Annotated in this window: 55 protein-coding genes and 2 riboswitches (2 of these 57 cut by a window edge); of the genes, 17 read left to right on the top strand and 38 right to left on the bottom strand. The window is 59.4% G+C overall.

The window, feature by feature from the left end:
• From E1180_RS19805 to E1180_RS19795, 3 genes are all read right to left on the bottom strand, one after another.
• Positions 1-559, bottom strand: partial view of a L,D-transpeptidase gene (locus E1180_RS19805; protein WP_155194016.1) — the 5' portion only. It extends 107 nt beyond the left edge of the window; the window shows 559 of its 666 coding nt (coding positions 1-559); it begins with the start codon at positions 557-559; its stop codon lies off the left edge, out of view.
• 186 nt (positions 560-745) lie between these two features.
• A complete protein-coding gene (gene folE, locus E1180_RS19800) occupies positions 746-1,399 on the bottom strand; it encodes a GTP cyclohydrolase I FolE (protein ID WP_155194014.1) in 654 nt (217 codons plus the stop codon).
• A 724-nt stretch (positions 1,400-2,123) separates the two neighbouring features.
• Positions 2,124-2,471, bottom strand: coding sequence for a winged helix-turn-helix transcriptional regulator (locus E1180_RS19795; protein ID WP_244314123.1), 348 nt, complete (start codon positions 2,469-2,471; stop codon positions 2,124-2,126).
• Between the two features lie 207 nt (positions 2,472-2,678).
• Between E1180_RS19795 and E1180_RS19790 the strand changes: the two genes are divergently transcribed.
• Genes E1180_RS19790 through E1180_RS19780 form a run of 3 tightly spaced genes read left to right on the top strand, consistent with a single transcriptional unit; the run spans position 2,679 to position 3,886 of the window.
• A complete protein-coding gene (locus E1180_RS19790) occupies positions 2,679-3,290 on the top strand; it encodes a glutathione binding-like protein (RefSeq protein ID WP_155194010.1) in 612 nt (203 codons plus the stop codon).
• Positions 3,287-3,673 (top strand): nuclear transport factor 2 family protein, encoded by a 387-nt coding sequence (locus E1180_RS19785; RefSeq protein WP_155194007.1) that lies wholly within the window; start codon positions 3,287-3,289, stop codon positions 3,671-3,673. Before E1180_RS19790 ends, E1180_RS19785 begins: the two co-directional genes overlap by 4 nt.
• 3 nt (positions 3,674-3,676) lie before the next feature.
• The gene (locus tag E1180_RS19780; RefSeq protein ID WP_155194005.1) at positions 3,677-3,886 is read left to right on the top strand and encodes a tautomerase family protein; all 210 of its coding nucleotides are present in this window, start codon (positions 3,677-3,679) and stop codon (positions 3,884-3,886) included.
• Between the two features lie 79 nt (positions 3,887-3,965).
• Here the strand turns inward: E1180_RS19780 and tyrS are convergent, their stop codons facing one another.
• The 3 genes from tyrS to E1180_RS19765 all read right to left on the bottom strand — a co-directional run bounded on the left by tyrS (position 3,966) and on the right by E1180_RS19765 (position 8,884).
• A complete protein-coding gene (gene tyrS, locus E1180_RS19775) occupies positions 3,966-5,243 on the bottom strand; it encodes a tyrosine--tRNA ligase (RefSeq protein WP_155194003.1) in 1,278 nt (425 codons plus the stop codon).
• Between the two features lie 243 nt (positions 5,244-5,486).
• Positions 5,487-7,535 carry a vWA domain-containing protein gene (locus E1180_RS19770; RefSeq protein ID WP_155194001.1) on the bottom strand — a complete coding sequence of 683 codons (2,049 nt, stop codon included), beginning with the start codon at positions 7,533-7,535 and terminating at the stop codon, positions 5,487-5,489.
• 272 nt (positions 7,536-7,807) lie between these two features.
• Positions 7,808-8,884 (bottom strand): sodium-dependent bicarbonate transport family permease, encoded by a 1,077-nt coding sequence (locus E1180_RS19765; protein ID WP_155193999.1) that lies wholly within the window; start codon positions 8,882-8,884, stop codon positions 7,808-7,810.
• 140 nt (positions 8,885-9,024) lie between these two features.
• Here E1180_RS19765 and E1180_RS22785 point away from each other — a divergent pair, with 140 nt between their 5' ends.
• The gene (locus tag E1180_RS22785; protein ID WP_425280933.1) at positions 9,025-9,261 is read left to right on the top strand and encodes a helix-turn-helix domain-containing protein; all 237 of its coding nucleotides are present in this window, start codon (positions 9,025-9,027) and stop codon (positions 9,259-9,261) included.
• Entirely contained in the window at positions 9,149-9,907 is a 759-nt protein-coding gene (locus E1180_RS19760; RefSeq protein WP_341873566.1) for a LysR family transcriptional regulator, read from the top strand. Before E1180_RS22785 ends, E1180_RS19760 begins: the two co-directional genes overlap by 113 nt.
• Before the next feature lie 56 nt (positions 9,908-9,963).
• Here the strand turns inward: E1180_RS19760 and gcvPB are convergent, their stop codons facing one another.
• The 6 genes from gcvPB to E1180_RS19730 form a co-directional block, all read right to left on the bottom strand.
• Positions 9,964-11,559, bottom strand: coding sequence for an aminomethyl-transferring glycine dehydrogenase subunit GcvPB (gene gcvPB, locus E1180_RS19755; protein ID WP_155193997.1), 1,596 nt, complete (start codon positions 11,557-11,559; stop codon positions 9,964-9,966).
• On the bottom strand, positions 11,556-12,902 hold the full coding sequence (gcvPA, locus tag E1180_RS19750; protein ID WP_155193995.1) for an aminomethyl-transferring glycine dehydrogenase subunit GcvPA: 1,347 nt from the start codon (positions 12,900-12,902) through the stop codon (positions 11,556-11,558). The genes gcvPB and gcvPA overlap by 4 nt, the downstream gene beginning before the upstream one ends.
• Positions 12,903-13,144: 242 nt before the next feature.
• Positions 13,145-13,630: an OsmC family protein gene (locus E1180_RS19745; protein ID WP_155193993.1), complete on the bottom strand. Its 486-nt coding sequence runs from the start codon at positions 13,628-13,630 to the stop codon at positions 13,145-13,147.
• Between the two features lie 3 nt (positions 13,631-13,633).
• Positions 13,634-14,005, bottom strand: a complete 372-nt coding sequence (gene gcvH / locus E1180_RS19740; RefSeq protein ID WP_155193991.1) for a glycine cleavage system protein GcvH — start codon at positions 14,003-14,005, stop codon at positions 13,634-13,636.
• A 28-nt stretch (positions 14,006-14,033) separates the two neighbouring features.
• Entirely contained in the window at positions 14,034-15,188 is a 1,155-nt protein-coding gene (gcvT, locus tag E1180_RS19735; RefSeq protein ID WP_155193988.1) for a glycine cleavage system aminomethyltransferase GcvT, read from the bottom strand.
• 74 nt (positions 15,189-15,262) lie between these two features.
• A riboswitch (glycine riboswitch) is annotated at positions 15,263-15,387 on the bottom strand.
• 3 nt (positions 15,388-15,390) lie between these two features.
• Positions 15,391-15,483: riboswitch (glycine riboswitch) on the bottom strand.
• Positions 15,484-15,647: 164 nt separating this feature from the next.
• The gene (locus E1180_RS19730) at positions 15,648-16,229 is read right to left on the bottom strand and encodes a hypothetical protein (RefSeq protein WP_155193986.1); all 582 of its coding nucleotides are present in this window, start codon (positions 16,227-16,229) and stop codon (positions 15,648-15,650) included.
• A 204-nt stretch (positions 16,230-16,433) separates the two neighbouring features.
• On the opposite strand from E1180_RS19730, the gene ispH reads away from it, so the two are divergent.
• From ispH to E1180_RS19710, 4 genes are all read left to right on the top strand, one after another.
• A complete protein-coding gene (gene ispH / locus E1180_RS19725; protein WP_155193984.1) occupies positions 16,434-17,432 on the top strand; it encodes a 4-hydroxy-3-methylbut-2-enyl diphosphate reductase in 999 nt (332 codons plus the stop codon).
• 5 nt (positions 17,433-17,437) lie between these two features.
• Positions 17,438-18,403 (top strand): homoserine kinase, encoded by a 966-nt coding sequence (locus E1180_RS19720; protein ID WP_155193982.1) that lies wholly within the window; start codon positions 17,438-17,440, stop codon positions 18,401-18,403.
• Positions 18,400-18,852, top strand: a complete 453-nt coding sequence (rnhA, locus tag E1180_RS19715) for a ribonuclease HI (RefSeq protein ID WP_155193980.1) — start codon at positions 18,400-18,402, stop codon at positions 18,850-18,852. Before E1180_RS19720 ends, rnhA begins: the two co-directional genes overlap by 4 nt.
• A gap of 145 nt (positions 18,853-18,997) precedes the next feature.
• Positions 18,998-19,930, top strand: a complete 933-nt coding sequence (locus E1180_RS19710; RefSeq protein WP_208997262.1) for a diacylglycerol/lipid kinase family protein — start codon at positions 18,998-19,000, stop codon at positions 19,928-19,930.
• A gap of 50 nt (positions 19,931-19,980) precedes the next feature.
• On the opposite strand, the gene E1180_RS19705 is transcribed toward E1180_RS19710, so the two are convergent.
• The 5 genes from E1180_RS19705 to E1180_RS19685 form a co-directional block, all read right to left on the bottom strand.
• Positions 19,981-22,902 (bottom strand): EAL domain-containing protein, encoded by a 2,922-nt coding sequence (locus E1180_RS19705; protein ID WP_155193976.1) that lies wholly within the window; start codon positions 22,900-22,902, stop codon positions 19,981-19,983.
• A gap of 31 nt (positions 22,903-22,933) precedes the next feature.
• On the bottom strand, positions 22,934-23,572 hold the full coding sequence (locus tag E1180_RS19700) for a GNAT family N-acetyltransferase (RefSeq protein WP_155193974.1): 639 nt from the start codon (positions 23,570-23,572) through the stop codon (positions 22,934-22,936).
• Positions 23,573-23,596: 24 nt separating this feature from the next.
• Entirely contained in the window at positions 23,597-24,886 is a 1,290-nt protein-coding gene (locus tag E1180_RS19695; RefSeq protein WP_155193972.1) for a M16 family metallopeptidase, read from the bottom strand.
• 4 nt (positions 24,887-24,890) lie between these two features.
• Complete coding sequence (gene thrC, locus E1180_RS19690) at positions 24,891-26,297, bottom strand: threonine synthase (RefSeq protein ID WP_283404515.1); 1,407 nt, start codon at positions 26,295-26,297, stop codon at positions 24,891-24,893.
• 230 nt (positions 26,298-26,527) lie between these two features.
• A complete protein-coding gene (locus tag E1180_RS19685; protein ID WP_155193970.1) occupies positions 26,528-27,124 on the bottom strand; it encodes a YqgE/AlgH family protein in 597 nt (198 codons plus the stop codon).
• Positions 27,125-27,307: 183 nt separating this feature from the next.
• Between E1180_RS19685 and E1180_RS19680 the strand changes: the two genes are divergently transcribed.
• Complete coding sequence (locus E1180_RS19680; RefSeq protein WP_155193967.1) at positions 27,308-28,123, top strand: protein-disulfide reductase DsbD domain-containing protein; 816 nt, start codon at positions 27,308-27,310, stop codon at positions 28,121-28,123.
• A gap of 175 nt (positions 28,124-28,298) precedes the next feature.
• On the top strand, positions 28,299-28,787 hold the full coding sequence (locus tag E1180_RS19675; RefSeq protein ID WP_155193965.1) for a peroxiredoxin: 489 nt from the start codon (positions 28,299-28,301) through the stop codon (positions 28,785-28,787).
• Between the two features lie 83 nt (positions 28,788-28,870).
• On the opposite strand, the gene E1180_RS19670 is transcribed toward E1180_RS19675, so the two are convergent.
• The 8 genes from E1180_RS19670 to coxB form a co-directional block, all read right to left on the bottom strand.
• Entirely contained in the window at positions 28,871-29,656 is a 786-nt protein-coding gene (locus tag E1180_RS19670) for an SURF1 family protein (RefSeq protein WP_155193963.1), read from the bottom strand.
• A 15-nt stretch (positions 29,657-29,671) separates the two neighbouring features.
• Positions 29,672-30,064, bottom strand: a complete 393-nt coding sequence (locus E1180_RS19665; RefSeq protein ID WP_155193961.1) for a DUF983 domain-containing protein — start codon at positions 30,062-30,064, stop codon at positions 29,672-29,674.
• Between the two features lie 77 nt (positions 30,065-30,141).
• Positions 30,142-31,014 (bottom strand): cytochrome c oxidase subunit 3, encoded by an 873-nt coding sequence (locus tag E1180_RS19660; protein WP_155193959.1) that lies wholly within the window; start codon positions 31,012-31,014, stop codon positions 30,142-30,144.
• Positions 31,015-31,067: 53 nt separating this feature from the next.
• Positions 31,068-31,673, bottom strand: coding sequence for a cytochrome c oxidase assembly protein (locus E1180_RS19655; RefSeq protein ID WP_425280932.1), 606 nt, complete (start codon positions 31,671-31,673; stop codon positions 31,068-31,070).
• A gap of 9 nt (positions 31,674-31,682) precedes the next feature.
• Complete coding sequence (locus E1180_RS22060) at positions 31,683-31,844, bottom strand: hypothetical protein (RefSeq protein WP_196220651.1); 162 nt, start codon at positions 31,842-31,844, stop codon at positions 31,683-31,685.
• Positions 31,844-32,779: a heme o synthase gene (locus E1180_RS19650; RefSeq protein WP_155193957.1), complete on the bottom strand. Its 936-nt coding sequence runs from the start codon at positions 32,777-32,779 to the stop codon at positions 31,844-31,846. The genes E1180_RS22060 and E1180_RS19650 overlap by 1 nt, the downstream gene beginning before the upstream one ends.
• A 153-nt stretch (positions 32,780-32,932) precedes the next feature.
• Entirely contained in the window at positions 32,933-34,528 is a 1,596-nt protein-coding gene (gene ctaD, locus E1180_RS19645) for a cytochrome c oxidase subunit I (protein ID WP_155193955.1), read from the bottom strand.
• A gap of 78 nt (positions 34,529-34,606) precedes the next feature.
• The gene (coxB, locus tag E1180_RS19640) at positions 34,607-35,533 is read right to left on the bottom strand and encodes a cytochrome c oxidase subunit II (protein WP_155194107.1); all 927 of its coding nucleotides are present in this window, start codon (positions 35,531-35,533) and stop codon (positions 34,607-34,609) included.
• Between the two features lie 601 nt (positions 35,534-36,134).
• Between coxB and E1180_RS19635 the strand changes: the two genes are divergently transcribed.
• On the top strand, positions 36,135-36,620 hold the full coding sequence (locus tag E1180_RS19635) for an invasion associated locus B family protein (protein WP_155194105.1): 486 nt from the start codon (positions 36,135-36,137) through the stop codon (positions 36,618-36,620).
• Positions 36,621-36,695: 75 nt separating this feature from the next.
• On the opposite strand, the gene E1180_RS19630 is transcribed toward E1180_RS19635, so the two are convergent.
• The 4 genes from E1180_RS19630 to tldD all read right to left on the bottom strand — a co-directional run bounded on the left by E1180_RS19630 (position 36,696) and on the right by tldD (position 41,397).
• Complete coding sequence (locus E1180_RS19630; RefSeq protein ID WP_155193953.1) at positions 36,696-38,486, bottom strand: monovalent cation:proton antiporter-2 (CPA2) family protein; 1,791 nt, start codon at positions 38,484-38,486, stop codon at positions 36,696-36,698.
• A gap of 80 nt (positions 38,487-38,566) precedes the next feature.
• Positions 38,567-39,205 carry an HAD family hydrolase gene (locus tag E1180_RS19625; protein ID WP_155193951.1) on the bottom strand — a complete coding sequence of 213 codons (639 nt, stop codon included), beginning with the start codon at positions 39,203-39,205 and terminating at the stop codon, positions 38,567-38,569.
• Between the two features lie 11 nt (positions 39,206-39,216).
• Positions 39,217-39,843, bottom strand: coding sequence for a glutathione S-transferase family protein (locus E1180_RS19620; protein ID WP_155193948.1), 627 nt, complete (start codon positions 39,841-39,843; stop codon positions 39,217-39,219).
• Positions 39,844-39,972: 129 nt separating this feature from the next.
• Entirely contained in the window at positions 39,973-41,397 is a 1,425-nt protein-coding gene (gene tldD / locus E1180_RS19615; protein WP_155193946.1) for a metalloprotease TldD, read from the bottom strand.
• A gap of 238 nt (positions 41,398-41,635) precedes the next feature.
• Here tldD and E1180_RS19610 point away from each other — a divergent pair, with 238 nt between their 5' ends.
• On the top strand, positions 41,636-41,854 hold the full coding sequence (locus E1180_RS19610; protein ID WP_155193944.1) for a DUF2093 domain-containing protein: 219 nt from the start codon (positions 41,636-41,638) through the stop codon (positions 41,852-41,854).
• A 277-nt stretch (positions 41,855-42,131) separates the two neighbouring features.
• On the opposite strand, the gene lpxK is transcribed toward E1180_RS19610, so the two are convergent.
• The 6 genes from lpxK to E1180_RS19580 all read right to left on the bottom strand — a co-directional run bounded on the left by lpxK (position 42,132) and on the right by E1180_RS19580 (position 47,731).
• On the bottom strand, positions 42,132-43,157 hold the full coding sequence (lpxK, locus tag E1180_RS19605; RefSeq protein WP_155193941.1) for a tetraacyldisaccharide 4'-kinase: 1,026 nt from the start codon (positions 43,155-43,157) through the stop codon (positions 42,132-42,134).
• Positions 43,141-44,451, bottom strand: coding sequence for a 3-deoxy-D-manno-octulosonic acid transferase (locus tag E1180_RS19600; RefSeq protein WP_155193939.1), 1,311 nt, complete (start codon positions 44,449-44,451; stop codon positions 43,141-43,143). Before E1180_RS19600 ends, lpxK begins: the two co-directional genes overlap by 17 nt.
• Positions 44,444-45,142, bottom strand: a complete 699-nt coding sequence (locus E1180_RS19595; RefSeq protein WP_155193936.1) for a lysophospholipid acyltransferase family protein — start codon at positions 45,140-45,142, stop codon at positions 44,444-44,446. The genes E1180_RS19600 and E1180_RS19595 overlap by 8 nt, the downstream gene beginning before the upstream one ends.
• A 30-nt stretch (positions 45,143-45,172) precedes the next feature.
• Complete coding sequence (locus tag E1180_RS19590) at positions 45,173-45,412, bottom strand: DUF4170 domain-containing protein (protein WP_155193934.1); 240 nt, start codon at positions 45,410-45,412, stop codon at positions 45,173-45,175.
• Between the two features lie 188 nt (positions 45,413-45,600).
• Positions 45,601-46,401, bottom strand: a complete 801-nt coding sequence (locus tag E1180_RS19585) for a 3'(2'),5'-bisphosphate nucleotidase CysQ (RefSeq protein WP_155193932.1) — start codon at positions 46,399-46,401, stop codon at positions 45,601-45,603.
• Positions 46,388-47,731 carry a TldD/PmbA family protein gene (locus tag E1180_RS19580; RefSeq protein ID WP_155193930.1) on the bottom strand — a complete coding sequence of 448 codons (1,344 nt, stop codon included), beginning with the start codon at positions 47,729-47,731 and terminating at the stop codon, positions 46,388-46,390. The genes E1180_RS19585 and E1180_RS19580 overlap by 14 nt, the downstream gene beginning before the upstream one ends.
• 288 nt (positions 47,732-48,019) lie before the next feature.
• Between E1180_RS19580 and E1180_RS19575 the strand changes: the two genes are divergently transcribed.
• A complete protein-coding gene (locus E1180_RS19575; protein ID WP_155193928.1) occupies positions 48,020-48,610 on the top strand; it encodes a DUF6101 family protein in 591 nt (196 codons plus the stop codon).
• Between the two features lie 51 nt (positions 48,611-48,661).
• Here the strand turns inward: E1180_RS19575 and ubiA are convergent, their stop codons facing one another.
• The 3 genes from ubiA to E1180_RS19560 form a co-directional block, all read right to left on the bottom strand.
• The gene (gene ubiA, locus E1180_RS19570) at positions 48,662-49,606 is read right to left on the bottom strand and encodes a 4-hydroxybenzoate octaprenyltransferase (RefSeq protein WP_283404514.1); all 945 of its coding nucleotides are present in this window, start codon (positions 49,604-49,606) and stop codon (positions 48,662-48,664) included.
• Between the two features lie 144 nt (positions 49,607-49,750).
• Positions 49,751-50,230 carry a GNAT family N-acetyltransferase gene (locus E1180_RS19565; RefSeq protein WP_155193926.1) on the bottom strand — a complete coding sequence of 160 codons (480 nt, stop codon included), beginning with the start codon at positions 50,228-50,230 and terminating at the stop codon, positions 49,751-49,753.
• Entirely contained in the window at positions 50,227-50,400 is a 174-nt protein-coding gene (locus E1180_RS19560; protein WP_155193923.1) for a hypothetical protein, read from the bottom strand. Before E1180_RS19560 ends, E1180_RS19565 begins: the two co-directional genes overlap by 4 nt.
• Here E1180_RS19560 and purD point away from each other — a divergent pair.
• The 3 genes from purD to E1180_RS19545 all read left to right on the top strand — a co-directional run.
• Positions 50,399-51,676 carry a phosphoribosylamine--glycine ligase gene (gene purD / locus E1180_RS19555; protein WP_155193921.1) on the top strand — a complete coding sequence of 426 codons (1,278 nt, stop codon included), beginning with the start codon at positions 50,399-50,401 and terminating at the stop codon, positions 51,674-51,676. The genes E1180_RS19560 and purD overlap by 2 nt on opposite strands.
• An 88-nt stretch (positions 51,677-51,764) precedes the next feature.
• Positions 51,765-52,673 (top strand): alpha/beta fold hydrolase, encoded by a 909-nt coding sequence (locus E1180_RS19550; protein ID WP_155193919.1) that lies wholly within the window; start codon positions 51,765-51,767, stop codon positions 52,671-52,673.
• A 359-nt stretch (positions 52,674-53,032) separates the two neighbouring features.
• A protein-coding gene (locus E1180_RS19545) for a putative bifunctional diguanylate cyclase/phosphodiesterase (RefSeq protein ID WP_196220649.1) crosses the window boundary here: on the top strand, positions 53,033-55,920 show its 5' portion. It continues 232 nt past the right edge of the window; only the first 2,888 of its 3,120 coding nucleotides appear in the window; the start codon lies at positions 53,033-53,035; its stop codon lies beyond the right edge, outside the window.

Below are 55,920 nucleotides of genomic sequence, written 5' to 3'. Positions count from 1 at the left end.
TCTGGGGCTGGTTGGTGCCGTGGATCCGGTAAAGCGTATCCACATTGCCCTGCCACAGATAAAGGCCGCGCGCGCCAATGGGATTGGATGGCCCGCCCTCTTGGCCATCACGATATTTTTCAAGACTCGGATCGCGTTCGATCATCTCATCCGGCGGGAACCATTTTGGCCAAATCCGTTTGAAGCGGATGACCGCCTCCCCGTTCCAGGCAAATCCGGCGCGGCCGACCCCAATGCCGTAGCGGATCGCGCGGCTGCCGGGCTGGATGAAATAGAGAAACTTGTTCGCCGGATCGACGACGATTGTCCCCGGTTCCTGATTGGTCGGATACCAGACCTGCTGCCGCAGAAACTTCGGATCGACGCTCAGATAATCGATGGCCGGCAGAGAAAAGCCGCCATCTCGGACCGGCGCATAGGCCAGCGCATAATCCGGCGTGCCATCGGCAAGCGGCACGAGGCCGGCCTCGACAACCGACTGCTGGGTCTTGCTCTGGCAAGCCGCGAGCAAAAACGGAGAGGCCGCAATCAGCCAGCGGCGGCTCAACTTCAATGCCATCGTCGTGTCCTTGGTCCGTCGGAGCAGCTGCGCGGAAGGCGGGACAGATCTTCCAGATCCTATCCAACCATAAACCCACCGCGCAGCCGCATCACATTTGCGGCAGACGCACTGTCATTCCTTAACGTCAAGACGAGCACGATTATGGTAAACAGACGGTAAAGAACAGCCGCGAAGTGCTTGATGCTAACCGAAACGTTCCTGCGGCGCGTTAAGGGAGGCGAGAAACTCGCGCCGCAAATCACGGTCCGTTGCAAACTCTCCGAGCATGCGCCGCGTCATCATGGAAACACCTGGTTTTTTGACCCCGCGCGTCGTCATGCACATATGCGCGGCCTCCATGACAACGGCGACCCCGCGCGGCTTCAAAACGGTGTCGATCGTTTCCGCAATCTGAGCCGTCAGCGTTTCCTGGATCTGCAAACGCTTTGCAAACACCTCCACGACCCGGGCCAGCTTGCTGATCCCGACCACCCGTCCGGCAGGAAGATAGGCTATGTGAACCTTGCCGATAATCGGCACGATATGGTGCTCGCAGTGGGATTCAAACCGCAGATTGCGGAGAGCCACGATGTCATCATAGCCATCTGCTTCTTCAAACGTGCGGGCCAGCATCTCGGCCGGGTCTGTCTTGTAGCCTTCGAAGAAATCTTCATAAGCCCGCACCACACGGGCAGGTGTGTCGACCAGCCCTTCGCGGTCCGGGTCATCCCCCGCCCACTCGATCATCAAGCGGACGGCCGCTTCCACATCCTCCCGTTTCGGGCGCGGCTTGAGGCCTGTCCTTTCGGTTTCCCGGGCCGCAAAGCCATCATCTGGCTGCGCTTCTAGCAATGACATGTATATCTCCAGTGTGGGTCGAAACGGCATATGTAATGTTATTACATTGCAAAACACAACAACTCCCGGGCAAGTGGACTTGAGCCCGGCAACCTCGTCAGGAGATGTAAGGGAACCCCGCCGCCGCCCCCTGTGCTGCGGATCACCGGTACGCGTGTAGAAACATGTCTTTCGACAGCACAAGCAGCGCCGCGAGGGACCCCTCCGGCGTTCTGGCGATCAGACCGTTGCCGAGCAACGGGATGGCAGGCACACCGGACTTGCCGGGTGGTGAGAAAAGGAGTGTGGGAGAAGCAAGGCGGTCTGCCTGCCTGAAGATCTTTCCCAAAGGGTCTCTTTCCGGGGACTACCGGATCTAAAGAGGGCAACCTCTCAAGACGGCATCGCCTTCTTCCGGCTCTTTCCCGCAGCGCCTGGAACCCGCTGGCGGGGCCAATACCGGCTGAAACCCACCGGATCCGCCCAAGTCCGTTATTCTTGGACAAAATCCTGATCTTCTGCCCCTGCCACCCACGAACGGACGGTCCGTTGTCGGCCCCGTGCCGGCAGGAACGGGACAAACGATACACCAGCTCGAAACAGCGGGGATAAGTTTTTCAAATGTCAGGAGCCTCGCCCCCAATGGGACCCGGCCTGCACCAACGGCCAAACGGGAAATGACTGTTCCGCGGCCTCGCAAGCGAAAGCATCGTGCGTTTCGCTCCAACCGCCCAAAGATGCTCTATCACTCCACAATCGATCCGCTTTGAGCGGTAAATCGGGTCTGATTTGTCGCCCGCTGATCTGAATGATCGCCACGCAGGGCCTTCAGCTTGTGCCCGACTTCGACAATGGCTTCCAGCGCCGGGATCAGTTCGCACCCCAAATCCGTAAGTTCGTATTCCACCGAAGGCGGCGAAGTCGGTTTAGCCGTCCGCGTGAGGACCCCGCGTCGCTCCAATTCTGAAAGCCGCGCCGACAGGATCTTGGCGGAGACCGGCGGAATATCGGCCTTGAGTTCGTTGAACCGGCGCGGTCCGGCCCGCAGGCACCAGATGACATTGGGTGCCCAGGCCCCGGCGATCACCTGCATGCACTCCGTCAGCAAGCACGGCTCGGGCGGCTTGGGGCTTCTGTTCTTCCGCATTTTCAAGGACATAGACACCGCCTGATCATCATTTGAAAGTTATCGGGTTTCCTGCGGGTAACCCGTTATTCCGGTTTCTAATGGAAACTAACTTGCCACAAGAAACCTTATGTACCACGTTCTTGCCATCACCAGCAACACGAGAGACGAAACATGAAACTCTATTATAAATCAGGCGCTTGCTCGATGGCAGCTCACATTCTTTTAAATGAGGCGGGCGCGGATTATGCCTTGGAAAAAGTCGACACCGCACAAGGGTTAACGGAAAGCGGCGCCGACTTTTCCTTGATCAATCCGCGGGGATATGTGCCCGCTCTTGAGCAGGCGGACGGGTCGGTTCTGACGGAAAACACCGCGATCCTGGCTTTTCTCGCCGGCCGGTTCCCGGCGCTTGCTGCAAATGACAGTGAAGGAGACAGTCACTACCGGCTTCTGGAAATCCTGAGTTTCCTGTCGTCCGAATTGCACAAGGCGTTCAGCCCCTATTTTTCAGGCGCAACGTTTTCACAAGACCGGCAGGCCGAAAACGCGGCAAAACTCCGGAGCAAACTCACGCAGTTTGAGCGCCTCCTGAGCCAGGAAAACGAATATCTTCTCGGCAACCGGTTTTCCGTGGCGGATGCCTACGCCTTCGTCATTTTGAACTGGACAACGTTTATTGGCGTTTCCTTGGCGGACTGGCCGCACACGCAAGCCTATGTGGACCGGATACGGGCCCGCAGATCCGTGCAGATGGCCCTTGAAACCGAGGGATTGGCAGCATGACTCAGGCCCTTGCCGAGATCCAGGCGGTGATATCGGACTATTTCGATGCGCTTTATCATTGCGACACGGAGCTGCTTCAAAAGGTGTTTCATAAAAAAGCGGTCTATGCCACCGCCGACGAAACACCCCTCCTCCACCGGACCATGGCCGAATATGTGCCGGTGGTGGCCGCCCGCCAATCACCGGCTTCGCGCGGAGAGCCGAGGCGCGACGTTATAGACGGCATCCAGCTTGCAGGCGCCAATACCGGCTTTGCCCGGGTCCGCTGCTCGATCGGCCAATCCGACTTCGTCGATTTTCTGACCTTCGTGCGCGATGGCGGCCGCTGGCAAATCATGTCGAAAGTCTTTCAGATCATCCCGAGAAGCGAAGGAGCTGCGTAAGCCATGCCTTACGTGAATATTCAGGTCACCCGCGAGGGTGTTACGAGCGATCAGAAAGCCGCGCTGATCAAGGGCACCACGGACCTTCTGGTGGATGTCCTTGGAAAGTCGCCATCAACGACCTTTGTGGTGATTGAGGAGGTTGCGCTCGAAAACTGGGGTATAGGCGGGCTGCCGGTCGCGGGCTTCCGGGCGGCTGCCAGCAAATCCTAGTCTGGCTCGCAAGGTCCGCGCATTTGCTCCCATCTCCTGCACGAGCCGTGGCCCCGGATCCGATCCGGGGCCGCATTCGTCAGACAAAGCCAATCAAGGCCTTGCGCCGTTTGCCGACCGCCAGGGCCAGCCGGTCGTTGGCTGCCAGGTCACCCGTTGCGATCCGGCGGCGCGGATCGTCCACGATCTGGTTGTTAATCCGCACGCCGCCGCCTTCAACAAGACGCCGCGCTTCGCCATTGGAGGCTGCGAAGCCCGTGTGAACGACCACCTCGAGAAGGCCAAGCCCGTCCGCCAGCGCCTTGAGCGGCATCTGGTGGGTCGGCTCGCTGAGCTCCCCCTCCCCGGAAAACAGGGCATCGCCCTGCTCCAGCGCCATCCGCGCATCCTCCGGCCCATGAACGATGGTGGTGACTTGGGTAGCGAGGATCTTCTTGGCTTCGTTCAGCTCTGCCCCTTTGAGCGCGGCAAGCCGCTCGACTTCGCGGATCGGAAGTTCTGTGAAAAGCCGCAGGAACCTTGCGACATCGGCATCCGCCGTGTTCCGCCAGAATTGCCAGAATCCGAAAGGCGACAGGTGTTCGGGATGCAGCCAGACCGCACCGGCCGCCGTCTTGCCCATCTTGGACCCGCTGGCCGTTGTCAGGAGCGGCACCGTGAGCCCGTGCAGCTTGCGCCCGTCCCGGCGGCCAAGCTCGACACCATTGACGATATTGCCCCATTGGTCCGAGCCGCCGACCTGAAGCGCGCAGTCATGGCGTTTCGCCAGCTCCAGAAAATCGACCGCTTGCAGCATCATGTAGCAGAATTCGAGCACGGTCAGCGGCATCTGGGCATCAAGGCGGGACTTCACGCTGTCGAACGTCATCATCCGGTTGACCGTGAACTGGGACCCGTAGTCGCGCAGGAACTCCAGGAACTTGAACTCGGTCAGCCACTCCGCGTTGTCGACCAGCAGCGCCCCGTCCGCGCCTTCCATATCCACCAGGCGCTCCACTGAGCGGCGGATGGTGGCAATATTCGCGGCGATCTGGCGCTCTTCCAGGAGCGGACGCGCATCTTTACGGAAACTCGGATCGCCGATCTGGCTGGTGCCCCCGCCCAAAACGACGATCGGGCGGTGACCGAGTTTCTGCAGCCAGCGCATTGTCATGAGCGGCATCAGGTGGCCCACATGGAGGCTCGCCGCCGTTGCATCAAATCCGGCATAGGCCGTGAGAGGACCTTCGGCAAGACGGGCATCCAGCGCCTCGATATCGGTGCACTGGTGAATAAGTCCACGCTCCAAAAGCACTTCCACGGCTTCGGATCGGAGTTTGGTTGCCGGCTTTCCGGCTTCGATCATGTGTTTGGTCATTGTCGGCTTCCTGGGTCTTCGTCGGGGCTTGGGAGCTGTCCCGCCAGGAAGCCGGTTGTCTAGAAACCAAAAAGCCGCCTGACGCGGCGGCTTTTTAGGTTTGATTTGTCAGAGCAAGATCCTACGCAGCCGCCGGTATGTCGGTGACGTAATAAAAATACACGAAGGATGCGGTTGTCTTGGTCATGACATTCTAGATGCGCGAGCCCCTGACTATTGTCAAGCTGAAAAATCCGCAGCTGGTCACTGAACGGAAATCGGCTGGCTGTGAAGGACCGCCCGGTTCTCGCCGTTGTAATAGCGTAGTTCAAAGCTTCCCGGATCGTTCGGCGCAACCACTTCGAGGGTCTGTGCATCAAGATCGCCCCCCGACAGCCGCCGCTCAAAGACGACACGTCCCTCACCGCCACGGGCTTGCGGGTCAAACAGCTGCACGCTGTCATAACGGGCTCCGGGACCGGTCCATGTGATTTGAAACCGCGTCTGCCTTTCGACATTGCCGGGCGCATCGAAGCCGATGTCGATTGGAATGATGGTCAAGGGCTGCGTCATCAGGACCTGACGGTTGTCGCCATTGTAGTACCGCAGTTCATAGGTCCCTGGCTTCACCGGCGTTGCCATGGACGCCGTGTTGTTGTCGAAGTCATCATTTTGCAGGCGTTTTTCATGAATGACCCGGCCCTGGCCGCCGCGCGCTGCCGGATCGAATATCTGGACGCTGTCATAGCGGGCCCCAGGTCCCTGCCAGACAACCGTCAACCGCTTGCCCTGACCGATTTCAGACGGTGCGTCCAGGCCGACCTGAAGTGCGGTGACCTCAATCGGCACGCTGGCCAGAACGGCCCGGTTGTCGCCGTTGTAGTACCGCAGTTCATAAGTCCCAGCATCGACCGGGCCGGGCACTGTTGCCCTTTGGTTTTCAAAGTCGTCGTTGCGCAGCCGTTTTTCATGAAGAACTTCGCCCGAGCCCGGATCCACAAGCTGAACCGTGTCATAGCGCGCTCCGGGACCTGTCCAGTCAATCGTGATCGGACGCCCGGCCTCAGCCGCTTCTGCCGCAGTCAGCGAGATCGGAGCGTCGATGATTTCCAGGGGCCGTGTTGCCAGAACGGTGCGGTCTTCCCCGGCATAATAGCGCAGCTCATAGCTGCCGGTTTTTGCGGGGGTCGGCAAGGTTGCCTTGCGGTTGTCAAAATCGTCATTCTGCAGGCGCTTTTCGTGTAGCGGTTTGGTGCCGCCCGGTTCAATCAGCTGGACGGTGTCATAGCGTCCGCCGGGCCCGACCCATTCCACGGTGACCGGGCGCGCCATCGCGATCTGGTCCGGTGCAAATAGCGCAACATCGGCGGGCGTGACCGTTATGGGCACGGAGGTCAGAACGTCCCGCGCCGTCCCGCTGTAGTAGCGCAGCTCGTAGTCACCGGGCTCCGACACAAGCGCCATGCTCACCTGGTTATCGCCCGGATCTCCGCTCAGGACAGACTTTGATCTGAGCCGTTTTCCTTCTCCGCCAAGCGCTTGCGGGTCAAATAGCTGGATCAGGTCATAGCGCTCGCCCGGCCCTTCCCAGCTGATGTCGATCTGTGCTCCGATAGGCGCCTCGGCAGGCGCATCGAGCGAGGCTTCCGGCAAAGGCGCGGGGGCTTCTGTGGGGGTATCGGGCGCCAGGCTGGCGGTCGTCTCAACCGTTGCTGTCAGAGCGCTGCTCAGTTCCGAAGCGTTGCTTGCCTGGATGTAAAGCCCGCCGGTGTTTTCCGCGAGGCAGGCGACCTGGCGGCCCTCTTCGTCACTTAACCCGAAGCCGATCACATGGGCCGTGAAGTTGACGCCCAGCGCGGCGAGCTCCTGTCCGAGTGCGCAAGGATCTGCATTACAGGTTTCAATCCCGTCCGTGACCAGCACGACGGTTGCCTTGTCCTCGGTGAATTTGAGCGTATCGGCTGCCTGGCGCACAGCGGCCGACAAGGGTGTCTTGCCCTTCGGATTGATCTTCGTCGCAGCAGACAAAATGTCCCCGGCCGTGCCGGGACCGGGCGGAACAATCAACTCGATATCGCTGCATTTGCCCTTTTCACGGTGCCCGTAAGCCAGAAGCCCTAGCTCCAGATCATCCGGTAGCGTGGTCAGCACCTCGGACATCGCGTCGCGGGCGATCTCGATCTTGGTGCGCCCGTCAATTTGCCCCCACATGGAGCCGGATCCGTCAAACACGATGGCGGCCCGGTCCGCCGCCAAAAGAGGTGTTCCCAAAAAGGCTGCACACACAGTGCCTAAAATGCATGATCGAAACATGTTCACTCCGTCACTCAAGCCCACGGACGTAGCGTAAGCTTGCCACATGACAAAGACAACGCAAGGTTTATCGGCCTAACTGAAGACCGCCCCCTCTGACTGGAGATCTGACTGGAGATCTGACTTGATTGCTGGCCATCTTTGGGGTGCCGCGGTGAGAAGGGTCGGGTCGGCAATGTCCACGCGGTACCCGGCCCGCCCCAACAAATCAAAAAACGCGCGCCTTTGCGGGCGCGCGTTTTTCATGTGTGCAGGTCCTTTGAGCTGCGGGATCAAAACCCAATCAGCCAGTCCGCGAGCGCGATGAACATCGGGATGCTCAGGATCGCAACGGGCGTTCCAAGGCCCGTCGATGCGCCGATATAGGCCGACGGGTTGGCCTCCGGCAGCGCCGCCCGCATGGTGGGGGGCCCCGAGATATCCGAGCTGGAGGCCGCCATCAGGGCCAGGAGAACCACCCCGCCTGCGGAAAACCCGGTCAGATGATGGGCGATCATGCCAAAGCCGAAGCCTAGCAGGCCGTGCAGGATTGGGGCCGCCAGAGCGTAGATCAGATAGGCATGGGCCACCTTCTTCAGTTCCGACAGGCGCGACCAGGCTTCCATGCCCATGATCAGCATCAGGATCGACAAGAGCCCGCGGAACAGCGGCTCGTAAAAGCTCTCGTAGATCGCCTCGGGCCGGGCCAGAAGGCCAATACCAATGCCGAGAAGAAGGGCCGAAATGGCCGGGCTTTTCATGGTGTCGGTGATGATCCCCTTGGCCATGCCGAAATCAAACCCGCTGCCGCCGGAAAAGCCGCCGCCAGAAAACCCGTCCCCGGAAGACAGGGTTGCCGTACCGCCCTGGATGTTGACGGCATCTGCCCGCGCTTCACTCATGCGCGCCAGGAAAATGGCGGTGACGAGCGCGGCCACATCCATGAACGGGTAAAGCGCCCCGATAAAGCCTTCATAATAGATGCCCTCGGCATCCAGCATCGCCATACCGGCCGCCAGGGTCGATGCGGAGACCGCCCCGAAAAGGCCGGCAGTTGCCATGGCGTCGGAGCGGGAAATGCCCTGCCACATGGACAGGATCTTGCCGCCGAAAACCACGATCAACACGCCAACAGCCACCGCGCACAGGGCCGGAATGGCCAGCGAGACGGCATCGGCCGATCGTACGGAAATGCCCGCGCCCAGCCCCACTTTCAAAAGCAGCAAAAGAACAATGAACTTGTAGATCGGCGCTGGAACTTCCAGCTTGCTGCCCAGCGCGGCCAGCAACATTCCCCCCATCAGGAACGCAAGCGTCGGCTTTTGAAACTGCGCGATCAGCGTCGCGGCGATATCGGCAATAACGTCCATCTTACCCCACAGATATTTGCGTCTGTTTTTTCTCTGCGGGGGTATGCCCGACTTCTCGAATTTTAAAAAATATAACTATTATGTTCTTTTGTTCTATTTTATAGAACCAATTTCCCATTGATCAGGCGGGAAGTCGTCCGATGGACAATCTAAACTACCATCATTTGCGCTATTTCCGGGAAGTCGCCCGGGAGGGCAATCTGACCCGCACGGCGGAAAAGGTGAACCTGTCCCAATCGGCGCTCTCCAACCCAGATCAAGCAGTTGGAAACGCGCCTCGGCCATGCGCTGTTCGAACGCTCCGGGCGCCAGCTCCATTTGACGGAAGTTGGCCGGATCGTGCTGGATTATGCCGACCGCATCTTCGGCACCGGTGAAGACCTGGTCGCGACCCTCAAACGCTCCCATCAATCGGCACCGCCCCTCAGGGTCGGGGCCCAGTCAACGCTGTCACGGAACTTCCAGCTGCGGTTCCTGAAGCCGGTTCTGGAGACCGACGGGCTTGACCTGATCCTGAAATCCGGCAGCGCGGCTGTACTTTTGACCGCCCTGAAGTCTCTTGCCCTTGATGTCGTCTTGACCACCGATCCGCCAGGCAGCGAAGTTGCCGGGGATTTTACAGCCCACCGGCTCGCCGAACAAACGGTCGGGCTCCATGGCGCCGAAAACCGGCTTGCCTATGACACGCTCGCCGAGCTGATTGCCAGTGAACCGCTGATCGTGCCCACCGAAAGCTCGATCCGCACCGGGTTCGACAGTCTCGTTTCGCGTCTTGGTGTGCGGCCCCACATCATCGCGGATGTGGACGATATGGCGATGGTCCGTCTCCTGGCACGGTCCGGCATCGGCGTTGCCATTGCGCCCTCCGTTGTTCTGGCAGACGAAATTGCCTCCGGACGGCTGCACTCTGCCCCATTCGACCTTCAGATCTTCGAGACGTTTTACGCCGTCACCGTGGAACGCAGTTTCCCGCATCCGGTCCTGCAGGAGCTGCTAACCAACTCATTAGCCGCAACCACTTGAACAAAAAAAAATCCCCGGCACAGGGCCGGGGATTTTTTCGTGTTGAAGCCTTCAGCTTATTCGGCGGCTTCGCTTGGCGAGATTTCCACCGGCTCCGGCGCGGTCCATTTCAGGACCGGCTTGCGGGCAGCAGACGTCTCGTCAAGACGGCGGCGCGGTGCCAAATACGGAGCTCCTGAGAAGCGCTCCGTCTCGCCGCGCTTTGCGCTCATCACCAGATCGCGCATGGTCGCGATGAAGAGGTCGAGCGACGCCCGGCTTTCCGATTCCGTCGGTTCGATCAGCATCGCGCCATGCACCACCAGCGGGAAGTACATGGTCATCGGGTGATAGCCCTCGTCGATCATCGCTTTGGCGAAATCGAGCGTGGTGACGCCGGTGTCCTTCAGGAAGCTGTCGTCAAACAGGACCTCGTGCATGCAGGGGCGCACGCCGTAAGGAAGGCTCATAAGATCCTGAAGGCCAACGCGGATGTAGTTGGCATTGAGAACCGCATCTTCCGAGGCCTGCCGCAGTCCGTCCGAGCCGTGGCTCATCATGTAGGAGAGCGCGCGCACATACATGCCCATCTGGCCCTGGAACGCCGTCATGCGGCCGAAGGGCTGCTCGCCGTCTGTCGTCGCTTCATTGGTCTCGACCAGCTCCAGTCCGCTATCCGTCTTGCGGATGAACGGCAGAGGCGCGAACGCGGCCAGCTTGTCCGACAGCACCACCGGACCGGAACCCGGCCCCCCGCCGCCATGGGGCGTGGAGAAGGTCTTGTGGAGGTTGATGTGCATGGCATCCACGCCGAGATCCCCCGGACGGGCCTTGCCGACAATGGCGTTGAAATTTGCGCCATCGCAGTAGAAGAAACCACCGGCTGCGTGGATCAGATCCGCGATGGTGCGGATGTCGCGTTCGAACAGCCCGCAGGTGTTCGGGTTGGTCAGCATGATCCCGGCAATGTTGCCGTCATGCTTGGCAATGGTCTCTTTCAGCTTGTCCAGATCAACCGTGCCATCGTCCTTGGCATCGATGGAAACCACCTTGTAACCGAGCAGCGCTGCCGTTGCCGGATTGGTGCCGTGGGCGCTTTCAGGCACTAGAACGATTTCCGGTGACCGGTTTGCCGCCGTGTGCGCTGCCTTGATCGCCATCATGCCGCAAAGCTCGCCATGGGCACCGGCTTTCGGGCTCATGGCAACGGCTTCCATTCCGGTGGACACCATCAGCCAATGGGCCAGCTCGTCGATCAGCTCCAGCGCGCCCGGCACGGTGGAGGCCGGTTGCAGCGGGTGAATGTCGGCAAAGCCCGGCAGGCGCGCCATTTTCTCATTCAGCCGCGGGTTATGCTTCATGGTGCAGGAACCCAGCGGATAAAGCCCTGAATCAATTGCATAATTGTTGCGTGACATGCGCACATAATGGCGCATGGCTTCCGGTTCGGCGAGGCCGGGCAAGCCGATTTCCGCCTGACGTTCATGCCCGCCAAGCTCAAACTCAGGCGTGTCGGCCTCATCCAGATCGACACCGCAGGTTTCAACGCTGCCGAATTCGAAAATCAGCGGCTCTTCCATGTCGAGCGCGCGGTTGCCGGTGAAGGTCTTGGGGCGGAAAGTCTCTGTTGTATCGCCGGCCGAAGTCGGACGGCCCTGGGTGTTCATGCTCATGCCAGCACCTCCTTCAGCGCAGCTGCGAAAGCAGCGCGGTCGTCATCGGTGTTCACTTCCGTGCTTGCCACGACAAGCAGGTTTTCAAGATCTTTGTTGCCCGGCTCAAGGCGCGCAACCGGCAGACCGGCCAGAATGCCTTTTGCGGCGAGCGCTTCAACAACGCCATTGGCCGCCTTAGGCAGGCGAAGCGTGAACTCGTTAAAATAAGCGCTGTTCAGCACTTCAACGCCTGGCACACCGCTCAGAAGCTTTTTCAGCTTGACCGCGTTGCCATGGTTGATGCGGGCCAGTTTCGTTAGCCCGGCTTCGCCGAGCAGCGACATGTGGATCGTGAACGCAAGACAGCACAGGCCGGAGTTGGTGCAGATGTTGGACGTTGCCTTGTCGCGGCGGATATGCTGCTCGCGGGTCGAGAGCGTCAGCACAAAGCCGCGCTTGCCTTCCGCATCCACCGTTTCCCCGCACAGGCGTCCGGGCATCTGACGGACATATTTCTGACGGGTTGCGAACAGACCCACATAAGGCCCGCCGTAATTCAGGCCGTTGCCGATGGACTGGCCTTCGCCAACGACGATATCGGCGCCCTGGGTTCCGGGAGGCTCGATCAGGCCAAGGGACACCACTTCGGTAAAGACGGCAATCAAAAGCGCCTTGTGCTGATGGGCTTTTTCGGCAATCGGCTTCAGGTCGATCAGCTGGCCGTAGAAAGACGGCGACTGCACCACCACGCAGGAGGTATCGTCATCGATCTGGGAGAGAATGTCTTCGGTGCCCGCCGGGTCGGCCGGCAGGGAAACCACCTGATCGCCCGCCATGTTGGACAGGCCTTCGACCACTTCCCGGTACTGCGGATGCAGGCCGCCGGACAGAACCGCCTTGTTCTTCTTGGTCACCCGGTGTGCCATCAGAACCGCTTCGCCGGTGCCGGTCGAGCCGTCATACATGGACGCATTGGCCACATCCATTGCCGTCAGCTGCGCGACCTGGGTCTGGAACTCGAACAGGTATTGCAGCGTGCCCTGCGTGATTTCCGGCTGATACGGTGTGTAGGAGGTCAGAAACTCCGAGCGCTGGATCAGGTGATCGACGGTTGCCGGAACGTGGTGCTTGTAGGCGCCTGCGCCGACGAAAAACGGTACGGACCCGGCCGATGTGTTCTTCGCCGCCATGGCCGAGAGCCTGCGCTCAACGGTCATCTCGCTGGCGCGTTTGGGCAGATCGAGCAGATCCTTCTGGCGCACCGCTTCCGGAATGTCGGCGAAAAGGTCATCGATGGAGTTCACGCCGATCCGCGCGAGCATGTCGCTCCGGTCGGTATCATTCAAAGGCAAGTAGCGCATGGGTGCGGCTTCCTTTTTGGTTCCAAATTCATCAGAGCTGCCTTACGGCAAGCGGCTGAGATTACTCACTTATTGTCATCCCGGACGCAGCGGAGCGGAGATCCGGGAACCACTCGTTTCCAGAGCGGATCCCGTTCATCGTTCCGGTTCCGCTTCTCTTCTGGCATCACGTCTATGCGTCGCCTTTGCCGCAAGTAGGCCCCGGATCAAGTCCGGGATGACGCTATCTGATTTTCAACCGGTCACGGCGCGATCAGCTTCAACGGCTCCGGCTCAATCACGATCTCAGAATTGACCGAGTTGGCGATGAAGCACATGTCGTGGGCCTTTTCGTGCAGGTCGGTGAACCAGGTCGGGTCCGGCTGCTCGCTGGCAATCAGGGAAACCTCCGGCCTCAGAACGACCTTGGTGATGGCCATCTTGCCCCGCGCCACACGGTTCATTTCGCCGTAGGCATGATCGCGGTAGCTGGCAATGTTGAAGTTCGCGCGCCGGGCCAGATCCAGGAACCACAACATGTGGCAGGAGGAAATGGCGGCAACGAACGCTTCTTCGGGATCGACAGCTGCCTCAATGGAGTGCGGCAGGGGCACGACCGTCGGCGAGGCGCTGGCTGGGATTTCAAGCCCGCCGTCAAACCGCCAGATGTGTCCGCGGGAATACTGATTGGCGGCATAGTCGCCGTCGCACGCCCACTCCACCCATGCCGAATAATGGTGCCCCGCCATGATTTAAAGCGTCTCCACGTAAGCCTTGTAGGCCGCCTCGTCCATCAGGTCCGCCAGCTGGCCTTCATTGCCAACCTTCATCTTCAAGAACCAGGCAGCGCCTTCCGGATCTTCATTCACCTTGGCCGGTTCTTCGGCCAGAACCTCATTGGCCTCGACAACCTCGCCATCAATCGGCGCATAAACTTCACTGGCAGCTTTCACCGATTCCACCACAGCCGCTTCATCACCCTGCGACAGGCTCTTGCCGGTTTCGGGCAGCTCCACGTACACGACATCGCCCAGCTGCTCTTGCGCATAGGACGTGATGCCGACGGTGGCGATGTCACCTTCGACGTCAATCCATTCATGGTCTTTGGAATAATAGGTCGTCATTTGTTTGCGTCCATTCTTGCAGGTCTAATCAGGATCCGGATTTGCGGAAATAACGGTTCGGAACGAAAGGCATTGCAGTCACGGTGGCCGGCAGGCGGCGGCCCCGGACAATCAGGTCGAGCGCGGTGCCGGGTGCGGCCTTGCCGGCAGGGACATAGCCCATGGCAATCGGCGCGCCGACTGTTGGCGCAAAGCCGCCAGAGGTCACGGTGCCGATGACCGGGCCGTCTTCGGGAAGCGCAATTTCCGCGCCTTCGCGGGCCGGGGCCTTGCCCTCAAGGCGCAGGCCTACGCGCACGCGCCCCGCACCGTCCTTCAGCTCCGCCAAGATGCGGCCATCCCCGGGAAATCCGCCTTCTTCGCGGCGGCGTTTTTGCATGCAGAAGGTAATCGCGCCTTCCACCGGCGACGTTGTTTCGTCAATGTCGTGCCCGTAGAGGCAAAGCCCGGCTTCCAGGCGCAGGCTGTCGCGCGCGCCAAGCCCGATAGCCTCGACCCGGTCGTCCGCAAGAAGGGCGCGGGCAATCGCCTCGGCAGCGCCTGCCGGGACCGACATCTCGACACCGTCCTCGCCCGTATAACCGGCCCGGGCGATATGGCAGTCGATACCGTCGAATTCCATGGACGCGGCCTCCATGAAGCCAAGTTCTGCGGCCTTTGGCGCATGCGCGGCTACAGCCGCAACGGCTTCCGGGCCTTGCACGGCAATCAGGGCCCGGTCGTCCACGGCCTCAAGCTTCACATTATCAGGCAGACGGCTGCGGAAATGGGCGTAGTCAATTTCCTTGCGGGCGGCATTCACCACCAGCATGAGGCGGCCGTCATCGTCTTCGGAGATGGACCGGGTCACCATAAGATCGTCGATCACACCGCCCTGGTCGTTCAAAAGCACCGTGTAGCGCTGCTTTCCAGGCTTCAACTCAACGAAGTTCGAAGGGGTCAGCGCTTCGAGCGCGCGGGCCGTCGTTTCATGATCGGGACCGACCAGAAACGCCTGTCCCATGTGCGAGACGTCGAACAGACCGGCTTTGGAGCGGGTCTGTAGGTGCTCGGCCATGATCCCGGCCTTGTACTGGACGGGCATCGAATAGCCGGCAAACGGCACCATTCGGGCACCGAGCTCGACATGAAGATCGAAAAGAGGCGTTTGTTTCAGATCAGCATCTGCAACGGCTTCCGCCATGAAAGCTCCTCGGGCAATCGGGGTTACGCAGTCCCGGGTCCTCCGCCTGATGACGATGGATCCGTCTGCACCCCCTCTGTCCGAGTACCTGAGAGATTTCCCGGAGCCTTCGAATGGCCTCAGCCAGACAAAAGCGGTGCCCGGTTACTCCTTCGGTGAGCAGTCCATGGTCTGTGCCACGGAGCACTGCTTTCCAGAGCGTTGAGCAAATGCGGTCCTTTTGCCTGAGAGTTTCCGGGGCGGTTGCTCCTTCGGCGCCGGGATCCTCTCACCCGGCCTCTCCCGCATTCACTTGGCGTCTTTGACAACGCCTTTCAGGGAACGACCCTGAATTTCGCGGCGATTGTGGTGGGCGGACACGGTCTTGTCAATATACGACATGGGCATGCTGAAAAAACATGCAGATGAGCCGTCTAACCGTCTCAAAGCGCGGCGTAACCCGCCTTGCGGCCACCAAACCTAGCGCCTGCGGCCCTCGTCAAATCCGAAGATGATCTTGGAGCTCTGCGCCTGCGGGATGACAAACTTGTTTTCCACCAGGGTCCAGGTCTCGCTGGGTGATCCCGCCCCGATCGTGACCGGCACCTGCAACAGTTCGGTGACAGATGGCGTCCCGTCGCGGCCGCCTTCCATGATGGCAACCCGGATCGGCAGCACCACTTCTCCGCCTTTCCAGGCCGGGCCGGGCGTCACGTCGCCGGACAGTCCAAGCTTGATCCGGCGGTCACTGACGCCTTCGCGCGAACAGGTGTTGGCCCAGTCTTCAATGGTGGCCTGATAGAGCAGCCCGTCCTGCTGGTCTTCCTTGCCGCGCTCAAACTTCCGGATCAGGTAGGTGTTTGTTTTCAGCTCCATCGGCGGGCATGGAACAGGAGGTGCGAAGGTCTCAGGCGACACTTCGATGGGCTCCCGGCCACCGCTGATGACTTTTCCCGCGACCGATTCGGCACTGCCGCATCCTGCCAAACCAGCGGCCAGTAGACCGACCGTCACAGCTACTTTCATATCCGGCTTGGACAAGACCTGAAAAACACCCAACATTGATTATCCACTTTGAACCGAAGGATCTTGGCGGAGCTACATAGCAGCTCCGATACGGGTTGGCGAGTATCGCCCTTAGCAATTCTAAAAGCCCCCTGACCAAGCACCCTGACATGGCCGAATTCGGGCGTTAAACGCCTCCTTGTCTTGACAGAGCGGACCCGTCATCCCTTATTGCGGCAAAGACGGTTATAAAGGCAGCCCATGACTGAGACCCAATCTTCCAAGACGCCACTTGCGATCCGGCTCTGCGCGCCGCGCGGATTTTGCGCCGGTGTCGACCGGGCCATCCAGATTGTCGATCTTGCGCTGGAGAAATACGGCCGCCCGGTTTATGTGCGCCACGAGATCGTGCACAACAAATATGTCGTCGATGGATTGCGGGACAAAGGCGCCGTCTTTGTCGAGGAGCTGGACGAAATCCCACCCTCCGACCGCGACCGTCCGGTGATCTTTTCAGCCCATGGCGTGCCCAAATCGGTTCCGGCCGATGCGCAGGAACGCCAAATGTTCTATCTTGATGCGACCTGCCCGCTTGTCTCCAAGGTTCACAAGGAGGCTGAAATTCACTTCCGCCGCGGCCGCGAAATTCTCTTGATCGGCCATGCCGGCCACCCGGAAGTGATCGGCACCATGGGCCAGCTGCCTGATGACACGGTAACCCTCATCGAGACTGAAGACGATGCGCGCGCCTTTCAGCGCCAGACCGATCAGCCGCTTGCCTATATTACCCAGACAACACTGTCCGTGGACGATACCGCAGGCATAGTCTCGGTGCTGAAAGACCGGTTCCCGGATATTGTCGCGCCGCATAAGGAAGACATTTGTTACGCGACCACCAACCGCCAGGAAGCGGTCAAGGAGGTTGCCCCGACCGTAGAGGCAATGGTCGTCGTCGGCGCGCCGAATTCGTCCAACTCGCAGCGGCTCCGGGAGGTGGCAGAACGGGCCGGTTGCCGGGTGTCCGTCCTGATCCAGCGTGCGAGCGACATCAACTGGCCGGATTTCGACGGGATCGGCTCTCTCGGGCTGACAGCAGGTGCATCGGCGCCGGAAACCTTGGTAGAGGAAATCATCGACGCGTTCGCGGACCGGTTTGACGTCGCCGTGGAAACGGTCCGCACCGCGGAAGAGACCATCTCCTTCAACCTACCAAGGGAACTGCGCGACATGACCGGACCCACCCAGACGGCCGGCGGATAAGCATCATGGCAGTCTATACCGATGTGAGCGATGAAGAGCTTGGCGCTTTCATCGAAGGCTACGATGTTGGACGGCTGCTGTCGTTCAAGGGAATTGCGGAAGGGGTCGAAAACAGCAACTTCCTCGTCCACACCGATGCGGCCTCCTTCATCCTGACGCTTTACGAGAAACGGGTGAACCCGAACGACCTCCCGTATTTTCTAAACCTCCTGCAGCACCTTGCAGACAAGGGCCTGTCCTGCCCGCAGCCGGTTGCGGCCAGCGGCGGGGCCCTTTTGGGGGAACTTGCCGGACGCCCGGCAGCGCTCGTCACCTTTCTGGAAGGGATGTGGGTCAAGCGTCCGAAAACGGTGCACTGCGGTGAACTTGGCAAGGCAATGGCACGGCTGCACCTGGCAGGACAGGACTATGCGGGGTTCCGGAAGAATGCGCTCGACGTTCATGGCTGGCGGCCGCTGTTCGACCAATGCAGCGCCCGCAGCAACGAAGTCCACGAAGGGCTCGCGGATGAAATCGCGGCCGAGCTGAGCCATCTGGAGGCAAGCTGGCCGTCGGACCTTCCCTCTGGCGTCATTCATGCCGACCTGTTTCCGGACAATGTCTTCTTTCTCGGACAGGAGCTGTCGGGCCTGATCGACTTCTATTTTGCCTGCAACGACGCCTTTGCCTATGACATCGCCATTTGCCTCAACGCCTGGTGTTTCGAGGTGGATGGCGCCTTTAATGTCACCAAGGCCAAGGCGTTGCTGAAGGGCTATGCGTCGGTGCGGCCCCTGACGGCAGACGAGTCCAAGGCTCTGCCGATCCTGAGCCGCGGGGCAGCCCTCCGGTTTCTCCTGACCCGGCTTTATGACTGGCTGAGTGTGCCGGAAGGCGCCATGGTGACACCAAAAGACCCGCTCGAATATTTGAAGAAACTGCGTTTTCATCAGACCGTTAAAAACAGCGAAGCCTACGGACTGGTGGCATGAGCGCGGACAAACGGGTCACGATCTACACTGATGGTGCTTGCTCCGGCAATCCGGGCCCCGGAGGCTGGGGAGCCATCCTCCGGTTCGGCGGCCATGAGAAGGAGCTGAACGGCGGGGAAGCGGAGACCACCAACAACCGGATGGAGCTGACCGCCGCGATTGAGGCCCTGAATGCGTTGACCCGTCCCTGCGCCGTCGATCTCTATACCGACAGCACCTATGTCAAAAACGGGATCAGCCAGTGGATGCATGGCTGGAAACGCCGGAACTGGCGCACGGCCGACAACAAACCTGTGAAAAATGCGGAACTTTGGCAAGCACTTGATGCCGCTCGGGAACGTCACGATGTCTCCTGGCATTGGGTGAAGGGCCATGCGGGACATCCTGAAAATGAACGCGCGGATGAGCTGGCGCGCGGCGGAATGGCACCCTATAAGGGCGGAAATTGAAGCAGCGGGCGTGAAATCGGAGCAGATGTTCCGCCCGGGACCGATCGATGACTGAGTGGCCGGACATCTATGGGCGTTTCCAAAGGTGCGGCCAATGCTCTCGACGGGCGGGTCAAGGCCTGCCCCGAAACGCAAAGGATCCAGAGTGAAAGTGTCCTTGTGGTCCGTTCCAGAAGAACCGGTCCTGGAATCCGCCAGGGCTGTTGAAGGCTCTGTGCTGATCATGGCCAACCCGACGTCGGGTGGATTTTCGGCGCGCTTTCTGGAAGATGTGCGCACACGCCTGGGCGCTGCCGGCTGCACGGCGGAAATCAGGTTGACCCGCCATGCAGGCGAGATTGGCGAGCTTTGCTCGGATCCGGAGTTCCGGGTCAAAACGCTCGTGATCGCAGGTGGCGACGGTTCGATCAACGAGGCCTTGACCGGTCTTCAGGACCATCCGGAGCCTCCAAGGCTCGCCGTTATTCCCTTCGGCACAGCCAATGTTCTGGCGCTGGAACTTGGCCTTCCGCGCAATGCGCAAAAGATTGCGGACATGATCGTGGGGGAAGTAACCCGGCCGCTTCATTTCGGCCTCGCCAATGGCCGGCCTTTCGTGCTGATGGTCTCGTCCGGCTTCGATGCCGAGGTGGTCCATGGCGTCCCATTGGCCTTGAAACGCAAGCTCAAAAAACTGGCTTATGTGATCACCGCGGTCCGGCTGGCTTTCAAACGGGACACGACCGATCTGGACGTTGCGATCGACGGGAAAGTGCACCATGCAAAAATGGCCGTGGCGAGCAATGCCCGGCACTATGGCGGTCCATTCGTGATCTGCCCGGGCGGAGCCACTGAGGCCGGGCTCCACATGGTGATCCTGGAAAAAGACGACCCGTTTTCTGCTTTTTTGTATGGCTTAGCTTTGTTGAGCGGACGGATAGAGCGCGCACGCGGCGCACGGGTCATTCCCTTTCAGCAGGCAACGATCACCTCGTTGCGGCCAGCTGCCGCCCAGGTCGATGGCGACCCATTCGGGGCAACACCGTTGACCATCACCGCTGCTGATACCGCAATCCCGATCCTGGTTCCGGCAAGTTAGGTCACGAACTCATAAGTGAGTTGATGACGTAGTGTATTGGCCGTCCGGCCTCAGGCACTTTCTGCAGCCAGTGCTTCCGTTGGCATCTTGCGCAAGATCTTGGTCGCCTCATTGGCAGAGACAGCTTCACCGAAGTAAAAGCCTTGAGCGAACTGGCAGCCTAGCTGATAGAGCTCCAGCGCATCAGTCTCGTTTTCCGCCCCTTCCGCGACAACCGACATGCCAAGATCATTGCCCATGGCAACAATGGTCCGAAGAAGGACCGGCCGGGCGGACGAACCGTTGGGTTTGACGAAGGATTGGTCGATCTTGATTGTGTCGAACGGGAAGCGCTGCAGATAGGACAGGGACGAGTGTCCGGTCCCGAAATCATCCAAAGACAATCCGGCGCCGAGGCTCTTCAAGCGTTCCAGAACCTTTGCGGAATATTCAGGGTTGGACATGACCAGGGATTCGGTCAGTTCCAGCTTCAAGGTTCCAGGAGCAAGTGACGTTCTGGAGAGAACCGCCTTCACATCGTTGATGAGATCCTGCTTGAGCAGTTGCCGGGACGACAGGTTTACCGATGCGAATAACGGGCGCGGCATCGGAAATTCCTTCTGCCAGAAGGCCAGCTGCTGCGCGCCCTTATCGAGCATGTACATGCCCAGCTCGTTGATCAGCCCGGATTGCTCGGCAACAGGGATAAACTCGCTCGGCGCAATCTTGCCCCGCTTGGGGTGGCTCCATCTTGCAAGAACTTCAAACCCGGCGACCGACTGATCCTCCAGGCGGATGATCGGCTGGAAGAAAACGCCAAGGGTTTCCTTCTTGATCGCATCGCGCAGATCCGATTCCAGATCCACCACATTCTTGTCCAAAGGCCGCAGGATCGGCCGGAAGACCTCCTGACGGTCCCCGCCCAGGCGCCTTGCGTGGTTCAGGGCGATTTCCGCATTTGTGAGCATGTCTTCGATGCTCTGTTTGCCGCCTTCGAAAAACGCGATGCCAACCGAACAGGTCAGGAAAATCTCGCGGTCGCCAAAGGTGATTGGTGACCGGACGGCCTTGCGCAGCGAATCGGCCAGAGCGACGATCCGGTCGGGCTCCTGCTCGGACAACAGCACCAGGCCGTATTGGTCACCGGAGAGACGACCAAGCGTATCCTGCTGGCCAATGATCCGGCCGAGGCGCCGGGCCACTGTCAGAAGAATGCTGTCGCCAGCGCTCAGGCCGATGCTGTCATTGACCTGCTTGAACCGGTCAAGATTCAGGACAAGGATCGTTGGCTTGCTGGTCTCTTCGGCCTTGGCGCGCACAAGGCTGGTTTTCAGGCGGTCGACAAAAAGCTCCCTGTTCGGCAATCCGGTCAGGTTGTCATGGACCGCATCATGGAGAAGGCGCTCTTCGGCCGTGCGTTCCTCGGTCACGTCGAGCAAGGTGCCGACACAGCGGATCACCTCGCCATCGGCGCCGATAATTGGCCGGGCCCGCAGGCGGAACCAGCGGAAATGCCCGTCTTCGGAGCGCAAGCGGAATGTCTGGCGGATTTTGCCGCGCCGCTGGTCAATCACGGCATCCAGCGTCGCACGGAACTGATCCCGGTCCTGCGGGTGCAGGACATCCAGCCAATCGCGGGCGGGGCCTTCAAGCGTTCCCGGCTTCAGGTTCAAAAGGTCATCGACCTCGTTGCCCGTATGGATCCGGTCGCGGTCAATATCCCAGTCCCAGATGATGTCGCCTGCCCCGGTCAGGGCCAGGGCCCGGCGTTCCACGTCGGAAATAAGGCCCTGCGCAATCGCACCGCCGGCAAAGGCGTGCTGCATCACCGTGAAGCCGATCAGAAGAACGATCAAGACCAGTCCGCCGCCAAGAGCGGGCTGAACAATGTCGTTCGACAGAGAGCCGGTGATTGTCATGGCTGCGCCGACCAGCCACGCGATCAGGAGGCACCAGGTCGGGATCAGAAGAATAGCCCGGTCGTAATGCTGGAAAGCCAGAACGCCAATCGTCACAAATCCAAGCACACCGATAATGGCAAGGGCCATGCGGGCAATACCGGCTGCAATCGACGGATCCCAGACGGCAACGCCCAAAAGACCAAGCAGAAGGATAAGCGTCGTCAGCGCCAGATGCGAATAATGAATATTCCAGCGGTTGAGGTTCAAATAGGCATAGAGAAAGATGATCAAACTGGCTGCAAGCATGACCTCTGCCGAGGCCCTTGCGAGCTGGCTGCCGCCGCCTTCCAGGTTGAAGACCATCCCCCAGAAGCCAAAGTCGATACACAGATAGGCAAGGACAGACCAGGCCAGCGCGGCCGTCGCCGGGAACATCACCGTTCCCTTGACCACAAACAGGATTGTCAAAAACAACGCCAGCAAACCGGAAATCCCAAGGATAATACCCCGGTAGAGCGAATAGGCGTTGATGGTTTCCTTATAGACATCCGGTTCCCACAAGCGCACTTCCGGCAGGTTCGGCGTGGTGAGTTCCGAGACGAATGTGACGACAGAGCCCGGATCGAGCGTCACCAGGAAGACGTCTGCCTCCTGGCTTTTCTGGCGGACAGGGGCGATGCCCTGGCTGGGCGTGATCGCAGCAATCCGCGACAAGCCCAGATCCGGCCAGAACAGATCGGAACCGACAAGCTTGTAATTCGGCGCAACGATCAAGCGGTCGATCTGCTCATCGCTGGTATTGGCAAGAGCGAACACCGCCCAGTTGGTGTTACTGCCATCCCGGGAGGGAACCTCGATCCGGCGCACGATCCCGTCCGCGCCAGGGGCCGTGGAGACCTGCAGACGGGTTCCCGCCTCCCGGTGAAAGTCGATCGCATTGCTGATGTCGAGCGCCTCGACGTCAATCGGAACCGGGATCGGTTCCAGCGCCTTGGCAGGCACAAGACCGGCAAGCACAGACAAGCTTACAAGCACTACAGCAACAAAGAGCTTAATCACGCTCTTAAGACGACCCGGATACAATATTGACATGGGACGGAGAACTACCGGGTTGTGGCGCATGTCACAAGAATTCTTTCAAGATACCTTCGACGTTCGGTTCAATGCGTTGAGGGCGTAATGCGTTGTCTTCCGCCAAACAGGCAAACAGCAGATGGTCCTGCCAAGTCCCATTAATTAACAGATAGTTTCGCGCATAGCCTTCGCGTTTGAAGCCAGCATTCTCCAGCAGACGGATCGACGGCATGTTGTTCGGCAAACACGCCGCCTCGATACGGTGAAGGCGCAAAACGTCGAAACAAAACGGCAATATCATGGCGACCGCCGCGGACATGTGCCCGCGCCCGGCGAACCGCTCGCCCATCCAGTACCCAAGTGTTGTGGATTGGCTGACACCCCGGCGGATATTGCTCAAGGTCAGGCCGCCGAGAACTTCATCTGTCTTCGACCGGAACAGCAGGAACGTCAGACTGCGGCCTTCCTTGCGGTCGCGCGAATACCGGCGCAACCGGCGCCGGAAGCCGGCCTTGGTGAGATCGTCGGACGGCCAAAGTGGTTCCCAGGGGGTCAGGAAGGACCGGCTGTCCTGGCGCAAGGAGGCCCAGGTCTTGTAGTCGCCCATGACAGGCGGACGCAAATAGTGCTCCCCCGCCTCAATCAGCAACTCGGCATCGGGCAGCGGGCCGGACCTGAGCAGTGACATCCGCGTTCCCCCGCCCTGGCTCGCCTACATGGACGCTGCGCGCAAGACCGGCGGTTGCTGCAGCCGGGCCGCCAGCTCTTCCGCCGTCATGATGCCGTCAACCGGACCGATTGCCGTCATTGTGGGCACGGAGCCCAGGAACGTGTCGGCTGCGACGCGGCGGATATCGGCCGCTGTCACCGCCTCGATCTTCGCGGAAATCTCATCCGGATCGAGAACGCGGCCATGGACGAGTATCTGGCGGGCAATTTGACCCGCACGCGCCGCCGGGCTTTCCAGCGCCATCAAAAGTCCTGCGCGGATCTGGGCTCTGGAGCGGGCAACTTCCTCTTCGGAAATCGTCTGTGTCGCCGCCATCAGCTCATCGGCGATCATCGGCATCAGGGCCGCAAGATCATCATGGCTGGTTGCCGCATGAAGACCAAAGAGCCCGGTGTCGGAAAACGCCCAGTGGAAACTGTAGATGGCATAGCAAAGGCCGTGCTTTTCCCGGATCTCCTGGAACAGGCGCGAAGACATGCCGCCGCCCAGCACGGATGCCAGGATCTGGATCGCATAATAATCGTCCGCCTTGTACGGCTTGCCTTCAAAGCCGATCAGGACCTGGGCTTCCATCAGATCCTTTGTCCGCAAGGTCTCGCCGCCGGCATACTTGGCCGGAGATTCCCGTTCAACCGGCGCGCTGTCGAAGCCGCTGAACTTTTCCCGCGCAAGAGCAACCAGCGCGTCATGATCGATGGCCCCGGCAGCGGACAGTACCATGTCCGGACCGCGGTAGCGGGCACGCAGATAGTTGTTCAGCATATCGCGATCAAATTTCTGCACCGTCTCCGGTGTTCCCAGGATCGGGCGCCCAATGGCCTGGTCCGGCCAGGCTGCCTCCTGGAAGAGATCGAACACCTGATCTTCAGGTGTATCGTTGGCCGCGCCGATTTCCTGCAGGATCACATGCTGTTCGCGCAGCAGCTCTTGCGGGTCGAATGTCGAATTTTGAAGAATGTCGGCAAGAAGATCGACCGCCAGCGGCATGTCTTCCGCCAGGATCCGCGCATAGTAGTTGGTATGCTCAATGCTTGTTGACGCATTCAACTCGCCGCCAACAGCTTCGATTTCCTCGGCAATGCCACGTGCGGTGCGGGTCTTGGTGCCCTTGAAGGCCATATGTTCCAGAAGGTGGGTGATGCCGTTCTGGTCCGGCGTTTCAACCCTGGACCCGGTGCGGATCCACACCCCGAGGGCCGCTGATTTGAGATGCGGCATCCGGTCGGTGACGACGGTCAGGCCATTTTCAAGTTTGGTTGTTTTTACATCCATACAGTCATACCCCAGCCCCAATGGCGCGCGCGTGGTCTTCGATGTAGGTTTCGACCACATCCTGCTGTGCCGCCAGAATTTGCTGACGCTCCTCCGCAGTCATCATGTCTTTCAGATTTTCAGGCAGCTCCGGACGGATACCGGACGCCTGTTCGACAGCATCCGGGAATTTCGCCGGATGCGCAGTTCCCAACACGACCATTGGGGTTTTTCCATCGTCATGCGCCTTGGCCACATGAACGCCGATTGCGGTATGCGGATCGAGAAGATAGCCCGCCTCGTCCAAAGTGGATTTGATCGTGGCGCTGGTTTCCACTTCGCCGCACCGGCCAGCGCCGAAGGTTTGACGCATCTCGGCCAGCGGCCCGCCGGCAATCCCGAAGCTGCCGGACTGTGCCAGCTGGTTCATCATCTGCCGCACAATCGCACCGTCCCGGCCGGTAACTTCAGCCAGGAGGCGCTCGAAATTGGACGACACCTGAATGTCCATGGACGGGGAAATGGTTGCAGTCACACCGCGCTTTTCATAGCGGCCCGTTTCGAGCGTACGTGCCAGAATATCATTCATGTTCGTTGCAACAACGAGCTTTTCGACCGGAAGGCCCATTTTCATGGCGGCATAGCCGGCGAAAATGTCACCGAAGTTTCCGGTCGGCACCGTGAAGGACACCTTGCGATGCGGCGCGCCAAGCGCTGCCCCGGCAACAAAGTAATAGACGATCTGGGCAAGGATCCGCGCCCAGTTGATGGAGTTCACACCTGACAGCGCAACCCGGTCACGGAAGGAGAAATGATTGAACATGCCTTTGACGATTGCCTGGCAGTCATCAAAGTCGCCGGCAAGCGCCAAGGCGTGCACATTGCTTTCGCTCGGCGTTGTCATCTGGCGCCGCTGCACATTGGAGACGCGCCCGTCGGGGAAGAGAATGAAGATATCCGTGCGCTCACGGCCACGGAACGCCTCGATGGCCGCGCCGCCCGTATCCCCGGAGGTTGCGCCGACAATCGTCGCGCGCAATCCGCGGCGGGTCAGGACATAATCCATCATGCGGCCCAGAAGCTGCATGGCGACATCCTTGAAGGCGAGTGTCGGTCCGTGGAAGAGTTCCAGAATGAAGGTGTTCGCCCCGGTCTGGACAAGCGGTGTCACAGCCGGGTGACGGAACCCGGCATAGGATTCTGCAATCATCGCCTTGAGGTCGGCTTCCGGAATTTCATCGCCAACAAACGGTGCGATCACCTCATAGGCGACGGCTTCATAAGGCTGACCGGCGAACCCGGCGATCTTTTCAGGTGTAAACTGCGGCCAGGTTTCGGGAAGGTAAAGACCACCGTCACGTGCAAGCCCCTGCAGAAGGACATCGGAAAAATCCAAAACCGGTGCTTCGCCACGCGTACTACAGTATTTCACTGCGCCACTTTCCTCTTTTTCTGACCACGTCTTTTCGGTCCCACGGCACAACCAGATCAACACCAGCGTTTCGCCAGACCACCAGCCTACTTTAAAACAGCCGGATTTGGAACAAACTTGCCAAATATGCGACTTACGCGCCACAACATTCAAGCGCAAGTCGCATCTGTTTCAAATTGTGTCCAGGAGAGACGATTTGCCCGAATTTGACGCAGCGGCACACCGCTGTGTCATGCGTGACCGGGTTCCGAATACAGCATGCTCGGATCAATCCCGAGTGAGCCGAGCGCCCGGCGCCATTTGGTCTCAAAGTCGCCATCGAAGATGATCGCCGGATCCGCCGGTGCCGTCAGCCAGCCATTGGACTGAATTTCGCTTTCAAGCTGGCCCGGCGACCATCCGGCATAACCAAGTGCCAGCATGGCATGCTCGGGGCCCGCACCATCGGCCATGGCCCGCAGGATTTCCAGGGTCGCTGTCAGACAGATCCCGTTTCCGATGGAGAGTGTCGACTGGTTGAGCATGAAATCGTCCGTGTGAAGGACAAATCCGCGCTCCACCTCAACCGGACCGCCCTTGTGCACATTCATGCCGCGCACTTCCGGCGGGAGGCGTATGGCACCGTCGTCTTTCACGATATCCAGTTGAATAAGAAGCTCTTCCAATGACAGGTGGCGTGCAACCTGGTTTATGACTAGGCCCATTGCGCCTTGATCGGAATGGGAACACACGTAAATGACGGAGTGCTCGAAGCGGCTGTCTGCCATGCTTGGCATCGCAATCAGGAACTGACCTTCCAGGGTGTCTGGTGTCAAAGCTCCGGTCATTTACACCTCACCTTCTGTGTTCAACAGCTGAGTTTAAAAGCATACCCGGTTTGCCCGGTCTTGTTAATGATAGTTTCCAGCAGGCGCTGTGCAAGCGCTCACAACTGCGTCACGACGATATGACCATGTCCGGCAACTTGTGCGATGACGCTCGCGCGAAACCCGTGTAGCACTAACCCTGTCATGAAGATTTTTGCCTTTCTCTTTTTCGCTCTCGGTCTTCTATTGGCGCCCGCCCGGGCCGCCATGACCGACTGGACTGAAGTCCAGGGCGGCGCCGTGCGTCTGGTTGCGTCCGGTCCGGCCTCGGACGGGACCTATGAGGCCGGGTTGGAGTTCCTGCTCGATCAGGGCTGGCACACCTATTGGAAGCATCCCGGTGAAGCCGGCATCCCGCCGCAAGTGTCGTTTGACGGAAGCGTCAATCTGGGGTCTGCGGAAATCCTTTATCCGGCGCCGGAGCGGTATGATGACGGGTTTTCCCAATCGATCGTCTATCACAACGGAATTGTGCTGCCGATCAGGGTCACACCCGCCACGGCTGGCAAGCCGGTCACGTTGTCCATGAATGTGTTTTTCGGTATCTGCAATGAAATCTGCGTGCCCGGCGACGCGGATCTGACCCTTGCGCTTGCCCCGCAAATGCGCTCCGACAGCTTGGCGGCAACGCTGATCGGCCGGGACCTGTCCGCAGTGCCGCAGGCAGCCACCGAAGGCCAGATCGACGTTGGTCCTCTGGCCGGGCAGCCGCAAACCCTTTTGATACGGGTGCGCAATTCCAATCTCGATAAGATCGATGTTTTTGCAGCCGGGCCCGAGGGCTCCTATATCGGCATGCCGAAGCCGCTCCGCCAGGACGGCGCCGACAGCTTGTGGTCCATGGGCACAAAGGGTCTTGCGAAAACCGGATCCGGGTCCGTGCTGAATGTTGTCATGACCAGCCAGGACGGCGCGGTTGAACACGTCGCCGAGATACCGGGAGATTGGCTGCAACCCTGATAACGGGTTTGCAGCCCTGTCCTTCCAGACAGCTTGGCGGCTACAGCTTTTCCGCGCAATTGACCGTCATAATCAAATCTGTTTGGTGTTACCGTCTCGACCTTGGCACCAAGACGCCCTATCTGTGCGTCGGGCTGCGGTGTTCTACCCAGCTGTTTATTCAAGGGAGATTGCAATGACACTCAAGGTTGGGGACCGGTTGCCTGAGGCCACTTTCAAGACCATGACAGCGGATGGCCCGGGCGAGATGTCCGTTGGCGACCTGACTTCAGGCAAAACAGTTGTTCTGTTTGGTGTTCCGGGCGCATTCACTCCGACTTGCCACATGAACCACCTTCCGGGTTTTGTTGAGCATGCCGACACATTGAAGTCGAAAGGTGTTGATGAGATTGCAGTTGTTTCCGTCAACGACGTTTTCGTCATGGATGCCTGGAACAAGGCCTCCAGCACGGGCGGCAACATCACCTTCCTTGCGGACACGGGCGCCGAGTTCGTAGAGGCCGCCGGTCTTGGCCTTGGCCCAGCCCCGATTTTCGGCCATCTGCGCTCGCAGCGCTTTGCCCTGATTGCCAAGGACGGCGAAATCACCTTCCTGTCTGTTGAAGAAAACCCGGGCGAAGCCACAAAAACCGGTGCAGCTGCCGTCCTGGACGCTCTCGCCTAGTCTAGCCGGCGTTTGTTAGAAACGCGCAAGAATACGCGGCCAAGCCGCAATCAATCAGTGATGGGCGGTAAATCGGATGCGGTTTACCGCCCATTGCTTTCTGCGGCGTCGCCATTCGTGCCTTCTTTCCGCGGCCAAAGGATCGTCGCGGCGTAAGTCAGGAACACGCCGATCAGCGTGGCCGCAAGGCCAAACCATGTCAGCGCGTAACCGAGATGATCATTCTTGAAGGAAATGATCGTTTCGCCCGCCTGGGGCACACCGGCTTCGGGGGTATGATCCGCATCAAGATCAACACTGTAGGGCGCAATCTCACCCGCCGCGTTGAGAGCGGACGCCATATCATCCGTGTCGCGGGCGAACCAGATCCGCTTATCAAGATCCGGGTCCGGTGTCGTCCAGTTGGGTTTTTCGCCCATTCGGATCAGGCCGGTTAGCGTCTGGCGTCCGGCGGGGGGTGTCTCAATGACGTCCCGCTGCTCCTCCACAAGAAAATCGGGCACAAATCCGCGATTTATCATCAGCTGCCAGCCAGCATCCGTTTCAAAAGGGCTGTAGACGAAGTATCCGGGCCCGCCATAAAGGCCCTTCGCATCGGTAAGCGCGATGTAATAGTAGACTGCCCCCGGCAGAAACCGGCCCTGCAGCTCTACATGCTTGTAGTCGGGAATATCTTCGCTCCTGAGCGCATCCCAACCTTGAGGTCCCGGTGCGGGAACGGGCGCCTTCGTCACGCTCTCTTGCACCGCCGCGATCAGCCGGTTTTTCCAGTCCAGCCGGTTCAGTTGCCAGAAACCAAGATTGAGGAGGATCGCCAGGGCAATTGCGGCAGCGATTGCGGGGATAATCAGTTTACGGATACGGCCCATAGGGTCTTTCTCAATTCAAGTCTCGTCCGGTTTGTCCAAACGGCCTTCGGCTGCCTGATGCCGGTATTGCAGGGCGATCATCAATCCCTTGAGCGGCCGTAAGGTGCCGCCGGCAAGGACCACAGTCAGCGGCAGCCACAGGATCAGATGCACCCAGATAGGGGGCTGAAACGACAGTTCAACAAAGAGCACAAGCCCCACGATGATGAAGCCGACGATCATGATCACAAAGACGGCCGGGCCATCGCCGCTGTCAGCAAAATCATAATTCAGACCGCAATTGGTGCAGGACGGTTTCAGGGCCAGGAAACCGTCGAAGAGTTTGCCTTCGCCGCAGCGCGGACACCGTCCCGACAGTCCGGCCGGAACCGGATTGACAGGAGCGTAATGGGCCTTGTCGTCGTGCATTCGGGTTACCCGCCTATAGCAAAACGCCCGAGCCGGGATCCGGATCGGGCGTTTTTCAAATTATCTTGCCACGGCCCTTAGTGAGGCGCCGGTGTGCCTGCGCCCCAGATGTAGATGGCAACGAAGAGGAACAGCCAGACTACGTCAACAAAGTGCCAGTACCAGGCTGCCGCTTCGAAACCGAAGTGCTTCTTGACTGTGAACTGGCCAGCAAGCGCACGGAACAGGCAGACGGCCAGGAAGACGGTTCCAACGAACACGTGGAAGCCGTGGAAGCCGGTCGCCATGTAGAAGGTCGCCCCGTAGATGTTGCCACTAAAGCCGAAGGCTGCGTGGGTGTACTCGTAGATTTGGCAGATCGTGAAGAGCACGCCGAGCAGAACGGTCAGGGTCAGGCCCCACTTCAGGCCTTCACGGTCATCATGCAGAAGCGCGTGGTGCGCCCAGGTGACGGTCGTGCCGGAGCAGAGCAGGATCAGGGTGTTGAGAAGCGGCAAGTGCCAGGGATCGAAGGTCAGAATACCTTCCGGAGGCCAAACGCCGCCTGTCGCCTCTGCGCGGGCATAGTTGATGGCTTCACCCGCAAACAGGGCCGCATCGAAATAAGCCCAGAACCAGGCCACAAAGAACATGACCTCGGAGGCGATAAACAGGATCATGCCGTATCGAAGATGGAGGGATACGACACGGGTGTGATGCCCCTCGAGGGATTCCTTCACAGTGTCGCGCCACCAGCCGTACATCACATAAAGGATTATGAGCAGGCCAATTGCAAAGAGACCCCAACCGGTCAGGTCGATGCCGAAAAGGACGAAGCTGTCATCCTGCGCGGCGCGCATAAAGCCAATCGCGCCAAGCGCCATGACGAAAGCGCCGACCGACGCGATAAACGGCCACGGACTCGGTTCCACAAGGTGGTAGTCGTGGTTCTTGGTATGTGCCTCAGCCATCGGCAAGCTCCCCAAACACAATCATTCCAGGCGCGGACATCCGCACCAATTGCTTACATATTCGTTTCAGCCGCCGGAGCATCCGCCCGCGCTGCAACAGGTTGTTCCGGTTGGTCTACCGGGAAGAAGGTGTAGGACAAAGTGATTTCCCGGACGTGTTCCAGCTCGGGATCCTTGTCCAATTCCGGATCGACAAAAAAGACGACCGGCATGTTGACCGATTCACCGGGCTCAAGAACCTGCTCGGTGAAACAGAAACAATCAAGCTTATTAAAGTAGATGCCTGCAGCCGGCGGCCAGACATTGTAAGTCGACGTTCCGACAGTCGGTGCAGCACTGTCATTCGTTGCGATATACGCCAGCTGGCCCGTCTCGCCCATGCGCAGGGTCACGGAACGCTGCTCGGGACGGAACTCCCAAGGCAGGTTCTGATTGACGTTGCCATCGAAGCGGATGGTGATTTTACGGTCGATCACATAGTCAGCGTCCGTCTCGGCGACCTGTGTCGTACCGCCGAAACCGGTCACACGGCAAAACAGGTCATACAGCGGCACTGCGGCATAGGCCGCGCCGACCATGGTTGCAAACATTCCAACGCAGGCAAAAGCGACTTTGCGGTTGCTGCGGGACATATCGTTGTTTGTCTGCGGTTCGCTCACGTTACCTCCCTAGAGCGGACGGTTCATGATGTCAGGGCCAAGCTTGACGATGGTCACGATGTAAAACAGCACGACCAGACCAATCAAGACACCGGCAATCGCCAGCGAGCGCGACCGGCGCTTCTTTTCCTGCTCGGCAGTCAGTTTGATGCCCTGTTCGTTCTCAGCCATTATGCCATAACTCCGGTCACGAGGTTTTCGCCCAACAGCAGCGCAAACAGCGCAAACAGATAGAAGATCGAAAACTTGAACAGCTTCAAGCACGCTTTTTGTGCCGGGGTGCCTTCCCGCTTGCGCCAAACGTCCAGCGCAAGCACCAGGAAGACGAGGCCAAGGAGTGCGGACGCAATGCCATATGCAAGGCCCGCATAGCCCATGATGTATGGCGCAACGCCAACCGGCGCCAGGATGATCGAGTAGGCGAGAATCTGATGGCGGGTGTTCATTTCGCCCGCCACATTCGGGAGCATGGGCACGCCAGCGGTTTCGTAATCGCCTTTTTTGAACAGCGCCAGCGCCCAGAAGTGCGGCGGGGTCCACATGAAGATGATCAGAAACAGCACAAAGCTTTCCAGGCTGACCGTTCCGGTCACCGAGGCCCAGCCGATCATGGGCGGAAATGCGCCGGCAGCACCCCCGATCACAATGTTCTGCGGGGTCGAGCGCTTCAGCCACATCGTGTAGATGACGGCATAGAAAAAGATGGTGAATGCGAGGAACGCGCCGGCAAACCAATTGACCAGCAGACCGAGCGTTACCACGGACCCAATCGAAAGCGTCATACCGAAGGCAAGCGCTTCTTCCGGCGTGATCTTGCCGGACGGGATCGGGCGTTTGCGGGTGCGCGACATGACTTCGTCAATGTCCGCATCATACCACATGTTCAACGCGCCAGATGCGCCTGCCCCGATGGCAATACACAGGATCGCGACCGCGCCGATCACAGGATGAACGCTGCCGGGCGCCAGCATGAGGCCGACAAAGGCCGTGAAGATCACCAGTGACATGACACGGGGTTTCATGAGGGCGATGTAGTCACCAACAGAGCCGTCACCGCCCGTCCAGGCAGCGTTTTCCATCATATCGTGGCGCTCAGCGAGCGACATGGGCGCATCCTCTTGTCGTTCTGATCCGGCCGGATCTCTGGCCGGGGCAACAGGCGTTCCAACGCCCTTGCACTTGTCCTTTTAAAACCGCACCGCGCCGGATACCGGCGCGGTGTTTTTTCCCAACGAAAGGCCAGGCCTTCCGCAGACCGCTTACTTGATGCGCGGCAATGTTTCGAACTGGTGGAACGGCGGCGGAGAAGACAGGGTCCACTCCAGGGTCGTTGCCCCTTCACCCCACGGGCTGTTGCCAGCAACACGCTTCTTGGAGAAAGCCTCAACGATGCCGTAGATGAACACCAGAACCGCGAAAGCCGAAATGTAGGATCCGATGGAGGATACAAAGTTCCAGCCAGCCAGTGCGTCCGGATAGTCGGCATAGCGGCGCGGCATACCGTTCATACCCAGGAAGTGCTGCGGGAAGAAGATCAGGTTCACGCCAATGAAGGTGATCCAGAAGTGTGCCTTGCCGATCGTCTCATTGTACATGTAGCCGAACATTTTCGGGAACCAGTAGTACCAAGCCGCGAAGATCGCGAATACGGCACCGAGCGACAGAACGTAGTGGAAGTGAGCCACAACGTAGTAGGTGTCGTGGAACGCACGGTCGAGACCGGCGTTGGCCAGCTGCACCCCGGTCACACCACCAACGGTGAACAGGAAGATGAAGCCGATTGCCCAGACCATCGGGGTCTTAAACTCGATGGACCCGCCCCACATGGTTGCGATCCAGGAGAAGATCTTTACGCCGGTCGGAACCGCGATCACCATCGTGGCGGCCACGAAGTAAGCCTGGGTCTCAGCGGACATGCCGACCGTGTACATGTGGTGCGCCCACACGATGAAGCCGACAACACCGATCGCGACCATGGCGTAGGCCATGCCGAGGTAACCGAAGATCGGTTTACGGGAGAAGGTGGAAATGATGTGGCTGATGATGCCGAAGCCCGGCAAAATCAGGATGTACACTTCCGGGTGGCCGAAGAACCAGAACAGGTGCTGGAACAGGACCGGGTCACCGCCGCCTGAGGCGTCGAAGAAGGTCGTGCCGAAGTTCCGGTCGGTCAGAAGCATGGTGATGGCACCAGCAAGAACCGGCAGGGACAGAAGCAGCAGGAATGCGGTGATCAAAACGGACCAGGCGAACAGTGGCATCTTGTGCAGGGTCATGCCCGGCGCACGCATGTTGAAAATGGTCGTGATGAAGTTGATCGCACCCAGGATCGACGAAGCGCCTGCAATGTGCAGGGACAGGATCGCCAGATCCATTGCCGGACCAGGCTGGCCGGATGTGGACAGCGGCGGATAGATCGTCCAGCCGCCACCGACACCGTTGGCGCCCGGAGGCCCTTCAACAAAGAGTGACAGGATCAGGAGGATGAACGCCGGCGGCAAAAGCCAGAACGAAATGTTGTTCATCCGCGGAAACGCCATGTCCGGCGCACCGATCATGATCGGCACGAAGTAGTTGGCGAACCCGCCGATCATGGCAGGCATAACCATGAAGAAGATCATGATCAGGCCGTGCGATGTGGTGAACACATTGAAGTAGTGGGCATTGGCAAAGAATTGCATGCCCGGCTCTTGCAGTTCCAAACGAATACCGACGCTGAGCGCGCCGCCCACGATCCCTGCAAAGATCGCGAAATAAAGATACATCAGGCCGATGTCTTTGTGGTTGGTCGAATAGACCCAGCGGCGCCATCCGTAAGGATGGTCATGTGCCGCATGTGCGTCGGTCGCAGCCATTTTGGGCTCCCTCGTTAGATCCGTTTAAAAGCGCAGCGCTCTAAAGGTCGCGCGCCTTGTAAAGCCTTTCGGCGCCGCTCAGTTGGCGGCGACCGAAACCTCGTCGTCAGTCTCAGAAGCAGCTACTTGTTTGGCCGCTGCAATGGATGCCATCAGCTGGGCATTGGCATCGTCGACATTATCCTGTGCCGCAACGGCCCACTGTTCGTATTGCTCCTTGGAGACAACACGGATTGCCAGGGGCATAAAGGCGTGCAGCGTGCCGCACAGCTCCGAGCACTGGCCATAATAGATGCCTTCCTCACGCGCGCGGAACCATGTTTCGTTCAAGCGGCCCGGGATCGCATCAATCTTCAAACCCATGGACGGCATGGCGAATGCGTGGATCACGTCGGCTGCAGTGACTTGCAGGCGGACGGTGGTGTCGACAGGAACAACCATCTCGTAATCGACCGCCAGAAGCCGCGGGACTTCATTGACGGAAACACCGCGCGCTTCCGCGAACTCGGTCCGGGCTGCCAGATCGGCGTCAGCGTCGTAGGCATCACCGACCATGTAGGAGTCGAAATACAACTCGTTCATGTTTTCGTCGGTGTACTCATAGCCCCAGTACCACTGGTATCCGACGGCCTTGACGGTCATTTCATACTCGGGGATGTCGAGCTGCTTGTAGAGAAGCCGGAAGGATGGAATCGCGATCACGACCAGGATCAGGATCGGCACGACCGTCCAAACCACTTCGATCATGGTGTTGTGCGAGGTCCGCGACGGGACCGGGTTGTTCTTGGAACTAAACTTCACCGCACAGTAGATCAAAAGCCCAAGCACAAACAGTGTGATGACCGTGATGATGACCAGGGTGAAATTATTGAACCAAGTGATATCGTCCATGACTTCCGAAACGGATGCCTGAAATCCAAGCTGCCAGTTTTCGATACCTGATTCCGCTGCCAGCGCCGCTGTGGACATACCGGCAAAAGCAGCCACCGCAGTGGCCGTAGTCATGAGACGCTTGAAGAGTACCTTCACGTCCGCGCTCCCTTCCCTCAACCGCATGATGCGGCGCATTCAGTACAGACTTGGCGCATGTGTCCAAGCTTTGATGCGGCAGTAGCGGGGCTGCGGCTGATACGCAAGCCCTATTTGACCTACCGCACCACCTAAAGATTACGTTCGGCTGTCCAAACTATAATCATAGGCAGGCATAAAGAGCGATGGTCTTTGAGGGGCAAAGCGTCGATCTGCCGCATCACGCCACTGACAACATTGTGCCGCACAAAAACCATAAGACGCCTTGCTCTGCAACGGAATTCGGGTGTTTTCTCCGTCATGCTTAGGGCTAAGCTGATTGATCAGTATCAACGACAGGCTGATTTTCGACAAAAAAGCCGGATAAGGCCCTATTCCAAAGCGCGCCACACTGGAAACCGCAGCCATCCTGCGGCAAGGTCTGGCCTGAAAAACGGAATGATTCGCGGAAAATGGGCACTTTCAACTGATAGCCGAAGCCGCAATCGAAAATGACTGACTGGAGGACTTCTTGTCGACCCAACCGCCAAATGCCCGTGCCGGCCGTTCCCTTCTATCGAAGACGGCCAAAAGCATAATGGCCGCCGGACTCGTACTGTCCGGTCTGTTTCAGGGCGTTCTGCCTGCCATGGCCCAGGGTGAAGTCCGGGCATCTCACGGTGACTGGCAGATGCGCTGTGACACGCCGCCGGGCTCGTCCGGTGAACAATGCGCGCTGATCCAGAATGTAACCGCGGCTGACCGCGAAAATGTCGGGCTTTCGGTGATCGTCCTCAAGACCGCCGATCAACAGGCCCGGATCTTGCGGGTTCTGGCGCCGCTCGGAGTTCTCCTGCCCTCCGGGCTTGGCCTCCGGGTCGACAATGCCGACATTGGCCGCGCCGGATTTGTGCGCTGCATGCCCAGCGGCTGCATCGCCGAGGTTATTCTGGAAGATGATCTTCTTGGAAAACTGCGCGGCGGCGGCCAGGCAACCTTCATCATTTTCCAGACGCCTGAAGAAGGAATCGGCATTCCGATCTCGCTCACCGGGTTTTCAGCGGGCTTTGACGCTCTGCCGTAAAAGCCGAACCACACCAGAATTGATAAAAAATAGGCGCCGGTTGGCGCCTTTTTCACATCAGACCGGCCACTGCCCCTATTGCGCGGGCGTGGCGTCCTGATTGTCCTTGGGCGCTGTCCTTGGGGTGACCCGGTGCAGTTTTTCCGAACCGGCATACATGCCCTGGCTCAATTGTTCGGCAAGGCGCTCCTCGTCGCGCAGCCTGACGTCTTCCTCGATCTGGTCAATCCGGTCGAGCGGAGTGCCCAGAGCCTCCAGCGCGGCCCGGCCGAACACAACGCTTGATTCGAAGGTTTCCCGTATCTGGAAATCAACCCCGCGCTTGGTCAGATCCAGTGCGTGCGCCCGGTCAGTTGCCCGGCAGAAGATCAGAGCCTCCGGGAACCCCTCCCGGATCAGTTCAATCGACTGAGCCATGATCTTGTCATTTTCGATGCACATGGCAACGAGGGCTGCCTTTCCCGCGCCCGCAGCAGCCAGGACATCGGCGCGTGTGGCATCCCCGTAATAGACCTTGTAGCCCTGCTTGCGGGCGTAATCGATCCGGTCCGGCCGGTTGTCGATGGCGGTGATCTCAAGCCCTTCCGAGGTCAGGATCTGCGCGACCACCATGCCGAATCGGCCGAACCCGACCACCAACACTGTTGGCGTTGCTTCCTCGAAGGTTTCGACCGACGGGTTTTCAACGCCCTTTGCCTTCAGCCGGGCGGCAAAGCTGTCAAGGCCGAGCCCGGCAACGGGCGTCAGCAGCATTGTCAGGATCACCACGGCATTGAGCAGGTTGGCGGTCTGATAATCCAGAAGGTTGTTGACCACCGCCGCGGTAAACAGCACGAAGGCGAATTCCCCGCCTTGCGGCAGCGTGACCGCAATCCTTAGCGCATCGGAATTCGGCGAGCCCGTGCCCCGCGCCAGCGCCCACAGGAAAAGGCCCTTCAGTCCCATGACAAGCGCCACACCTGCCATGACATACTGCCAGTTGGCCATGACAAGGTAGATGTCCAGCGACATGCCCACCGCAACGAAAAACAGCCCCATCAGCAGCGAGCGGAACGGCTCAATATCGGCCTCCAGCGTATGGCGGAAGCTGCTTTCCGCCAGAAGCACACCGGCCAGAAACGCGCCCAGCGCCATGGACAGGCCAACCGAATGCATGATCCCCGCACTGCCAAGGGCTACCAGCAAGGCCGCCGACAGCATGACCTCTCGCGCCCGGCTCGCAGCCAGCAGCAAAAACACCGGGGAGATCAGATAGCGTCCGGCAAAGATCACCGCGCCCACCGCCGCAAGAACCAGCCCAACCTCCTGGGCGATGTCGGCCATGGTGGATGGACCTTCCCCTGGGGCCAGGATCGCAACCATGGCCAGAAGCGGCACAATGGCAATGTCTTGCAACAGCAAGATACCAAAGGCGCGCTGACCGTAAGGCGATGACAACTGCCCGCGTTCTTGCAGGATCTGCAGTGCGAATGCCGTGGATGACAATGCAAGCCCGAAACCGGCCACGAGGGCGGTGGCGTGCGAAAACCCGGCAAAGCGCGCGACTGTAAAAAGCGTGATCCCGGTAAACACCACCTGGGCGGTGCCGAGGCCGAAAATATCGCGCCGCATGCGCCACAATTTGCTGGGATCCAGTTCAAGGCCGATCACAAACAGAAGCAGAACCACACCCAGTTCGGCCACATGGAGAACGTCTTCTCCCGAGCCGAGCAATTGCAGACCGTGCGGGCCAATCGCCGCGCCTGCCGCCAGATAGCCAACCACCGAGCCGAGCCCGAGCCGTTTGGCGATCGGGACCGCAACCACCGTGGCCGCCAGAAACACGATCGATTCTGCAAAAAACGGGGGTGCGCTTTCAGCGGCCATCCTTACTCCAGACCCGGTTTGCGAAACACGGGCTCATTCAGCTTATAAGACAGAAAACTCAATGTACTGCGAACCCATTATCAGACGTTGAAGCCATGCTCCTTGAGACATCGCAATAGACCATCATGGTTTTGATAGTGATGCACATGCAATCCGGCAGCCGCTGCCCCATCGGTGTTTTCGAGGCGGTCGTCGACAAAGAGCGCGGCATCGGGTGAATAGCCGTAACGCCCGCAGATTTTCAGATAGACGTCCCGGTCCGGCTTGCGGGCCTTGAATTCAGCGGACACATGCGCCTTTTCACCGAAGATTTCGATAACTTCGGGTGCACAGACAGGCAAAGCGGCTTTGAGCAACATGCCGTTATTCGTCAACAGGGCGAGATCTGCCCGTGGCTTCAATCTGCGGACCGTGGCCAGCACGTCCTGCCGCGGGCGCATCATCCGGCGCCTGACATCCGCGAAGGTGTCAAAATCAATCGGGTGTTTCAAAAGCCGGGCAAACTGCGCCAGATAGGCCTCCGCCGTCTCCGGTTCTCCCGCTTCCGCCGCGTTTTCATGGGGCCCGCCCCAGACATCCCGGTCAATGTCCGCCGCCGGCCGTCCAGTCAACTCCTCCAGAAGCGCGAGCCGGACCGGATGCTCATAGTCATAGAGCACCTTGTCCATGTCGAAGATGACAAACCGGATGTCCGGAATGGGACTTTGCTTTCTGCACATGGCGCGGCAGATCAGGTCAGCGGGCTCATGACGCCTTTCTGGTAGGCGGAGCGGTCCGCAAGGCGCTGATACCAGGCTGCCAGATGCGGCAGGTCTGGCCGCTCAATTTCCATATTAAACCATGCATAGGCCAGGCTCCCAAAGGGAATGTCGCCAACGCCGAGTTCATCGCCCGAAAGATAGGGTTGTTTGGCCAGAACCGCGTCGGCCACTTCCAGAAGGCCGGTGCAATGGGCAATGCCGGTTTCAATCACCGCGGGATCGCGGTCTTCAGGCTTGGTCCGGACCATTTCCCAGAACAGATTTCGGAACGGAAGACCGAAATTGATCACCCAGTCCATCCACTGGTCCGCGCGCGACCAGCTCTCCAGATCGTCCGGCGCAAAGGGCGCTGCGCCGTATTTGCGCGCCAAATAGCGGCATATGGCGTTGGATTCCCACAGGACAAAATCCCCGTCCTGCAGGCAGGGAATCCGGCCGTTCGGGTTGAGCGCAAGATAGTCGGGCGACTGCACGACACCAAAAGCGCCGCCTGCATCGATCTGCTCATAGTCAAGGCCAAGCTCTTCGGCGCACCACAGCACCTTGCGCACGTTGGACGAATTGATCCGTCCCCAGATCTTGATTTGGCTGGTCATCGGGAAGTGTTCCAAGTGTAAGGGCGGCCGGAGCCGCCAACGAAAAGGCGGGCGTTTGTCATAGGACAAATCACCCGCCAGAACCAGCTTCAAGACGTTTGCGTCTGGGCGGTTCATCCGCCCGCAGGATTAAACCGCCGTGCCCCCGATTGTCATGGCGTTGATGCGCATGGATGGCTGGCCGACCCCAACCGGCACGCCCTGGCCCTGCTTGCCGCAGGTGCCCATGCCCGGATCCAGCTTCATGTCGTTGCCGATCATGGTCACACGGGTGAGTGCGTCCGGTCCGTTTCCGATGAGCATCGCCCCTTTTACGGGGGCACCGACCTTGCCGTTTTCCACCCGGTAGGCCTCGGTGCAGGAAAAGACGAACTTGCCGGACGTGATGTCCACCTGGCCGCCGCCAAAGGAAACGGCGTAAATACCATCCTTGACCGATTCCAGGATTTCCTGCGGATCCTTGTCGCCGTTCATCATGACGGTGTTGGTCATGCGCGGCATCGGAATGTGGGCATAGGACTGGCGGCGGCCGTTGCCGGTCGGCTCCATACCCATCAGCCGGGCGTTCTGCCGGTCCTGCATGTAGCCCTTCAGGATCCCGTCTTCGATGAGAACGGTGCGGCTGGCGGGCGTGCCTTCATCATCGACCGTCAGCGAGCCACGCCGGTCGGCAATCGTGCCGTCATCGACAATGGTGACCCCCGGTGAGGCAACACGCTCGCCCATCAAACCGGCAAAAGCAGAGGTTTTCTTGCGGTTGAAGTCGCCCTCAAGACCGTGGCCGACCGCTTCATGGAGAAGAATGCCGGGCCAGCCAGGACCAAGCACAACATCAAATGTTCCGGCCGGTGCCGGGACCGCCTCCAGATTGACGAGCGCCTGGCGCAGCGCTTCATCGACGCCGCCCTGCCAGTTTTCCGTGGTGATGAACCGGTCGAACGCCTCGCGCCCGCCGCATCCAAAGGAGCCGCTTTCCTGCCGGTCGCCCTCACCGGCCACAACAGACACGCTGAGCCGCACCATCGGGCGCACATCACGCACAAGATGACCGTCCGCCCGCAGGATCTCCACCACCTGCCAAGCCCCCACCAGAGAGGCAGACACCTGACGGACACGCGGGTCTTTCGCCCTTGCATAAGCGTCGATTTCCTGGAGCAGCTTGACCTTGTCCTCGAAGCTTGGTCCCGCCAAAGGGTTCCGGTCGGTGTAGAGCGTCTGGTTCGTGCGCGACGGCGCTGCCGCGTAAGAGCCCGAATAGCCCTTCTTGACCGCGCTGACAGCGTCCGCCGCCCGCTTCAAAGCACCTTCGGAAATGTCACCGGCATGTGCATACCCAGCCGCCTCACCCACAACAGCCCTGAGGCCGAACCCCTGAGACGTGTCGTAATTGGCCGATTTCAAGCGGCCATTGTCAAAGACAAGACCTTCAAGCTGACTGTATTCGACAAACAATTCGCCATCATCGGCACCGGACAGCGCCTCTGCCGTGATCCGCTTCGCGGTCTCAAGGCCAAGGCCGGAGGTTTCGATCAAGTCGCTGGTCGAAAGGGTCATTGCGGCATCCTGTTCTGCACGGGCTGGGCCCATCATTCGCTTGTTAGCCGACAACATAGGTTTTTCGGCGGACAATTCATCCCAAAAAGAAAGGTCATGCCCGCATTATACGCACCGGGAACCGGATCGCATGATCAGCCGCTCACCAGCCCGCATCTCCGCTTCCTGCTTGCCTGTGCCTTGCGATATGGCATAAAGAGCCTAAATCCTTGGGACAACAGGCACCAGACACGGCACGATGATGAACCGATACGAGAATCCCCGCATCCCTTCCGAAGCGCGCGTGCGCTACCTGGATGGGGATTACCAGGTGGAAACGCCGGGAACCTTCGTGCGCTGCGCTGTCACCGGCACGGCGATCCCGCTGGATGAATTGAAATACTGGTCGGTGGAACTTCAGGAAGCCTATGTCGATGCTCATGCATCCATGAAGCGCTACCAGCAAACCCAGAAATAGGCGACGGATCTCTAGGCTCAGGACCTATTAATTTGATCGAAATGGCGCAGCAAACGGCAATGAGCTGCAAGGAAAAGCGTGACAAGCGGGCTTCCTGCCCGGTTGAGCGGTTTGACGCAGCAGATCGACGCCGTTTTTGCGTCCCTTTGGGATAGGGCGTGTTTGCCCGGCAACGTTGTTGCAAACCTTTGCAAACCGGACGGTTTGCTGCAGTTTTGCGCCTTGTATCCGAACAAACCCATCCCTACCATTTCTGTCAAATTAGTAGGTCCTGAGCCTAGCCCGTTTGGAACTGACGGCGGCGCAAGCGCTCATTGATGAGCGCGATCAGCCGGTCTTCTTCTTCGATCACCATATCCACATCGAGCACCTCGGAGCGCGAGGCGAGCCAATGCATCAATTCGCCTGAACCGGTCTCCAGGCGCGCCATGTCTTTGGCCGTCGTGACCAGTTGCAGTCCGTTTTCCTCAGCTTGGGTTATAAGCGCCCGCGCATCCTGTTCCGTGAACAGGTGATGGTCGGCGAACGCGCGGGTCTGCTTCACATCCAGCCCCTGATCCTTCAGGGTTTGAAAGAACTTTTCGGGCCGCCCGATCCCGGCATAGGCAAACAGCTTGCGCCCGATAAGCGCGTCGTTGCGGCTTGGCTCCACATGGGCGTGCAGGATCGGCAATCCCTTGCGCGCGGCCAGATGAATGGCTGGCTCTGCCGCCTCCCCCTTGCCGACCACAATCAGGCAGTCCGCCTTGAGGATCTGAGCCCGGACCGGGGCCCGCAAAGGTCCGGCAGGAATACACTGGCCATTGCCGAACCCAACCGCTGCATCCACCAGCACGATTGTCAGATCCTTGGCCAGCGCCGGGTTCTGAAATCCGTCATCCATGAGCAGGATGTCGATCTCAAGGCTCTCGGCAAGGGCAGCGCCAGCGGCCCGGTCGGCGGAGACGATCGTTGGCCCAACAGAAGCCAGCATGAGTGCCTCGTCGCCGACAATAGCCGCGTCATGGCGGTCTGGGTCTATGGGCAGCGGCCCTTTATGCTTGCCCCCATATCCGCGCAGCAAAAATCCGGGTGCGTGCCCTTCTTCGCTCAGCCGCTCGGCCAGCCGGATCGCAAACGGTGTCTTGCCGGTTCCGCCCGCCACGAAATTGCCGATACAGATAACGGGCAATCTGCTTTTGGCCTTGGGGCGCGACCGCATCCGCCGGGCGGCAACAGCGCCGTAGATCCAGCCCGCAGGCATCAGCAAGGCGGCTTTGGCCGACAGGTTTGGCTGCCACCAGAATTCAGGCGCTTTTGTCATGCCCAGCCTCCTGATGCGCTCTAGCCGGTTCAAGCATCTTGTCCAAAAGCCCGAGGGTGTTTTGAAGCGCGCCGCGACCCTCTTGCACAAGGGCCTGCGCTCTTTCTGCCTGCGCCTGTGCTTGTCCGGGCCCGCTTAACAGGATGATAAGGGCCGCCCCTAGGTCTTCAGGAGCCATAACTTTCACCGCAGCACCGCGGTGCCAGAATTCCTTGTAGATGGCGCGGGCGTTGGACACATTCGGTCCGGTGACCAGAGCTGATCCAAGCAGGGCCGCTTCCACCGGATTATGCCCGCCAACCAGGGCGAACGAGCCGCCGAGAAATGTGACCGGCGCCAACCGGTAAAAAAGCCCCATTTCCCCCAGCGTGTCCCCGAGAAAGACATCTGTTTGGTGCGTGACAGCCTCTCCGCTCGAGCGCGAGACAAGGGTCAGACCCACCTCCTGGACCCGATCCGCAACCTCGCTGGCACGTGCCGGATGCCGGGGCACAAGGATCAGCAAGGCGCCGGCGTGTTCTTTGCGAACCTTTAGGAACGCGGTCAGCGCGATATCATCTTCACCGGGATGGGTGAGAGCCGCCAGAACGACCGGCCGCCCCGCGATCTGGCTCTTAAGGGCACCGGCAACTTGCATGTCCGCAGACAGTTCATCGGAGTCGAATTTCAAGTTCCCCGGCGTTTCGACCCGCCGCGCCCCGAGTTTTCGAAACCGTTCCGCGTCCGCCGGACTTTGCGCCAGAACCGCATCCGGGCACTGGAAGATGTAGCGCGCAGCACGCTTCAGGCGGGACCAGTTGCGGAACGAGCCGTCCGATATCCGGCCGTTCAGGAGGGCAAAGGGCGTGGCGCGCCTCGCGACCGCCTCGAACAGGCACGGCCAGATTTCGGATTCCACAACCAGCACGAGGTCCGGCCGCCAGTGGTCCAGGAACCGGGCGACCGGACCTGGACTGTCATAGGGCGCAAATTGATGGATTGCCCCTTGAGGCAGGCGGGCCGAGGCGAGTTCGGCAGCGGTAACCGTGACGGTTGTCAGCAGAACCGTGCAGTTCCGCGCCACCAGCGCCTCAATTAGCGGCAGGACGGAACTGGTCTCGCCCACGCTGGCCGCATGCACCCAGACAAGCGTGCCTTCCGGGCGGGGCGTCTTGGCGTATCCAAACCGTTCCGGTTTGCGCCCGGGGAGCTCCTTGCCGGTCCGGCTGCGCAGCCAGAACAACAGATGGAAAAACGGCGTCAACAGCCATGTCAGGGCCCGGTAGACACGTACCGGTACCGGCCGCTTAGCCATCGGTCCTGCCGACGAGTTCATAGGCCTGGCGGGTCGCCTCATTCAGCCCCTCTTCCACCTGCACCCGGTAGGTCTCCAGCGTATCGTCACTGGCATCCTCTGGCACCCAGATCAAGTCACCGACCGCAATCCCACCACGGCCGAATGGCAGATTGATGCTTGCCCTGTCCCATGTGTCCAGCTCCTTGCTGCGGCTGGTGGCCACGGCGACCGGCAGGATCGGACGGCCGGAATGCTTCGCCAGTTGAACAATGCCAACACCCGATTGCCGCGACGGGCCCTTGGGCACATCGGCGGTCATGGCAATGCTATAGCCTTCCTTCAACGACCTCAGGGCCTCGATAAACCCTTTCATGCCGCCCCGTTTCTTGATCTGCCGGGCATTGCGCCCGCCGGATGCGCGGATGAGACCAAGACCGAATTTCTGGGCCGCGATTGCGTTGACCTCGCCGTCGGCGGAGCGTGAAATCATGACCTTCGCCGGCCAATGGGCCGGTTTCGCAAAAGGCACCATGAAATGCTGACCGTGCCACATGGCCACGATCACCGGCAAATGTTCTTCGGTCGTCGCGTGCACACCTTCCGGAGCAATCCGAAACCGGTTCGTGTGATAGACCAGTTTCAAATACCCGGCGAGCAACGTCCCCACACCCGATAATACAAGGGGGTGGCGGCTGAGGCGTTTGATCATTTTTGTTATCGCCTAATGCAGGCAAACCGCTCAGCTGGCCGTATCCGGATCCAGCAAGCGGTGCATGTGAACAATAAAATAGCGCATATGCGCGTTGTCGACGGTCTGCTGCGCCTTGGCCTTCCAGGCCGTATAGGCTTCAGCGTAGTTTGGATAAATCCCGACAATATCGAGCTCATCAAGATCCCGGAACGTCAGACCTTCCGGCGATTCCAGTTCGCCGCCAAACACCAGATGCAAAAGCTGTTTCGGGGCTTCGGTCTCACTCATGGACTTCCTCGCTTTCGTATCGTCTGCCGTGCGGCCTATAGCATCATTGGGCGCTAAATCGTTTCTTATTTAACGCCCTTAGCTGATCTTGAGCATCGGGCGCTTTGGCAAAACGCCCAAAGATGCTCAAGCACTCCATAATCGATCAGCTTTGGGCGCTAAATCAGACAGATTTATCGCCCGCTGATCTAGCGGATCACATCTCCAAGGACCGCCGTTGCAGCTTCCAGGAGCGCAGCGGGCGCGGCAATCAAAGCCGGATGCCGAGTCTTTTCCCGGTTGTAAATCATGGACTGGCCATCCAGGCCGGAGAGTTTTCCGCCCGCTTCCTGCACCAAAAGGTCCGCCGCTGCAAGATCCCAATCACTTGGCCCGCCGCGCGCTGCGGCAACTTCAACACGGCCGCATGCGACATTTGCGATCCGGTACGCAAGGGAGCGGAGGATTTCCTGCGGCTCAAAACCCGAAGCCCTGACGGCCTCGGCCGACACGATGGAATGCGGCCCGGTGAGGCGGGACCCTTGCACATCCGCGCGTTTGGAGACCAGGATCGTTTCGCCATTCAGCCGGCATCCGCCCTTGGCGCGGGCCAGAAACATCTCGTCCCGCCTCGGACAGAACACGGCCCCAGCTACAGGGCGGCCCCTGTCGACCACGGCGACCGATACGGTCCACTCCTCGCCACCTGCGAGAAAGGCACGGGTGCCGTCGATCGGATCGACGATGAACACGCGGTCCTGATCGAGGCGGCGCTTGTCATCCACCGTTTCCTCGGACAACCAGCCATACTCAGGGCGGCTTTCCCGCAGACGGCTTGCAAGCAAGGTGTCGACGGCCAGATCGGCCTCGGATACGGGCGACTTGTTCCCCTTCAACCAGGTTCTCGGATCCCGCCCGAAGTAAGTAAGCGCAAGCGCCCCTGCTTCACGGGCTGCCGTCTCCAGAAGGGTCAGATCTGCCTCGTCCTGGTGCGTGTCAGTTTCCGGCAAGAGCCAAACCTTCGATCATGACGGAGGGTGTTGCCGCCGAATAACGGTTGTCGAGATCGCTTGCGGGCACCATGCGCTTGAACATATCGTTGAGGCTGCCTGCAATGGTGATCTCGCTGACCGGCTCTACGATCTCGCCGTTCTCAAACCAGAACCCGGCGGCCCCGCGCGAATAGTCCCCAGTAAGACCGTTTACCCCATGACCGATCAGATCGGTGACCAGAAGGCCGCTTCCGGCCTCACGCATTAGCTCTTCCGGAGATTTTTGCCCGGGCATAAGGGTAATGTTGGTCGGACCGGGCGATGTTCCGCTGCCACTGCGATTGGCCCGGCCATTTGGCTCCAGTCCCAATTCGCGGCCGGTCGCGCCGTCCAGGAACCAGTGCTTGAGAACCCCGTCCTCAATTACCTTCAAGACACCGGCCGCAGTCCCCTCGCCGTCAAACGGCCGAGTTGCGGCCCCGCGGCGCTTGAACGGATCATCCACGATCTCAATGCCCGGCGCGAAGATGGCGGTTTCCATCTTGTCTCTCAAGAAACTGGTCTTGCGGGCAATCGATGCGCCGTTGACGGCACCGGACAGGTGCCCCAGCAAACTGCGGGCGGCCCGGGACTCGTAAATTACATTCGCGGTCCGCGTCGTGATCTTTTGCGGGTTCAAACGGCGGACGGCCCGCTCACCGGCGCGCTTGCCGATCTCGGACGGTGCGTCCAGATCCTCAAAGAAGGTCCGGCTGTCGAAATCGTAATCCCGCTCCATGCCCGTGCCGTCGCCAGCAACCGCCGTCATGGACATACCATAGCGTGAGGACAGGTAAGCCCCTTCAAACCCGTGGCTTGTCGCGAGAACAACGCCGGCCAGGCGCCAGGAGGCCCCAGCCCCGCCCGACTTGCTGACGCCGGAGACAGCAAGACCCACCGCTTCAGCTTCCAGCGCGATGTTTGCAAGCTGATCGGCCGTCATTTCGGTCGTGTCCAGCAGTTCCAGTTCCGGAAGCGTCTTCAAAAGCCGGTCCTGGTCGGCCAGCCCTGCATAGGGATCTTCAGGAGCGACCTTGGCCATCGCCACGGCACGAGCGGCCAGGTCCGCCGGGTCATCCGCGCGGTTGGCGGACACGGCTGCCGTCTTCTTGCCGACGAAAACCCGCAAGGTCACCGTGTCGCCCTCGGCACGCTCGGTTTCCTCGACCTTGCCTTCCCGCACATCGACCGACAGCGACACGCCGGAAACCGCAATGGCGTCGCAAGCATCGGCTCCTGCTTTTCGTGCCGCATCCACCAGCCGCCCCGCACGGTTCTGCAATTCGCCTTGATCAATACTTTCGGACATGTATCCCGCCTTTATCTGATGAGCGTTGTTTACGCGCTGGAAAATGGCATCGCAACAGCTGGTGTGGTGTTGGCAACAAAGATGGGATCGCGGACCGTTCCATCAATATAGAAGATGCAAAAGACCGGCTTCCGCTTCCGGTTGTAAACAGTCCGTTACCGGGCCGCTTACAATGTAGTAACCCTCTTTAAAATCAGAGTTTTTTAACCGTATATCTTAAGTTGTTTTCGACGGCCCCGCGTTACTCTCAAGCCATCAAGAGACCAAAAGGTCCGGCGGAGAGTTGATTTGAGACGTCAAACAGAAATACAGGGCACTCTGGCAACCGGGACAAGCAATTTCGCATTGCCGCATCCCGGTTGCCTTCCGGCCCAATTCCAGCAAAGACTGGAATCGCGGCCCGGGACCCCGTCCCTGCCGTCCGATATTCACCTTGATCGCGATCAGGCAATCATCAAGCGCCGCATTGCCGGTGTGCCGATCACCATTTCGGTTGCCATGTCCGCTTTCGATGGCGTCATGGTACGCATTGTTCCCGGCGGGCGTCCGGGTGAGATCACGGCTTCCCTGATCCTGAAACATCCCGACACCGCATTGTCCATCACACTGGCGGAGACCAGCGCGCCCGACAATCTGGCAACGCTGTGGAGCATGTGGGCCCAGACGCTGTCGCTGCCGATGCTGGTCTGTGACCTCGGCGGAGACGTGAAGCCAATAGAAGCCTTTTCCGCGACATCAGCCACTGCGCCCGCACCCCGCAGGAAAATGCGGCTGCTGACGGGCCGCCGCCCGCGTTTCTTGAACCGCCGCATGGTTGGCCATTCATCCGGAATGCCTGTTTCCCACGCGAATGAACGGGAAATCATTGCCCGCACTTAAGCGGGCAAGACCCTCTCAGCAAACGCGGGCCGAAACCGTGCCCGGTTGGGTTCAGACCATCCAGCCGATCAGCGCATCGGCCGAGAAGCCCGCGAAGATGATCCATCCATATTTCGAGTTGGACCTGAACAGTTTCAGGCACTGATCGGCATCGTCAATGTCGAGCACAGTGACCTGCCACCCAAGATGGATCAGACCGATGGCAATTCCCGTAAAGGCCGCCGGACCGGCATCAGCAAAGGCTGCAGCAAGCGCGAACAAGATCGATGCCACTAGATACAGAACGACCAAGGCGAGTTTGGTCCACTCCCCAAACAGCCGCGCGGTCGATTTCACGCCGACAAGTGCATCATCTTCCTTGTCCTGATGCGCATAAATGGTGTCATAGCCAATGGTCCAGGCGATCCCGCCAAGATACAGGCACACCGGCGCCCAGGACAAAGAGCCGAAAACCGCGGCCCAGCCCATGAGCGCGCCCCATGAAAACGCCAGGCCCAAAAACAGCTGGGGCCAGTTGGTGAAGCGTTTCATGAAGGGGTAAATGGCGACCGGCACCAGCGAAATGATGCCAAGCCCAATTGAGAAAGTGTTGAATTGCAGCAGAACGGCAAGACCAACTAGGCTTTGAAGAACCAGAAAGATCTTGGCCTGGGTCTTGGTAACCTGGCCGGCGGGGATAGGCCGCGACCGGGTCCGCTCGACCTGCGCATCGATATCGACGTCGACAATGTCGTTGTAGGTACAACCCGCCCCCCGCATGGCGACCGCCCCGATGAAAAACAAAAGAAGGTGCCACGGATTTGGCCAGCCGTTGCCCGCAGCAACAGCTGCCAGTGCCGCTGACCACCAGCATGGCCACAACAAAAGCCACCAGCCGATCGGTCTTTCCCAGCGGGCAAGCCGCGCATAGGGCCTTAGTCCGGCCGGAAGCCGCGTGTCCACCCAGTGCTGCTTGATCGCATCCGCAACGGGGCCGGTATCATTGGTTGAAAACACTGTCGCGCCTGTTCTGTTCTTGTCGATACGCCGCTTTTAGTCAGTTTGCCCCCGCCATGGCTAGGGTCCGGCCCCAGAAATGGAACCAAAATGCCATGGCCTTCGGCGGACCAGACGTGGATGACGTATTCATCCACCCCTTGGTCAGAAGGGAGTGTCATCAGGATCCATGTCTGGAGGCGGACAGTCCATGAAGCAAATCGTCGCTTTTTCGGAAAAACCCTCCAGCTCGAACAGCCGGCAGAACGGGTCCGACGGATCGAGGTAAGCGGCCACGACCGGCTGCCCGAAAGCCTCAAGGTCCCCCGCAACACTGCGCAGGATCCGCTGTGCGAGGCCCCGGTTGCGAAAATCCTCTTTCAGGAAAATCAGTTCCAGAACCGCCAGCTTGTTGGCAAGAAGCACGGACTGCTGAAAGGCAACACTGACAAGACCTGCAAGCTGCCCCCGGATCTCGACCAAGTAGATCCGGCCGGCAGACGGGTCCACAAGCAGCTGGCTGACTGCGGTTTCATGGGCTTTTGTAAAAATCTCACCCCGGCCGGCAAAGCAGTCCTGCATGACAGCCAGAACTGCTTTCCGGTTGGCCGGTGTTCCCAGGATGATTTGCAGAGTGCGGCTCATATGCGGCGGCGCGCCCGGTCCGGTTTTCCGCCAAGTCCGGTTTTCTCCGCCAGCGCTGCTTTGCAGGCCAAGGCAGGCCGTGCTAGACCGCGCCCAAATTGCGCATCGTCCCCGGCCAAGCCGGACGATCTGCACTCCTTGGCATCATTCCTGCGAGATTGACGTTTCATGAGAATTCTCCTGATCGGCTCCGGCGGCCGCGAACATGCGCTTGCATGGGCCCTTTCCAAATCACCCAGACTGACAAAGCTGTATGCCGCTCCGGGCAATGCGGGGATCGACCAGCTTGCGGCCAGCACCAGCCTGGACGTTTCGAACCATGAAGACGTGATCGGGTTTTGCCGGGAAAATGCCATTGATCTTGTCGTGGTTGGCCCCGAGGCCCCGCTGGTTGCCGGACTGGTGGATGACCTTGAAAAGGTTGGGATCAAAGTTTTCGGCCCCAGCCAGGCGGCTGCCCAGCTGGAGGGCTCGAAAGCCTTCACCAAGGGTGTGTGCGATGAAGCGGGCATTCCAACAGCTGCCTATGGGCGCTTCGACACCAAAGCAGCAGCACTGGCCTATGTCCGGGAACAGGGGGCGCCAATCGTGGTCAAGGCTGACGGCCTTGCAGCTGGAAAAGGTGTCGTTGTCGCGATGACGCTGGACGAAGCGGTCGCGGCGGTTGAAGCCTGTTTCGACGGCTCCTTTGGTGATGCCGGAGCCGAAGTTGTCATTGAAGCATTTCTTCAGGGAGAAGAAGCCAGCTTCTTCGTCTTGTCCGACGGGACGCATGCCCTGCCGCTGGCAACGGCACAGGATCACAAACGCGCTCATGATGGTGATACCGGCCCCAATACGGGCGGAATGGGCGCCTATTCCCCGGCACCGGTGCTGACGGATGACATCATCGCAACCGTCATGGACCGGATCATAAATCCGACGATCAAAACACTGGCCGACCGGGGCACCCCGTTCAAAGGCGTCCTCTACGCTGGTCTTATGATCACCGAGAATGGCCCGCAACTCATTGAGTATAATACCCGTTTCGGAGACCCGGAATGCCAAGTCCTGATGATGCGGCTGAAGACAGATTTGCTTGACCTGATCGAAGCAGCTGTCGATGGCACCTTGAACACTGTTAGCGCGGACTGGGACGAGAGGCCTGCCCTGACAGTCGTGATGGCGGCCAAGGGTTATCCCGGCAGCTATCAAAAGGGCACCGAAATCCGCGGCCTCGACACGGCTTCCGATGTGGATGTTGAGGTCTTTCATGCCGGAACGAAGTCCGCAAACGGCGCCATCTTGGCAAATGGCGGCCGTGTATTGAACGTGACCGCTGTCGGATCGTCCGTGGCCGACGCACAGCAGAAAGCCTATGCGGCGATTGACTCCATCGATTGGCCGGATGGGTTCTGCCGGAGCGATATCGGCTGGCGTGCCATTGCACGTGAGACGAAAGGCTAACCGCATTCAGCGCATCCGCTCCGCTTTCTGACTTGGCGGCCGCCCACGAACCCGTTTAGTCTCCGGTGCGATTGGATGGGAGACTGTGATGGGGCACGGCAAACCGGATCTGTTTCCGGGGTTTGACACGATCACTGTTGAGACGGCATCCGGCTGGATTCACTGCCGGACGGGAGGGTCCGGCCCTCCCCTTTTGCTGCTGCATGGCTACCCGCAGTCGCATGTCATCTGGCACAAGATTGCCCCAAGCCTAGCAGAGCATTTCCGCCTCGTTATGCCGGATCTTCCCGGATATGGTGCGTCGGACGTTCCGCCGATTAGTCCCGACCATGGCGCTTACTCCAAACGCACCATGGCCGCCACGATGGTGGAACTCATGCGCATCTTATCGTACGACCGGTTCGCCGTCGCAGGCCATGACCGTGGGGGACGTGTTGCGTACCGGATGGCCTTGGATCATCCGGAAATTGTCGAGCGCCTCGCGGTTCTCGACATTCTGCCGACCTATGACTACTGGAACCGAATGAACCGGGTTTTCGGCTTGAACATCTATCATTGGATGTTTCTTGCCCAACCCGCCCCCTTTCCCGAAGACCTGATTGCAGCATCGCCAATCCGGTTCCTGGAACACACATTGGCAAGCTGGACCGCACAGAAATCCCTTGATTGTTTTGCGCCAGAAGCTTTGGCCCATACCCGGGCCTGGTTCTGCGACCCGGACAGAATTTCAGCAACCTGCGAGGATTACCGGGCCGGTGCGACAATCGACTACAAGCATGACGAGGACGACATGAATGCGCGGCGGAAAATCAAACCGCCTGTAATGGTGCTGTGGGGCACGAAAGGTATTGCCGCCCGGGTTCGCGATCCGCTCAAGGTCTGGAAGGGCTGGTGTGATCAGGCCGGTGGCCATGCAATCGATTGCGGGCACTTTGTACCGGAAGAGGCCCCTCTGGAAACCGGGAAGTATTTCACCATCTTTTTCAAGACAAGCTGAAACCCCATCCAAATTATCTCTAAATCTCCGCTTTTTTTAATATTTTTTTCAGTTGCTTGAACCTTCTATGCATTCTGCAAATCCACAACATCTCTGCAGTTGTTGTTAATTTTCTTAACGAACGGATTCAACGCAATTTAACCAATTGCAACTATTGTGATTTTTCGCAGTGGTTATTGCTGAAAGAAGAGCGCGAAGCGCCGGCGCATTAACAGCCATCAGATAACAGTGAGTGTGCACCACTGGAGTTGGGGGTATGGGTGCTGAGTGTGGGCGAACGGAACGGGGATAATCCCAGAAGGGGAAAGCTGGCCAAACCACTGTTTGGCCGGATGAAAAAGCCGTTGTCGAATAACCTCATGGCTCTGACCGATGGGGGCTCTTTGATTGAGCGGCCGCTCCGGATCGCGTTTCTCAGTTTTTTGACCCTGACCATCGTTCTTCTGACCGGTTACAACATTGTCACCCAATACCGGCACATTCATCAGCCGCCCAAGCAGATCGAACGCACGATTACGAGTTTGCTGGCACAGCAAAAGGCGCTCGGACGGGCCGCTCTTGCAGATGCCACCTCCGCAATCGCCGCCGACCTGGAGCTTCAAGACGCCGTAAGGATCGGCAATCACGAAAAGGTCCGCCTGATCGCAGATGCGATCTTTGCGCAGCGGGCCAAGGGGCTCGGCATTTCGCAGCTTACGATCTACTCCGCCGACCGGAGCTTTGCCTATCATGCACATGCCCCCAGCCACATAGAAGATCCGAGGGTTTCGTTCCAATCGGATCTGGCCGCCTCGCTCTATCAAACCCCAGACAGCATCGCACTGGGTGAGAATAACGAGGTCGTGGTCAGTTTGCTGGAACCCTGGACGGCCAGCGGCCGGTTGCTCGGATACCTGAAACTCTCCATCAACATCGAACCTGCCTTGCGTCTTGTCAGCGAGGCCCTCGATGCGGAAGTGGTCGCGGTGACCACAGCCAAAGCAGATGGCCCGGCCTCCGCCGATGACGAAGGTGCAATTCACGCCCAAATCCGCCCGATGGGAGCCGGGGCGGCCTCTGACGCGGGGTTTTCGGGCGCGGATTTTGACGCTGCCGCCGCATCCTCTTTGCTCGAGGCGCAAGACGGGCGCATTTTCCGGACTGACGGCAAAATCTTCCTCGCGCAGGATCTTGACGTCTCCATCCTTTCGAGCGCCGCCACATCAAAGCTGGTCCTGCTGCAGGATATCACCGGGACGATCGGATCTTTCATCCGCAGCAGCATCTTGTCGCTCCTGGCAGGCGTCGCACTGGCGGGCGTTTTCTGGCTTTTGTTCAGAAGGCTGGTCGATATGCTTCAGGCGTCCATCCTGACCACGCACAGTCAGTTGGAAAATGCCGTTCACAAAAGCACGGTGAAGCTGGAGAACACGGCAAGGCGGCTCATTGAAGCGCAACATGTCGCCAGTATCGGCAGCTGGGAACGAAACCTCGGCACCAAGGAAATTGTCGCTTCGGACGAGTTCTACCGGATTCTTGGCCTGCCGGACGATACCCCGCCCACCAAAATCCGCGGCCGGATGCTTGCTCTCATTCCGGAAGCCCAACGCCAAGCCGCCTTGGATGCAGCCCGGGCGTCCGTTCAAAAAACCGGCGGTTTCGATTTTGAACAATCCATCATCCGCGAAGACGGTTCCATCCGCTATTTGCATTTCCGCGGACACATGGTCGAAGATCCGGCTGGCGGGCCATCCATTGAAGTGGGCACGGTCCATGACATTACCGACCGGCGGCAGGCAGAACGCAAAAAAGACCTTTTGGCGGAAATCCTGGAATCGTCACTCAACGAGATCTACATCCTCGACGCCAAGACTTTCGGCATCGAATATGCCAACTCCAGTGCGCTGGAAAATCTCGGCTACCGTCTAAATGAACTGAAAAGCCAGTGTATCTGGGACATCAACCAAGTTTATCAGAAGGAAACCGTCGAACGGCATGTCATGCCTTTGCTGGACGGCAGAGTCGCCAACCTGACGGTGGAAAGCAGCCACCGGCGCAAGGATGGCACGATTTATCCGGTTGACTTGCAGGTGCAGCTTTTCCGGGACCATGACAAGGACCTGTTCGTCGTCATGGCCAATGACGTGACCGAACGGGTTCAGCGTGAAAACGAGACGCGTGAGGCGAAGAACCGCGCCGAACGGCTGGCCTATTTTGATTCCCTGACCAAGCTTTTCAACCGCGCCGGCTGTCAGCGCGACGCCAAGGAGTGGTTTGCCGGTTCGAACAAGCCCTCGTTCCTCGTTCATGTGGACATGGATAACTTCAAGAAGGTCAACGACACGCTGGGCCACCTTGCGGGTGATTATTGCCTGGAGGAAACCGGGCGGCGCCTGCGGGAGGTTTGCCGCGGCCTTGGAACGCCCTACCGGTGGGGCGGCGATGAGTTCGTGATCCTGGCCAATCGCTTCGATGCCGATCCGAACGAGCTGTGCGAGCGGGCCCGCCGTCTGATGCGCATGCCGATGGAATTCAACGGCAACAGATTCTGGCCGACCGTCAGTATGGGCATTGCCCTTTGCCCGGATGACGGCACCGATTTCGACACGCTGCTGACCCATGCCGACCTTGCCCTTTATCAGTCGAAAGAAAAGGGCAAGGACCGCTTCACGTTCTTCACCCGCGACATGAAAACTGTGAGTGACGACGAGGCCATGGTCGAGCGTGAGCTGCTCCGCGCCATTGAGCAGGATCAGTTCTTCCTGGTTTACCAGCCGCAGGTTTCGCTGCGCGGCCAGAACGTGACCGGTGTGGAGGCGCTTGTCCGCTGGCGGCATCCGGATCGCGGCATCCTGTCCCCGGCGCAATTCCTGCCCATTGTTGAAAAGACAAATCTTGCCCCGGTGCTTGGCAACATCGTTATCGACAAAGCCCTGGCCGCTGCCCGCAGCTGGCTGGACGCGGGCGTTGATTTCGGCCGCATATCCATCAATGTCTCGCCATCCCATTTGGCATCCGGGTCCCTTCTGGATCATTTTACGCTTGCCATGAACAAGCATAATATCGGGGCTGACTACATCACCGCAGAAGTGCTGGAATCCGTATTCCTGGACGAGGAAGGGGCCAGCCACCTGTCAACGCTCGATGCGCTTTACCGGCTTGGCGTCCATATCGAGCTGGATGATTTCGGAACCGGCTATGCGTCGCTGTCTCATGTCACCAGCCTCAAGATCAACGGCTTGAAGATCGACCGCTCGTTCACAAAGCA

This window comes from Roseibium denhamense, from assembly GCF_009711415.1.
Lineage (GTDB): Bacteria > Pseudomonadota > Alphaproteobacteria > Rhizobiales > Stappiaceae > Roseibium > Roseibium denhamense.
The sequence above is the reverse complement of the archived record's forward strand: the minus strand, read 5'-3'. Positions and strand labels throughout refer to the sequence as shown.

Excerpts from the sequence above, each read along its gene's own strand:
- E1180_RS19665 (WP_155193961.1), bottom strand. The coding sequence starts at position 30,064 with ATGCACGACGACAAGGCCCATTACGCTCCTGTCAATCCGGTTCCGGCC.
- lpxK (WP_155193941.1), bottom strand. The coding sequence starts at position 43,157 with ATGACAAAAGCGCCTGAATTCTGGTGGCAGCCAAACCTGTCGGCCAAA.
- E1180_RS19560 (WP_155193923.1), bottom strand. The coding sequence starts at position 50,400 with ATGAAACGTCAATCTCGCAGGAATGATGCCAAGGAGTGCAGATCGTCC.
- coxB (WP_155194107.1), bottom strand. The coding sequence starts at position 35,533 with ATGACTACGGCCACTGCGGTGGCTGCTTTTGCCGGTATGTCCACAGCG.
- E1180_RS19745 (WP_155193993.1), bottom strand. The coding sequence starts at position 13,630 with ATGGCGGGGCACCATTATTCGGCATGGGTGGAGTGGGCGTGCGACGGC.
- E1180_RS19730 (WP_155193986.1), bottom strand. The coding sequence starts at position 16,229 with ATGTTGGGTGTTTTTCAGGTCTTGTCCAAGCCGGATATGAAAGTAGCT.
- E1180_RS22060 (WP_196220651.1), bottom strand. The coding sequence starts at position 31,844 with ATGGCTGAGAACGAACAGGGCATCAAACTGACTGCCGAGCAGGAAAAG.
- E1180_RS19705 (WP_155193976.1), bottom strand. The coding sequence starts at position 22,902 with ATGTCAATATTGTATCCGGGTCGTCTTAAGAGCGTGATTAAGCTCTTT.
- purD (WP_155193921.1), top strand. The coding sequence starts at position 50,399 with ATGAGAATTCTCCTGATCGGCTCCGGCGGCCGCGAACATGCGCTTGCA.
- gcvH (WP_155193991.1), bottom strand. The coding sequence starts at position 14,005 with ATGACGACCTATTATTCCAAAGACCATGAATGGATTGACGTCGAAGGT.
- E1180_RS19580 (WP_155193930.1), bottom strand. The coding sequence starts at position 47,731 with ATGTCCGAAAGTATTGATCAAGGCGAATTGCAGAACCGTGCGGGGCGG.
- E1180_RS19660 (WP_155193959.1), bottom strand. The coding sequence starts at position 31,014 with ATGGCTGAGGCACATACCAAGAACCACGACTACCACCTTGTGGAACCG.
- E1180_RS19695 (WP_155193972.1), bottom strand. The coding sequence starts at position 24,886 with ATGGATGTAAAAACAACCAAACTTGAAAATGGCCTGACCGTCGTCACC.
- E1180_RS19550 (WP_155193919.1), top strand. The coding sequence starts at position 51,765 with ATGGGGCACGGCAAACCGGATCTGTTTCCGGGGTTTGACACGATCACT.
- E1180_RS19720 (WP_155193982.1), top strand. The coding sequence starts at position 17,438 with ATGGCAGTCTATACCGATGTGAGCGATGAAGAGCTTGGCGCTTTCATC.
- tldD (WP_155193946.1), bottom strand. The coding sequence starts at position 41,397 with ATGACCCTTTCGACCAGCGACTTGATCGAAACCTCCGGCCTTGGCCTT.
- ctaD (WP_155193955.1), bottom strand. The coding sequence starts at position 34,528 with ATGGCTGCGACCGACGCACATGCGGCACATGACCATCCTTACGGATGG.
- E1180_RS22785 (WP_425280933.1), top strand. The coding sequence starts at position 9,025 with ATGGACAATCTAAACTACCATCATTTGCGCTATTTCCGGGAAGTCGCC.
- gcvT (WP_155193988.1), bottom strand. The coding sequence starts at position 15,188 with ATGGCGGAAGCCGTTGCAGATGCTGATCTGAAACAAACGCCTCTTTTC.
- E1180_RS19780 (WP_155194005.1), top strand. The coding sequence starts at position 3,677 with ATGCCTTACGTGAATATTCAGGTCACCCGCGAGGGTGTTACGAGCGAT.
- E1180_RS19595 (WP_155193936.1), bottom strand. The coding sequence starts at position 45,142 with ATGATCAAACGCCTCAGCCGCCACCCCCTTGTATTATCGGGTGTGGGG.
- E1180_RS19685 (WP_155193970.1), bottom strand. The coding sequence starts at position 27,124 with ATGACCGGAGCTTTGACACCAGACACCCTGGAAGGTCAGTTCCTGATT.
- E1180_RS19790 (WP_155194010.1), top strand. The coding sequence starts at position 2,679 with ATGAAACTCTATTATAAATCAGGCGCTTGCTCGATGGCAGCTCACATT.
- folE (WP_155194014.1), bottom strand. The coding sequence starts at position 1,399 with ATGTCATTGCTAGAAGCGCAGCCAGATGATGGCTTTGCGGCCCGGGAA.
- gcvPB (WP_155193997.1), bottom strand. The coding sequence starts at position 11,559 with ATGAGCATGAACACCCAGGGCCGTCCGACTTCGGCCGGCGATACAACA.
- E1180_RS19795 (WP_244314123.1), bottom strand. The coding sequence starts at position 2,471 with ATGCAGGTGATCGCCGGGGCCTGGGCACCCAATGTCATCTGGTGCCTG.
- E1180_RS19600 (WP_155193939.1), bottom strand. The coding sequence starts at position 44,451 with ATGGCTAAGCGGCCGGTACCGGTACGTGTCTACCGGGCCCTGACATGG.
- E1180_RS19680 (WP_155193967.1), top strand. The coding sequence starts at position 27,308 with ATGAAGATTTTTGCCTTTCTCTTTTTCGCTCTCGGTCTTCTATTGGCG.
- E1180_RS19565 (WP_155193926.1), bottom strand. The coding sequence starts at position 50,230 with ATGAGCCGCACTCTGCAAATCATCCTGGGAACACCGGCCAACCGGAAA.
- E1180_RS19770 (WP_155194001.1), bottom strand. The coding sequence starts at position 7,535 with ATGTTTCGATCATGCATTTTAGGCACTGTGTGTGCAGCCTTTTTGGGA.
- E1180_RS19630 (WP_155193953.1), bottom strand. The coding sequence starts at position 38,486 with ATGGCCGCTGAAAGCGCACCCCCGTTTTTTGCAGAATCGATCGTGTTT.
- ispH (WP_155193984.1), top strand. The coding sequence starts at position 16,434 with ATGACTGAGACCCAATCTTCCAAGACGCCACTTGCGATCCGGCTCTGC.
- E1180_RS19700 (WP_155193974.1), bottom strand. The coding sequence starts at position 23,572 with ATGTCACTGCTCAGGTCCGGCCCGCTGCCCGATGCCGAGTTGCTGATT.
- E1180_RS19670 (WP_155193963.1), bottom strand. The coding sequence starts at position 29,656 with ATGGGCCGTATCCGTAAACTGATTATCCCCGCAATCGCTGCCGCAATT.
- gcvPA (WP_155193995.1), bottom strand. The coding sequence starts at position 12,902 with ATGCGCTACTTGCCTTTGAATGATACCGACCGGAGCGACATGCTCGCG.
- E1180_RS19785 (WP_155194007.1), top strand. The coding sequence starts at position 3,287 with ATGACTCAGGCCCTTGCCGAGATCCAGGCGGTGATATCGGACTATTTC.
- E1180_RS19625 (WP_155193951.1), bottom strand. The coding sequence starts at position 39,205 with ATGTGCAGAAAGCAAAGTCCCATTCCGGACATCCGGTTTGTCATCTTC.
- E1180_RS19620 (WP_155193948.1), bottom strand. The coding sequence starts at position 39,843 with ATGACCAGCCAAATCAAGATCTGGGGACGGATCAATTCGTCCAACGTG.
- E1180_RS19765 (WP_155193999.1), bottom strand. The coding sequence starts at position 8,884 with ATGGACGTTATTGCCGATATCGCCGCGACGCTGATCGCGCAGTTTCAA.
- E1180_RS19590 (WP_155193934.1), bottom strand. The coding sequence starts at position 45,412 with ATGAGTGAGACCGAAGCCCCGAAACAGCTTTTGCATCTGGTGTTTGGC.
- tyrS (WP_155194003.1), bottom strand. The coding sequence starts at position 5,243 with ATGACCAAACACATGATCGAAGCCGGAAAGCCGGCAACCAAACTCCGA.
- rnhA (WP_155193980.1), top strand. The coding sequence starts at position 18,400 with ATGAGCGCGGACAAACGGGTCACGATCTACACTGATGGTGCTTGCTCC.
- E1180_RS19650 (WP_155193957.1), bottom strand. The coding sequence starts at position 32,779 with ATGTCGCTCGCTGAGCGCCACGATATGATGGAAAACGCTGCCTGGACG.
- E1180_RS19610 (WP_155193944.1), top strand. The coding sequence starts at position 41,636 with ATGATGAACCGATACGAGAATCCCCGCATCCCTTCCGAAGCGCGCGTG.
- E1180_RS19635 (WP_155194105.1), top strand. The coding sequence starts at position 36,135 with ATGGCCGCCGGACTCGTACTGTCCGGTCTGTTTCAGGGCGTTCTGCCT.
- E1180_RS19675 (WP_155193965.1), top strand. The coding sequence starts at position 28,299 with ATGACACTCAAGGTTGGGGACCGGTTGCCTGAGGCCACTTTCAAGACC.